The organism is Thalassotalea litorea, assembly GCF_005843925.1.
GTDB lineage: Bacteria > Pseudomonadota > Gammaproteobacteria > Enterobacterales > Alteromonadaceae > Thalassotalea_A > Thalassotalea_A litorea_A.
Map to the genome: position 1 here is coordinate 173,015 of NZ_VCBC01000006.1, position 57,671 is coordinate 230,685.

51 protein-coding genes (2 of these 51 running past the window's edge) are annotated in these 57,671 nt (G+C 44.3%); 30 read left to right on the forward strand and 21 right to left on the reverse strand.

What is annotated here, in order from left to right:
• The 5 genes from FE810_RS07605 to FE810_RS07625 all read left to right on the forward strand — a co-directional run.
• Positions 1 to 1,210, forward strand: partial view of a phenylacetate--CoA ligase family protein gene (locus FE810_RS07605; RefSeq protein ID WP_246036981.1) — the 3' portion only. 185 nt of this gene lie to the left of the window's left edge; only the last 1,210 of its 1,395 coding nucleotides appear in the window; its start codon lies off the left edge, out of view; it ends in the stop codon at positions 1,208 to 1,210.
• Complete coding sequence (locus FE810_RS07610) at positions 1,210 to 2,364, forward strand: glycosyltransferase family 4 protein (protein WP_138319430.1); 1,155 nt, start codon at positions 1,210 to 1,212, stop codon at positions 2,362 to 2,364. Before FE810_RS07605 ends, FE810_RS07610 begins: the two co-directional genes overlap by 1 nt.
• Positions 2,361 to 2,987, forward strand: coding sequence for a polysaccharide deacetylase family protein (locus FE810_RS07615; RefSeq protein ID WP_138319431.1), 627 nt, complete (start codon positions 2,361 to 2,363; stop codon positions 2,985 to 2,987). The genes FE810_RS07610 and FE810_RS07615 overlap by 4 nt, the downstream gene beginning before the upstream one ends.
• Before the next feature lie 15 nt (positions 2,988 to 3,002).
• A complete protein-coding gene (locus FE810_RS07620; protein WP_138319432.1) occupies positions 3,003 to 3,845 on the forward strand; it encodes a sulfotransferase family protein in 843 nt (280 codons plus the stop codon).
• Between the two features lie 81 nt (positions 3,846 to 3,926).
• Complete coding sequence (locus FE810_RS07625) at positions 3,927 to 4,934, forward strand: hypothetical protein (protein ID WP_138319433.1); 1,008 nt, start codon at positions 3,927 to 3,929, stop codon at positions 4,932 to 4,934.
• 135 nt (positions 4,935 to 5,069) lie between these two features.
• Here the strand turns inward: FE810_RS07625 and FE810_RS07630 are convergent, their stop codons facing one another.
• On the reverse strand, positions 5,070 to 6,380 hold the full coding sequence (locus FE810_RS07630) for an O-antigen ligase family protein (protein ID WP_138319434.1): 1,311 nt from the start codon (positions 6,378 to 6,380) through the stop codon (positions 5,070 to 5,072).
• Positions 6,365 to 7,444, reverse strand: coding sequence for a GNAT family N-acetyltransferase (locus tag FE810_RS07635; RefSeq protein ID WP_171022294.1), 1,080 nt, complete (start codon positions 7,442 to 7,444; stop codon positions 6,365 to 6,367). The genes FE810_RS07630 and FE810_RS07635 overlap by 16 nt, the downstream gene beginning before the upstream one ends.
• 235 nt (positions 7,445 to 7,679) lie before the next feature.
• On the opposite strand from FE810_RS07635, the gene FE810_RS07640 reads away from it, so the two are divergent.
• A complete protein-coding gene (locus FE810_RS07640) occupies positions 7,680 to 9,224 on the forward strand; it encodes a hypothetical protein (RefSeq protein ID WP_138319436.1) in 1,545 nt (514 codons plus the stop codon).
• Between the two features lie 41 nt (positions 9,225 to 9,265).
• Here FE810_RS07640 and FE810_RS07645 read toward each other — a convergent pair whose 3' ends face one another.
• Positions 9,266 to 10,342: a glycosyltransferase family 4 protein gene (locus tag FE810_RS07645; protein ID WP_171022295.1), complete on the reverse strand. Its 1,077-nt coding sequence runs from the start codon at positions 10,340 to 10,342 to the stop codon at positions 9,266 to 9,268.
• A gap of 107 nt (positions 10,343 to 10,449) precedes the next feature.
• Here FE810_RS07645 and FE810_RS07650 point away from each other — a divergent pair, with 107 nt between their 5' ends.
• The 3 genes from FE810_RS07650 (at position 10,450) to FE810_RS07660 (ending at position 13,636) form a co-directional block, all read left to right on the forward strand.
• Positions 10,450 to 11,565, forward strand: a complete 1,116-nt coding sequence (locus FE810_RS07650; protein WP_138319438.1) for a glycosyltransferase family 4 protein — start codon at positions 10,450 to 10,452, stop codon at positions 11,563 to 11,565.
• Positions 11,553 to 12,521: a glycosyltransferase family 2 protein gene (locus tag FE810_RS07655; protein WP_138319439.1), complete on the forward strand. Its 969-nt coding sequence runs from the start codon at positions 11,553 to 11,555 to the stop codon at positions 12,519 to 12,521. Before FE810_RS07650 ends, FE810_RS07655 begins: the two co-directional genes overlap by 13 nt.
• A gap of 278 nt (positions 12,522 to 12,799) precedes the next feature.
• Complete coding sequence (locus FE810_RS07660; protein WP_138319440.1) at positions 12,800 to 13,636, forward strand: glycosyltransferase family 2 protein; 837 nt, start codon at positions 12,800 to 12,802, stop codon at positions 13,634 to 13,636.
• Positions 13,637 to 13,651: 15 nt separating this feature from the next.
• Here the strand turns inward: FE810_RS07660 and xrt are convergent, their stop codons facing one another.
• Together xrt and FE810_RS07670 are read right to left on the reverse strand one after the other, a co-directional pair.
• Positions 13,652 to 15,007, reverse strand: coding sequence for an exosortase (gene xrt, locus FE810_RS07665; protein WP_138319441.1), 1,356 nt, complete (start codon positions 15,005 to 15,007; stop codon positions 13,652 to 13,654).
• A gap of 25 nt (positions 15,008 to 15,032) precedes the next feature.
• Entirely contained in the window at positions 15,033 to 16,058 is a 1,026-nt protein-coding gene (locus tag FE810_RS07670) for a sulfotransferase family protein (RefSeq protein WP_138319442.1), read from the reverse strand.
• Between the two features lie 250 nt (positions 16,059 to 16,308).
• On the opposite strand from FE810_RS07670, the gene prsT reads away from it, so the two are divergent.
• Positions 16,309 to 19,068, forward strand: a complete 2,760-nt coding sequence (gene prsT / locus FE810_RS07675; RefSeq protein WP_138319443.1) for an XrtA/PEP-CTERM system TPR-repeat protein PrsT — start codon at positions 16,309 to 16,311, stop codon at positions 19,066 to 19,068.
• A 35-nt stretch (positions 19,069 to 19,103) separates the two neighbouring features.
• On the opposite strand, the gene FE810_RS07680 is transcribed toward prsT, so the two are convergent.
• The 3 genes from FE810_RS07680 to gpmI all read right to left on the reverse strand — a co-directional run bounded on the left by FE810_RS07680 (position 19,104) and on the right by gpmI (position 22,746).
• Positions 19,104 to 19,898: a divergent polysaccharide deacetylase family protein gene (locus tag FE810_RS07680; protein WP_246036982.1), complete on the reverse strand. Its 795-nt coding sequence runs from the start codon at positions 19,896 to 19,898 to the stop codon at positions 19,104 to 19,106.
• Positions 19,899 to 20,027: 129 nt separating this feature from the next.
• Positions 20,028 to 21,161 carry a murein hydrolase activator EnvC family protein gene (locus tag FE810_RS07685; RefSeq protein ID WP_138319445.1) on the reverse strand — a complete coding sequence of 378 codons (1,134 nt, stop codon included), beginning with the start codon at positions 21,159 to 21,161 and terminating at the stop codon, positions 20,028 to 20,030.
• A 43-nt stretch (positions 21,162 to 21,204) separates the two neighbouring features.
• Positions 21,205 to 22,746 (reverse strand): 2,3-bisphosphoglycerate-independent phosphoglycerate mutase, encoded by a 1,542-nt coding sequence (gene gpmI, locus FE810_RS07690; protein ID WP_138319446.1) that lies wholly within the window; start codon positions 22,744 to 22,746, stop codon positions 21,205 to 21,207.
• A 216-nt stretch (positions 22,747 to 22,962) separates the two neighbouring features.
• Between gpmI and FE810_RS07695 the strand changes: the two genes are divergently transcribed.
• The 5 genes from FE810_RS07695 (at position 22,963) to FE810_RS07715 (ending at position 25,773) form a co-directional block, all read left to right on the forward strand.
• Positions 22,963 to 23,388, forward strand: coding sequence for a rhodanese-like domain-containing protein (locus FE810_RS07695; RefSeq protein ID WP_138319447.1), 426 nt, complete (start codon positions 22,963 to 22,965; stop codon positions 23,386 to 23,388).
• 10 nt (positions 23,389 to 23,398) lie between these two features.
• Positions 23,399 to 23,656 carry a glutaredoxin 3 gene (gene grxC, locus FE810_RS07700; protein ID WP_138319448.1) on the forward strand — a complete coding sequence of 86 codons (258 nt, stop codon included), beginning with the start codon at positions 23,399 to 23,401 and terminating at the stop codon, positions 23,654 to 23,656.
• Positions 23,657 to 23,706: 50 nt separating this feature from the next.
• Positions 23,707 to 24,225, forward strand: a complete 519-nt coding sequence (secB, locus tag FE810_RS07705) for a protein-export chaperone SecB (RefSeq protein WP_138319449.1) — start codon at positions 23,707 to 23,709, stop codon at positions 24,223 to 24,225.
• A 5-nt stretch (positions 24,226 to 24,230) separates the two neighbouring features.
• Positions 24,231 to 25,238: an NAD(P)H-dependent glycerol-3-phosphate dehydrogenase gene (gene gpsA / locus FE810_RS07710; protein ID WP_138319450.1), complete on the forward strand. Its 1,008-nt coding sequence runs from the start codon at positions 24,231 to 24,233 to the stop codon at positions 25,236 to 25,238.
• A gap of 70 nt (positions 25,239 to 25,308) precedes the next feature.
• On the forward strand, positions 25,309 to 25,773 hold the full coding sequence (locus FE810_RS07715) for a tRNA (cytidine(34)-2'-O)-methyltransferase (protein WP_138319451.1): 465 nt from the start codon (positions 25,309 to 25,311) through the stop codon (positions 25,771 to 25,773).
• Between the two features lie 12 nt (positions 25,774 to 25,785).
• Here FE810_RS07715 and FE810_RS07720 read toward each other — a convergent pair whose 3' ends face one another.
• Positions 25,786 to 26,370, reverse strand: a complete 585-nt coding sequence (locus FE810_RS07720) for a TetR/AcrR family transcriptional regulator (protein ID WP_138319452.1) — start codon at positions 26,368 to 26,370, stop codon at positions 25,786 to 25,788.
• Positions 26,371 to 26,551: 181 nt separating this feature from the next.
• On the opposite strand from FE810_RS07720, the gene FE810_RS07725 reads away from it, so the two are divergent.
• Genes FE810_RS07725 through FE810_RS07735 form a run of 3 tightly spaced genes read left to right on the forward strand, consistent with a single transcriptional unit; the run spans position 26,552 to position 31,612 of the window.
• Positions 26,552 to 27,604: an efflux RND transporter periplasmic adaptor subunit gene (locus tag FE810_RS07725; protein ID WP_171022296.1), complete on the forward strand. Its 1,053-nt coding sequence runs from the start codon at positions 26,552 to 26,554 to the stop codon at positions 27,602 to 27,604.
• Between the two features lie 3 nt (positions 27,605 to 27,607).
• Entirely contained in the window at positions 27,608 to 30,676 is a 3,069-nt protein-coding gene (locus FE810_RS07730; protein ID WP_138319454.1) for an efflux RND transporter permease subunit, read from the forward strand.
• A gap of 27 nt (positions 30,677 to 30,703) precedes the next feature.
• Complete coding sequence (locus FE810_RS07735; RefSeq protein ID WP_138319455.1) at positions 30,704 to 31,612, forward strand: cation diffusion facilitator family transporter; 909 nt, start codon at positions 30,704 to 30,706, stop codon at positions 31,610 to 31,612.
• Here the strand turns inward: FE810_RS07735 and FE810_RS07740 are convergent.
• From FE810_RS07740 to FE810_RS07750, 3 genes are all read right to left on the reverse strand, one after another.
• Positions 31,599 to 32,672, reverse strand: coding sequence for an alpha/beta fold hydrolase (locus FE810_RS07740; protein ID WP_171022297.1), 1,074 nt, complete (start codon positions 32,670 to 32,672; stop codon positions 31,599 to 31,601). The genes FE810_RS07735 and FE810_RS07740 overlap by 14 nt on opposite strands.
• A 19-nt stretch (positions 32,673 to 32,691) precedes the next feature.
• Entirely contained in the window at positions 32,692 to 33,984 is a 1,293-nt protein-coding gene (locus FE810_RS07745) for an ATP-binding protein (RefSeq protein WP_171022298.1), read from the reverse strand.
• Between the two features lie 134 nt (positions 33,985 to 34,118).
• Positions 34,119 to 34,820 carry a response regulator transcription factor gene (locus FE810_RS07750; protein WP_138319530.1) on the reverse strand — a complete coding sequence of 234 codons (702 nt, stop codon included), beginning with the start codon at positions 34,818 to 34,820 and terminating at the stop codon, positions 34,119 to 34,121.
• A 272-nt stretch (positions 34,821 to 35,092) separates the two neighbouring features.
• Between FE810_RS07750 and FE810_RS07755 the strand changes: the two genes are divergently transcribed.
• The 6 genes from FE810_RS07755 to FE810_RS07780 all read left to right on the forward strand — a co-directional run bounded on the left by FE810_RS07755 (position 35,093) and on the right by FE810_RS07780 (position 40,095).
• On the forward strand, positions 35,093 to 35,533 hold the full coding sequence (locus FE810_RS07755; RefSeq protein WP_138319458.1) for a Spy/CpxP family protein refolding chaperone: 441 nt from the start codon (positions 35,093 to 35,095) through the stop codon (positions 35,531 to 35,533).
• A 139-nt stretch (positions 35,534 to 35,672) separates the two neighbouring features.
• Positions 35,673 to 37,118 (forward strand): alpha/beta fold hydrolase, encoded by a 1,446-nt coding sequence (locus tag FE810_RS07760; RefSeq protein WP_138319459.1) that lies wholly within the window; start codon positions 35,673 to 35,675, stop codon positions 37,116 to 37,118.
• Between the two features lie 9 nt (positions 37,119 to 37,127).
• Positions 37,128 to 37,877, forward strand: coding sequence for an ABC transporter ATP-binding protein (locus FE810_RS07765; protein WP_138319460.1), 750 nt, complete (start codon positions 37,128 to 37,130; stop codon positions 37,875 to 37,877).
• Complete coding sequence (locus FE810_RS07770; RefSeq protein WP_138319461.1) at positions 37,871 to 39,028, forward strand: ABC transporter permease; 1,158 nt, start codon at positions 37,871 to 37,873, stop codon at positions 39,026 to 39,028. The genes FE810_RS07765 and FE810_RS07770 overlap by 7 nt, the downstream gene beginning before the upstream one ends.
• Entirely contained in the window at positions 39,025 to 39,528 is a 504-nt protein-coding gene (locus FE810_RS07775; protein WP_171022299.1) for an RNA polymerase sigma factor, read from the forward strand. Before FE810_RS07770 ends, FE810_RS07775 begins: the two co-directional genes overlap by 4 nt.
• A gap of 15 nt (positions 39,529 to 39,543) precedes the next feature.
• On the forward strand, positions 39,544 to 40,095 hold the full coding sequence (locus FE810_RS07780) for a hypothetical protein (protein WP_138319463.1): 552 nt from the start codon (positions 39,544 to 39,546) through the stop codon (positions 40,093 to 40,095).
• A gap of 31 nt (positions 40,096 to 40,126) precedes the next feature.
• On the opposite strand, the gene FE810_RS07785 is transcribed toward FE810_RS07780, so the two are convergent.
• The 5 genes from FE810_RS07785 to FE810_RS07805 form a co-directional block, all read right to left on the reverse strand.
• Positions 40,127 to 42,064 carry a M56 family metallopeptidase gene (locus tag FE810_RS07785; protein ID WP_171022300.1) on the reverse strand — a complete coding sequence of 646 codons (1,938 nt, stop codon included), beginning with the start codon at positions 42,062 to 42,064 and terminating at the stop codon, positions 40,127 to 40,129.
• Between the two features lies 1 nt (position 42,065).
• Positions 42,066 to 42,470, reverse strand: coding sequence for a BlaI/MecI/CopY family transcriptional regulator (locus tag FE810_RS07790; RefSeq protein WP_138319465.1), 405 nt, complete (start codon positions 42,468 to 42,470; stop codon positions 42,066 to 42,068).
• A gap of 104 nt (positions 42,471 to 42,574) precedes the next feature.
• Positions 42,575 to 43,150 (reverse strand): NADPH-dependent FMN reductase, encoded by a 576-nt coding sequence (locus tag FE810_RS07795; protein WP_138319466.1) that lies wholly within the window; start codon positions 43,148 to 43,150, stop codon positions 42,575 to 42,577.
• A gap of 232 nt (positions 43,151 to 43,382) precedes the next feature.
• Positions 43,383 to 44,507: a glycerate kinase gene (locus tag FE810_RS07800; RefSeq protein WP_138319467.1), complete on the reverse strand. Its 1,125-nt coding sequence runs from the start codon at positions 44,505 to 44,507 to the stop codon at positions 43,383 to 43,385.
• Between the two features lie 142 nt (positions 44,508 to 44,649).
• Positions 44,650 to 46,977, reverse strand: a complete 2,328-nt coding sequence (locus FE810_RS07805; RefSeq protein WP_138319468.1) for a Tex family protein — start codon at positions 46,975 to 46,977, stop codon at positions 44,650 to 44,652.
• Between the two features lie 241 nt (positions 46,978 to 47,218).
• Between FE810_RS07805 and greB the strand changes: the two genes are divergently transcribed.
• The 3 genes from greB to envZ all read left to right on the forward strand — a co-directional run bounded on the left by greB (position 47,219) and on the right by envZ (position 49,911).
• The gene (gene greB, locus FE810_RS07810) at positions 47,219 to 47,704 is read left to right on the forward strand and encodes a transcription elongation factor GreB (protein WP_138319469.1); all 486 of its coding nucleotides are present in this window, start codon (positions 47,219 to 47,221) and stop codon (positions 47,702 to 47,704) included.
• 176 nt (positions 47,705 to 47,880) lie between these two features.
• Complete coding sequence (ompR, locus tag FE810_RS07815; RefSeq protein WP_138319470.1) at positions 47,881 to 48,606, forward strand: osmolarity response regulator transcription factor OmpR; 726 nt, start codon at positions 47,881 to 47,883, stop codon at positions 48,604 to 48,606.
• Positions 48,607 to 48,615: 9 nt separating this feature from the next.
• Positions 48,616 to 49,911: a two-component system sensor histidine kinase EnvZ gene (gene envZ, locus FE810_RS07820; protein WP_138319471.1), complete on the forward strand. Its 1,296-nt coding sequence runs from the start codon at positions 48,616 to 48,618 to the stop codon at positions 49,909 to 49,911.
• 19 nt (positions 49,912 to 49,930) lie between these two features.
• Here the strand turns inward: envZ and FE810_RS07825 are convergent, their stop codons facing one another.
• The 4 genes from FE810_RS07825 to hslR all read right to left on the reverse strand — a co-directional run bounded on the left by FE810_RS07825 (position 49,931) and on the right by hslR (position 53,664).
• The gene (locus FE810_RS07825; RefSeq protein WP_138319472.1) at positions 49,931 to 50,269 is read right to left on the reverse strand and encodes a hypothetical protein; all 339 of its coding nucleotides are present in this window, start codon (positions 50,267 to 50,269) and stop codon (positions 49,931 to 49,933) included.
• Positions 50,270 to 50,597: 328 nt separating this feature from the next.
• Positions 50,598 to 52,217, reverse strand: coding sequence for a phosphoenolpyruvate carboxykinase (ATP) (gene pckA / locus FE810_RS07830; RefSeq protein ID WP_138319473.1), 1,620 nt, complete (start codon positions 52,215 to 52,217; stop codon positions 50,598 to 50,600).
• 164 nt (positions 52,218 to 52,381) lie between these two features.
• Positions 52,382 to 53,248, reverse strand: coding sequence for an Hsp33 family molecular chaperone HslO (gene hslO / locus FE810_RS07835; protein WP_138319474.1), 867 nt, complete (start codon positions 53,246 to 53,248; stop codon positions 52,382 to 52,384).
• A gap of 2 nt (positions 53,249 to 53,250) precedes the next feature.
• Complete coding sequence (gene hslR, locus FE810_RS07840; protein WP_138319475.1) at positions 53,251 to 53,664, reverse strand: ribosome-associated heat shock protein Hsp15; 414 nt, start codon at positions 53,662 to 53,664, stop codon at positions 53,251 to 53,253.
• 370 nt (positions 53,665 to 54,034) lie between these two features.
• Between hslR and gspC the strand changes: the two genes are divergently transcribed.
• From gspC to gspE, 3 genes are all read left to right on the forward strand, one after another.
• Positions 54,035 to 54,967, forward strand: a complete 933-nt coding sequence (gene gspC / locus FE810_RS07845; protein WP_171022301.1) for a type II secretion system protein GspC — start codon at positions 54,035 to 54,037, stop codon at positions 54,965 to 54,967.
• 82 nt (positions 54,968 to 55,049) lie between these two features.
• Positions 55,050 to 57,140, forward strand: coding sequence for a type II secretion system secretin GspD (gene gspD, locus FE810_RS07850; RefSeq protein WP_171022305.1), 2,091 nt, complete (start codon positions 55,050 to 55,052; stop codon positions 57,138 to 57,140).
• Positions 57,141 to 57,151: 11 nt separating this feature from the next.
• A protein-coding gene (gene gspE, locus FE810_RS07855; RefSeq protein WP_138319478.1) for a type II secretion system ATPase GspE crosses the window boundary here: on the forward strand, positions 57,152 to 57,671 show its beginning. It continues 1,073 nt past the right edge of the window; only the first 520 of its 1,593 coding nucleotides appear in the window; it begins with the start codon at positions 57,152 to 57,154; its stop codon lies off the right edge, out of view.

Here is a 57,671-nt window from a genome sequence, read left to right on the forward strand (position 1 = left end):
GCTCACCAGTCTTCGCAATTTACTTCACTATTGTGACCAACATGTCCCTTATTATCAAAGGCAGTGGAAGGCGCTGGATTTCAATCCCAAGGATTTGACATCCGTTGCTCAACTTGCTCAACTTCCCCCGCTAACCAAACAAGATATCCAGGAAAACTATGATTTGTTGGTGCCGCAGGAAAAGCGCGCCAGTAATTACAAAAAATCCACGGGCGGCTCAACGGGAAGGCCTTTTCATTTTGAATTAGACAAGGGAAGTTATGAAACCCGGCAGGCGATGATGTGGCGTGGTTATGGTTGGGGCGGCGTCACTATCGGTACCCGAACCTGGTATTTATGGGGAGTAGAACTAGGCAGTCAAAGCTGGAAAGCAAAATTTAAAGATGACCTTTTTCATCGCTTCTATCATCGAAAAATGGCCAATTCTTTTGCGCTAAGCAAAGATAATTTTCATCAATACATTGAGGAAATTAACGACTACCGACCTAAAGCGATTGTTGCCTACGTTGCCCCTTTGTATAGCCTGGCCAAATATATCAATGAACGAGGCATCCAACTGCATCAGCCGCAGGTAATTTTGACTGGAGCCGAGGCGTTATTAGAGTACCAGCGCCAAGAGATCCAAAAAGCCTTCCGTTGCCAGGTGTTAAATACCTATGGTTGTCGCGAGTTCATGTTGATCGGCGCAGAATGTCCGCAGCAAAACGGTCTACATCTTAATATCGACCAGTTGGTTGTCGAAACGATAGATGAGCAAAGACAGACGGTTAAAAATCAGGTGGGTGATATTTTGATCACCGACCTGTTTAATTATGGTATGCCGCTAGTTCGTTATGTTAATGGCGATCAAGGCGTTATTTCTGAACGTCGCTGCGAGTGCCACAATCCATTGCCGATGCTTGAATCTGTCAATGGTCGTAAATTAGATATCATTCGCTCACCCGAGGGACGAATCTTACCGGGTGAGTTTTTTCCGCATTTGTTGAAAGATTTCCGCGGAATTGAACGGTTTCAGGTACGGCAAAAATCCCTCTCCAGTTTAGATATTTTTATTGTCGCTAACGAGCAATATGACAGCGCAACTCAGGCCACGATCAATGGCCATATTCAACAGGCGATGGGAAATCAGTTAGACGTCGTATTTCATCAGGTCTCTGATATTCCTTTAACCAGCACGGGCAAGCACCGTGTCACTATATCGGAGTTGTAATGGAGAGTGTGTTAATCATTACAAACCTTTATCCCTCATCCTGGGATCCAAGCCGAGCGACTTTTAATAAGCAGCAATTTGATCGCCTGGCGAAGTACTTTTCTATCAAAATACTAGTGCCGGTCGCGTGGCCGCAGTGGTTAAAGCTATCTGCCAAAGAGAAATCTGAAGGCGAAGGGATGGTTCGATATCGACCGTTTTTCTACACGCCAAAAATCGGTTATTCGATGTTTTCGGTGTTTATGCTGATATCGCTAATCGCGTCATCCGGACGCTGGATTCGCAAACAAAAACCCGCTGCTTTACTGGCAAGCTGGGCATACCCTGAAGGTGTCGCAACCGCATTGCTCGCAAAAATAATCGGATGCCCATTTTTTATTAAGGTACATGGCAGTGATGTCAATGACTTTGGCAATGACAAATGGCGCGCCAAGCAGATTGTTTGGGCGGCAAACAGAGCCGCAGGAGTCTTTGTGGTTAGTGATGCTCTGCGCACCCGATTGATTTCGTTAGGGGTTGCCGCGGATAAATTGCACCTGATTTATAACGGTGTTGATAATTCTGTATTTTATCCCGTCGCTAATAAACAGATTGGTAAATTGCAGCGCTTGTTATACGTAGGAAACCTAAAAGCAAATAAAGGGGTGATGGAACTTATCCAGAGCTTTATCGCGCTGCTTGAGTTGCAACCTGGTACTGAGTTGGTGATTGCTGGAGAGGGTGTCATGGGTGCACCGATGAAACAATTACTCGAGCAGGCAGGGGTGCAAGATAAAGTTAAATTTTTGGGCTCAATTGCACATTCCCAGGTTGCGGATGAAATTCGCCAGGCGCAAATTGTGGTACTTCCAAGCTATGCCGAAGGTGTGCCAAACATTCTCCTTGAGGCGATGGCTTGTGGTAAGCCAGTTGTCGCGACGACGGTAGGTGGGATTCCGGAAATTGTCACCGACAAAACCAGTATTCTGATACCTGAAAAAACCATTGAACCCTTGACCAATGCGCTTGATCAAGCGTTGCAAAAATCGTGGTCGCAAAGTGACATTGTTGAACATGCCAGTCAGTTTGACTGGCAAAGAAATGTCAATCAGGTGCAGCAAATTATTGAACAAACATTAAAAAATAATGAAGATAAATCTGTGGTGTCTATATGAGTCTAAAATCGCGCATAATTCAGCGCTTATTTCCAAATAATAAGATTTATACCAAGAAAAAATCAGGAGAAAAATGCCTCTACCTTACGTTTGATGACGGTCCCACCCCGAGGGTAACGCCTCAGGTGCTGGAACTTTTGTCCAAACATGAAACGAAAGCAACGTTTTTCTTTATCGGCAAGCGGATGGAGAATCATCCAGCGATAGTACGACAAGCGATGGCAGAGGGGCATGCGTTAGGGAACCATTCTTACAACCATAAAGGGTTTAAGTTCATGCCAACCAAGCATCAGTTGGCCGAGATCATTCAAACCAATGAATTGATGTCTGAGTTTAATATTCAAAAAGAAAACATCCTGTTTCGCCCGCCTCACGGGCGCTGGCGCATTAGCCTGTTGTGGCAACTCATTAAGCGCAATATACCGGTTGTACTGTGGTCGGTAGATAGCCAGGACTATTCCAAAAAAGCATCGCAGGAATTATGTCAACGGCTATTGCAGATGCCGATGAGCGATGGCGACATTATTTTATTTCACGATGATAATGATCAGTGCCTGGAGTTGCTTGAAACCTTGATACCTGCCTGGAAAGCGCGGGGATTTAATTTCCAATCTTTATCTTAATTCTTGGAGAGCGTTGTGAAAGACAGTTTACTTCATTTTTATACTAAGTCTGGCAAGGTAATGTTCCTCAACAATATTGGTTTGTCGGTTTTTAGAAAAATGCCAAAACGCATGCGGATTTGGGGGATTTACCTGGCATCTTATTTACGCAAGCCAAAACCGGATGCCTGCAAATTCGTTATCTTTGCTCAAGGTCGAACCGGTAGCACGGTATTGGTAGACTTAATAAATTCTCACCCTGATGTTTTTTGCTATGGAGAGATTCTGGCATCCAGCGTCGTGCGCAATGTGAGTAAGCCGGTGCGCTATGCACGTGGCTTGACGGCATTCACCAAAACCGATGCGGTAGGCTTTAAAGTGAAAGTTTATCAGTTGCAAAAAGCTCATCAACAGGATCCCGGTAAAGTATTGCAGGAATTTGTCAATCAAGGTTGGAAGATTATCTATTTGCATCGTGACAATTTATTAGATCATGCGATCTCAGATTTGCGCAGTGAAAAAACCGGCACTTATCACCACACCAGTAAAGGACAAAAGCAGCAAAATCTGGTGGATATCAATTATGACGAAGTTGAAAAGGTGGTGAAATTTAGGGAAGAATGCCGGCGTGCAGAGCTAGCTGCATTGCAAAACCTGGAATTTTTTAATATTTCTTACGAAGACCATCTTAGTGATGCCGAAAAACAGACCGAAACGCTTAATCGGTTGTTTAGTTTTCTTGGGTTACCTGAGCACCAGGTAAGTACTCGCTTTAATAAGGTGATTAAAACTGACTTATCGAAAGTGATCAGTGATTATGCGCAGCTGGAACAGCGAATAAAAAATTCGCCATATCAGCACTTTCTAACGGCTCGTTAATTTAACCACTTAGTTCTGGCGCAGTTATTGATGGCCGGATAAGTGTCTACTACTGGTGTTATCGAAAATAAGGCAGGGAATATGAGAACTGAACTGGATTCAATCTTACCGCAAAAGCTCATAATCACGGGAGGTAAGCAACGTCGCTTTGATTATGATATGAAAGAGTGGAGCGGCTATGTCGGCGCCAAAGCCCTGCAATTAAGCTTTAAACCAGATTTGAGCGTAAGGGAAGTAATCGATTACAGCTCCCCCAAGGAATGCTTACCTGAAGACGATGATGCTTCAATAACGTTTAAATCGGGTACTAGGCGATCTCAAAACCTTTGGGTCGCGACGCAGACAGAAGCATTATGTTTTTCTACGGACGATTTTTCTTTGCAGCAGCGCATTAGTCATCCGGTATTTAATGATGTTCACCATGTTTATCCTACCTTAGATGATACATTGTTGGTCACCTCTACTGGGCTAGACGCGGTATTTGAGTTTTCTGCAGACGGTGAAAAGCTTAATGAATGGAGTTGCACCGAGATGGATATCTGGCAAAAATTCGATCCTGAACAAGATTATCGAAAAGTTTTGACCACGAAGCCTCATGCTGTGCACCCGAATCACTGCTTTGAATATCAGGGCAAATACTGGGTGAGTAATATGAAAAAAAGCCAATGCCAGTGTTTGCAGACAGGCGAAGTCATCAATTTAGATTCAGGCAACATTCATGATGGAATATTGGTCGGCAAATTTGCCTACTTTACTCATGTAAACGGCTTTATTTCCAAGGTCGATATGGATTTACAAAAAGTTGTCACTGTATATGACATGAATCGTGTTGAAACTGGGCCGAAACAATTAGGCTGGTGTCGAGGGTTGTATTGCATTGACGACGACCGTTTTTTGGTCGGGTTTACTCGAATCAGACCGTCTAAGATGCAAATGGGCATGGAATGGTTAAAAAATCGATTCTACGCCAAGGGCTGGCAAGGTTGTTTACCGACCAGAATTTGTCTGTTTAACAGTAAAACCATGACGTTTGACTGGCAAATAAATTTAGAAGAACACGACATCCACGCAGTATTTTCAATTCTTTAACGTTTACGTTCTCCCTTTAGGTTAAAACGACAAGATGAGGTGATACCTCATCTTGTCGTTTTATCGCGAATTGATTTTGCTAAATCGATACGCAAGACAACTTTCCTTTGCATCGTTGTTGGCGAGTTTCTGCTGCTAGAGCAGGATGATAATAATCATATACATGATGAACATACTAACCGGTGCCATAAAAGCGATCTTACTGATAACTTTCGGGTCCTCACTCATTCTGACTTCCGGAATCTCATCTCGAACTTGGACATATACAGAATATGCTAAGCCCAAAAAGATATAGAGGAACACAATATAACTTCGACTTAGAAAGAAGGATGTCGCCATAAAACCGACGAGTGAATAAAAATAACACTTGGCAAGCATCACATTTTTACGAAGTGCTTCATTTTGCAATTGGGATTTGTATTTCTCACGATCAATGTTTACAACTTTCAAAAGCATCACCGCAGTCAGAACAATTGTGGTAAACCATAAGGTATAACCAATGATCCCTAATTCAGCGAAAATCAACACATAGGAGTTGTGAGCCGTTCGTTGGTGCAACTCAATAAACTGATTCATGCCAACCCCAAATAAAGGGCTACTTTTAAACATTTGCACGCCTTCATACCAGGCTTCGATACGTCCATAAGCGCTGGCCTCATCGGTACTGATTTCCCTGAAGAGAGACATTGCAATGAAGGTTATGGGCAAGGTTATCAGTGATACGAGTGCGGCCTTGACGGTACCAAACTGAAAGAAGCAGTACGCCAGACACATGAAAATCAAACCGATAAGCGCACCGCGAGAATTCGCAAGGAAAATACCGTAAAGCAGACCACCAACCAATGCGAGATAAAACAAGCGCATGATAAAGCTTCGACTGTTGGCTCTAAGATAAAATAATATGGGTAAATTCATTAGAAAAAACATACTCATATCGTTGGGGTCATTGAAAATCCCGACATATCTAATTCGGGTATCCTGAATTAAACTGACGCCTGACCAGCCAATCCCTTCTGGGTGTGCTCTCTGGCTAAGACCGTGGTGCAACATAATGACGCAGGTCAGGGTGAAGAGAAAAAATATCCAGTTTTGTTTCGACGGCGAATTTACCAGACTAGCGTACATGAAAAAGGGTAATAAACCATAGATAAAGAAATCAGTTGCTGCCGTTATACCGCCGCCAAGCCAGCCATTCCACAGCCCGGATATGGGAATTAAACACATTACCCCAAGTAAAAACCAAGACTGGTAACCCCATTGTTTGGGGCGCTGCGACGCGAGGAAAAAGACGAAAGCAATCATTAACAGATAGCGAGCTATTGGTGTTGGATTGGGATTGTACGACCATTCCTGAGGACGAATAAACAGGGCAATGGTGTAAAGAAATAAAAAGAAAAAGCCAATATGAGAGCTGTTTTTATCGTATAGGCTTACTGGTTTTTCCATAACAAAAAGTCCCTAGCTTGCTTTAATTTATTATTCATCGCAAAACCCAGATTGCTGGCTTTTTTGATCGCCAGCTGAGATCGATATAAGTCTCGATTAATATTTGCAAAGTGTTGCTTGTAAGAGTTTTCCTGAGCACCTTTCATAAAATCATAATGTTTTAATTGGCGCTTAATACAGTGTTCAATTAACAGGAAATGAGACAAAAATCCGGGCGACAGGTTGGGTTTAAAATCCGTATCCAAACCGCTTTGATAGAAATAACAAGTCTCATTATAGTTTATAGCATAGATTGCTGATATTGCTTTGCCACGGGCAAATAAAACCCATAATTCCAGCCAATTTCGTCGTAGCGCCTGCTCCATAAAACGTTTGTGGAATTCGGTAAATCTCTGCGCACTAAATACACCTTTTTTGCCTTGCGCCTGCCAGCGCCTCTGATGCAATGACGTTAAATGGGAAAGCCCTTCATCGAAGTCGGAAAGATAGCGGTAAGACTTAAATTCACCCTGCAATTGTTCTTGCCATTGCTTCTTATGTCGATTCATTTTTTTTCGAAACGATGGCGACAGTTGTTGCTGGTATTGTTCATTATCTGCGGGTAGTTGGCACGAATAGGCTTTACCGACGCAGCGACTTGAATGGAAAAAAAAGCGACTGATTCTCTTGGCAAATAACATCAAACAACTATTTTGTAGATAATTGTCCAGAACAATATGGCTAACCGGCGTTTCAGGTTTTTGGCAATAGGGCTGAACAGAGTTTTGTGACGCGAACAGGCAGTCCATCAGCGTATCTGCCAGGCAATCGGAGACTCGTTGATAGTGTTTTGGCGCACATAAAATATCCAAGTATTCACTAGCAACTTCTTCATGCTCAGCTTCCCCTGTCCCGAGTAGTCGCAGCGTATCATCTTTAATATAAAACGGTGCAATGGCTAGCAGGGTGTCGTGCTCATACAGAAGGATAATATATAGGTGATCCTCTGGTTCGGCATAGGTATGCCACCAGATATTTAACCAGTTGAAATCCAGAAAAAAGCTTAAATGAGGTAGCTTGATCATATGGGCATCCCATGTCCCACGTAACTCATCAAACCCTTTGGTCGTCGTTATTATTCTACAATCCAAAACCATGACTCGACTAATACTCCTAACATAGTTATAGATGCAATTTCACAAATACCCCAATTAATTTGTCGATTTATTTTACAGCGACTTTATTCTCGCTGAATTCGACTAAACTTAATTGTTAAGCGCTAATATTTACTATTAATAACAAGAGATTAAGTGAAGTGTTATGAAGCATTTATGGTTGTGGCTATTTGCCATCTTATTCAGTTTGTCGTCCCTTAAAGCCATTGCCGAACAGCCCTTGAGGCTGGAAGTTTTATCGGCCAACTCTGGCAACCAGTTCACGATACCTGTGCCTCGCAATAAAATTTTTTTGCATTCGAGCTTGCAGCTGCAAAAGTACAGCCAAGATAAATTCACCCCGGTTAAAGGTGTCCAATTTTCCTATACATTGCTTTGGCCAAATGCGGACAAGGCGTCAGATTCAATACGTGCATTAATCGTGAAATTGCAGGAGCCGGTAAAAAAAGGCGATATGTTGCAGCTGCGATTTGATCAACAATCAAAAGAAAAAATAAAACCCTGGAAAGAAACCCCCGCAACACTTATCGATGTGTCATATTCTTCGGGATGGTTGGAAAATGCTTTATATGCGCCCTTGCAAACCCAGCAAAGTGGCCCACCGTCCTGGTTTGATTTTGCCTATCGTCAGTTCGGTTATCAATTGGCAGATATGGAAACGGTGAATCAGGATCCGAAAGTAAAGCGAAACTATACCACTTCCGCACCTTGGCTTTACGATCGGGTTTATGTGCTTTATCAGCTATATTTTCAAACGGGTGATTTGTACTTTAAACAAATGGCCCATGTTTCTGCTCAGGTTTATCGTAGCCACATTAATGAGTTTGGTTATTTTTCTCTAAAGAAGGGCAACGATATAAAATACCTGCTTGCTCCGGGCATGCTTATCGATTATCAGTTTTATCCGTCGAACGATACGGCGGAACTGATCCATCAATTTTATCAAAACAGCCTGCGCTGGCCTGCTCAGTATCAACTGGGTTTGACGTTCTGGACGGAAAGAAATCTGTCGGTGGCATTAGCCAATGCCATATCGCTGTGGGAATTAACGCAAAGCGTCGAAAGCTTTACTCGTATAGAGGCATTGATCAAAGGATCGATGCGCACGCTTCAAACATCGCAAAACAAAAATCTAAATTGCCTTGCCCATCCCTATCGGGTTCACGAAGGGAAAAGTGATAATACTCTGGTTTGTTCGCCCTGGATGAATGCTCTTTTGGCGCATCAATTGTGGAAGTTATGGCGGATGACAGAAATGCCTGAAGCGGCACAGTTGATTAGTGCATTTGGAAAAAACGTTGTCGAGCAAGGAAGCTATTTGGCACCCAAAGGCAAGATCAAAGGTCTAACCGTGCCGAAGTATCTGATATTTGCGCAAAGCTCTAAATTTGAAGACCCAATGGCCTATTCAGATATGCAGCATGCATGCGACGTTGCCGGACTTGTCGTTAGCGCTCGGTATTTGGCCCTGCAATTGCAACAAGATCAAAGTTTCTACAAAGACACGATGGAAAATTTGTTACTGAGTTGCCGTGCCAGTCTTGGTGTTGATAAGAAGAAAAATAGTTGGCGAATCAAGCCTCTGAGAAAGTTTAACTGGTGGTTTCATTCGACGGGAAATCTGTCCTGGAAACTGGCTGAACTGGATGAGTATGAACGCACTAAAGCCGAGAAGACGCCAGCGAAGTGAGGCGATACTGATTAGTGACCCCAAAGCATCGGTGGTCGACGCTAGTTAAGATACAGTTGTTTATATTTATTAGCGCAGTTTTTTAGTGAAAAATTTTCTTCAATCATCGTTTTACTGCGATTCGCATATTCGGATACAGTTTTTCGGTCATTAATGCAGGTTTCAATAATTTTCGCCAATGAATTACTGTCATCATAGTCAAATAACCAGCCGGTGTTTTCATGAGATACCAGCCTGGGGTTGCCACCGACGTCCGTCGCAATTACAGCACATTCACTTGCCATTGCTTCGATTATGGCCAAGGACAACCCTTCGGTTTCGGATGTGACGACTAATACGTCAAACGTGGAGTAAATTTTATCCCGTTGATTAATAATTCCGTGGAAAACAACATTAGCATTGGGCAGATGCTCTTCTTTAAAACGCTGTAAATGATTAAGGCAAGGTCCGTCGCCGAAAAAATGAACGCTGATTTTTTTCTGGTCTTCTGTTGAAAGCTTCACTAAAGCCTTTAGCAGATTAATTTGATTCTTAATATCAATCATACGACCTACCGATCCAAGCGCCAGAGTCTCGTTATGAATATCCTTACTCGCGGTAATTTCAGGCAAGAGAACCGCGTTATCAATTACCCACTTCTGTTTATTATGCCATCCGTGGTGAGTGCTAAATATCTGCTGACTCTCTTCGCTGACGAAGGTTATGGTGTGGATGTATTTTTCGCAATATTTATGCAGTAGTTGCCACGTTGGATTATCAAGTGGCGCCGCACCATGGCGCGTATATATAATTTTTGGTTTACCGATTAGTGGCAAAATCGGTGCGATGAATTTTAATACGTGGGGAGAATGAATGTGAATCACATCGACTTTACGCAAGATATGATGCAGGCGTATCAAGGAAAAAAATTTGTATCCCCGATTAAACACCACATCCAAACCCAAATTATGGCACTCACTGACCAGAGGGTCGTCCTGCTGTCCAAATGAGAATATCTTTGTTTGGATGCCATCGTTGCGCTGCTGTTGGCATAAATCCAGCACGAATCGTTCCGCTCCACCAATCAATAGACTGGATACCATGTGTAATACGGATAGCTTATTGGTTTTATTTGGCATGCTCATGCTTCTTTGCTTGTTATAACCTAACTATAGAAAAAACCTAAGATTTGACAAATAAATCTGAGCAACTATTAATAATTATGGGATCAATAAGGATATAACAAATGAATATTTTGGAGATTGTTCAGTCCCTTGATAAAGGAGGACGTACTGTGCGCTTCGTTGACACAGTGTTAGGGCTGCGTAAAGAGGGAATGAAAGTCTATCCCTATTCACTCAAGGCGCCAGAAAGAGCGCTGAAAATTGATGATATTTGCGTGATTCCTCGCCACCAAGGCTACAATTTTTCATTAGTTTTGCAGCTTATCGATATTATTCGCCAAGAAAGTATTGATGTCGTACATGCCCATTGCGAATATACTCAGTTTTATGCGGGATTAGCCTGTAAGCTGACTCGCACGCCCATCGTCGCGACCATGCATCGTTCAGATTTAAAAAAATATCGACCATCGTTATTAAATTTTTGTTTACGTTTCCTCGTCGATTCTTTTGTCGCGGTTTCTCAGGACAGACAAAATAAATTAATTGAGCAATTATCGATTCCTTCAGATAAAACTCAGGTTGTTCATGGTGGCGTTGAAAAAACCCAGAAAGTGGGAGATGAGCAACGTTTATTATTGCGTAAAAAGCTAAAAATTCCTGCCGATGTTTTTGTTTTATTTAGCTTAGGGCACCTTGGCGAGATTAAAGGCCATCATCATACGATTGACGCGTTGCAATACCTCGATAATCCCAAGGTACATTTATATATCGCTGGCTCCGGCGAAGAAGGTGAAAAACTAGCTTTGAGAAAGCGGGTGGCAAAACATCAATTGCAGGAAAGAGTGCACTTTATCGGCCAGACGGATATTGCTGATGAGTGGATGCAGGCTTGTGATATTTTTGTTCAACCCTCCTTGGAAGAAGCCTTTGGCTTAGTATTTATTGAAGCGGGTTCGTTTGCCAAACCGGTGATTGCGACAAGTGTTGGCGGTATCAAAGAGATTATCTTAAACAACCAGACGGGGTTGTTGGTTAAGCCTGGGCAATCCAAAGAAATCGCTGCGGCGATCGAGGCACTTGAGGGGGATAAAAGCATTCGCCAGTCGCTTGGTGAAAAAGGGTTTACCAGAATACACCAAAAGTTTTTGCTCAAACACATGATCAATCGTTATCAGCTAATTTTTGATGAATTGATTACCTCCAAAGTGTCAATCTGGAGCAAATTATGGTCACGATAGTTATTTCACCAAGAGACCGATATTCTGGAGTATTGGAATGCATTCGTCTTGTCTATAAGCACACACCAATGCCGTTTAAATTGATGGTGTTGGATTTGGGGTACCCGAATGGATTGCGCGATCAGATTGAAGAATTACTGACACCTTATGATAATGCTCGCATTATGAATTTGGGGTTAATGACACCGATGCGTGCGATTACTAAAATTCGAGACCGCATCGATAGTGAATTCACGATGTTGCTTGATAATGACTCCCAGGTAACCGAAGGGTGGCTGCCTCCTTTGCTGGAAGTTGTTAAGGATGATGCGGTTGCTGTTGTGAATCCATTAACTTTGGAAAAAGAAGGGGTCGATCAAGGTGCGATGCTGCGCACCCATCTGTATACCAATGAAATTCGTAGCATTGATGTTTCTGGTGTTGAGTATTTAATTGAATCAAAGAGTTTTCGGCGCAGTTTACCGGAGGCATTGCCGAAAGAGATTCGCCCATCGGATATGTTCGAATTACACGGAGTGTTGTTCCGCACCAGTATATTACAAAGTCTGGATATTCCAGACATGGTGATTCGCGAACATATAGATATTGGATTGCAGTTGCATCGCCTAGGTAAATTAATTCTTTCACAACCCCATTCAGTCGTCATTTTTGATAATTTGGGCACTCGCATGGAATTAAGCGATATGCGTTATTTCTTCCATCGTTGGTCGAAAAAACGTTGCTGGTCTTCCGCTCGAGAGTTTGAGCGACGTTGGGGGTTAAATTTTTATTCCGAAGACGCTATGTACTTATGGGTATTTCGTCGTCGCATATTCCTGATTTGTCGCTGGTTGTATTTGCCAATTCCGGTCGCGAATAAAATTACCGGTGCCGCCGCGCGTATTTATAATTGGTTTAACCCGATTAATGAACCCTTGAAGGATCCCCTGGAACACTCAAAGCGTTTCCTGCCATAAACGCAATTGACTTTGCACGACCATCAAATGTTGTCGGTAATACCGGCTCAAATTTTGTTGATTTTTTTTACATCTATTGTCCTGGGTCATTCAACATTACTCCTAAGTGATTGAATTTACAGACTTCACGATGCTGGCCTGAGTTTTGCAACTTGACTGTAGCGTTGCCACGTAGTTTGTGTCGCTATGCGACACAGAGAGCAATTTAGCAGGGGTTAAGCTGCAGAATCACTCAATGTCAGGTTGAGTCCATTGGTTACTTTGTAATAGGAGTCAGGATGCAAGTTAGTGTGGTTATACCTTTTTTTCGGGACTACGAGTACTTCCCTGAAGCACTTGAGTCCGTTCGACGACAAAGTCATCCAGCGGCTGAAATTATTGTCGTAAATGATGGGAAAGATGCAAAGTCTCAGGCCTATCTGGACCAATTTGACGATATCATTGTGATTCATCTGCCTCAAAATCTAGGCTCGGCGGCAGCAAGAAATGCCGGTATTAGCGCAGCGGTCCACACTTGGATCGCATTCCTGGATGCTGATGATGTATGGCTGGAAAATAAGCTTGCGATGCAAGTAAAGTTCCTGACCGATAATCCACAATTCGATGGCTGCCATGTCGGCGTATGCACATTCAATCAGCAAGGTATTCAAAATACCTATTTGAATAAGCCAGGCAATTTACAAATTGAAGATATGTTAATCGATACCCATATCCTGCCTAGTGCCTTTGTTATCAGACGTCAGGCTTTGCTCGATATCAATCTATTTGATGTAAAATTTCGTTGTAAACAAGATCAGGAGCTTACATTACGATTAGCTGTAGCGGGTTATCAGGTGGGTTTCATTAATCAATGTTTAATTAAGTTACGTCGCATGGATCATGGAAATACGACTTCAAATGGTCATAAAATCATTGCCGGGGCCTGGCAAATGTTAAGAAAACACAGGCAGTTATATCGTCAATATCCAGGTACATTGTCATGCTTTATCTATCTGTCATTAATGACCGCCGGCGGTAAAATGCGAGGACTAGAGCGTAAAAGTTGCTTTGTTCTTGGCAAAACTATGAAATGGTTCATCCCCAGCCTGCGCAAAACCGCTAACGGCTCACCTTAATGTTTTCGTTTCTAATTAATTGTCTTTGACCAGTAATGGTTCACATTCCATATCACAATATCTAAATTGCCAGGTTAGCTGATCTGCCTTGGCGGAGGAAAGCAGCGATTTAATTCGCATTAATTTAAAGCTTCTAACATTACTGGTTTGAAAATCTTCACGTTGATACCAGAGTTGCAAATGCGCTTGTTTACGGCCTTTTTGCAAGATATATTCCGCATATTTTTTATGGTCGCGAAACTGCAATACTTGCCAACCGGCAGGTAAAATTTCATTGTCGTAATAGCTGGGTTTGCAATCGAGATCTCTACAGTAAAATCGATAAGTTTGTTCAATTCCGGAAGTTTCAAAACCGTTTAGAGGTTGCTCACTAAAACTGGAATAAAATTTAATATCCGCGCTTGGTGTTGCGGGATATTCTTCGCTGCTGAGAACCTCAGTTCTGTTCGCCAACAATAAGTATGAAGAGCTTATCAATAGGAGAATTAAGGTAGAAAGTATTGCGATTTTGTTGACTTTACCCGTTGCAACAACTGCTGGTTGTGTCGCTTCATTTTGGTCAGCAAGCTTATTGCCCAGATAAAAGAGAATGATCATAAAAGGGACATACAGATACCAACCAAAATTATTATGGTCGGTCATAAGCTCACTCTCCATATTGGTATATTGACCGATCAAGATAAGGCTAACAATGCGGATCCAATTGGTTACTAACGCGCCGATTATTGCAAACCCGATAAAGATTGCAGCGGAGCGATAGTTACGAATGTAGAGAAATACATACAAGCTGCTGATCGCCAATGATACAAGGAGGTACCTCAGGCCGCTGCAACCATTTGCAACTTCAAAATTTCCCGCGGGTAGGCTGATAAACTGATCTTGTACGAAAAATGGTATATCGGTGAACTGTAGTAAAAAGCTTGCTGCGGCGACCGACATATCCTGCAGCCCTCCCGTAAGAGAACCCCAAAGCGGTAATAGAAAAATCAAATATACGGTAGGAAAAATTACCGCTAATCGCGCCTTGAATACCATCAGACTGGCGCTTGTTAAAATCATAATAAAGCTAAGCCAATAACCAATACTAATTTGTGCTCTAACTGTAATAATCATACATAGACAAGAAAACAACAGCATAGCCAACGCAATTTTGGAAAAATGATTTCTTAGCTCGAGTTCACCTCGCCGACAGCCATCATAAAATAAGTAGCCGGATATCAATGGGATCAGGTAAGCGTGGGAATAAGTCCCATCATCAAAACTATGACGCCACAACGTCGTAAGAATTGGGGTGTTTAGCAGGGCTACCAAAGACAGTAAAGCCAGCAATATATACAAGGGGCGGTAGTCAAATTTTAGATTAGCTTCCATGGGGTGGTGTCAGATCCTTCTATATTTATATGCCTGATTGCAAAACATTATTTTTCAACCACTGTTTACAGTTTCTTAAGGACAAATAGCTTTGGGCCATCAATCCAATAAACCATTTTTTAAACATGAATATCGGTGGTCTCGATAATGGATAACCCATCTCAACCAGTGTTTTTCCTGCGACCGCTTCAAAACACACCACTTGATACTGACTTAGCTCTTTTTGCCATCGCTGTGCTTTACTGGCATCTATCTTAGGCTTTACGTACAACTCGATGTTATCTTGCCTGATCAATTGGTTATCAAGGATATTTTGATAATAGTCTTGATTGAGCTGACTTTCCTCAACCTGCAAAAAATTGGCGAGCTGCAAATAGATTTGCTCAGGGTTTTCCAGCAGGCTTTCATAATGAATCGTTAAAAACTGTTCATTCAAATTAGTGCTGGCATTGTGTGCCAGCGACACAAATTTTTGCCATTGCCAGGCAATATTAAATGGCGATCTAGGGTACTGACGTGCATTAGGGTGAAAACGTCTCTCTAGCATAGATTGATAGGCTGCACGGCCATCACGAACAATGTGAATAAATCGTGCATTAGGGAATATTTTATGTAAAACCGGAATGTGAGCGGCAAAGTAGGGGACTTTGCAACCCCAGCGTCGTTTATTCTCTAATCGATTTAAAAAGGCACGATAGATACACTCAATGAATTGTCGCAAGTTGAGTTGCGTATATTCACCAATGCATTTCTCTATCTGTGTTCGTTTAACGTGCCATTGACTAAAAGTGTTATTGTCGTGCTCGAACAAGTCATCGAGCAGCAAATCTATATCATCGTTACTCAGGTATTTATTGCAATCCTGATCCATCAAATAGTAGAAACGGAGGATGAAATCGTCTTCCGGAGGGATCGCAAGATCATCAATCGCTGACAATTTAACTTGCAATAATGTCGTCCCAGATCGAGGACAACCAACAATGAAGACTGGATCAGAAGCCGATTTTTCGGGATCAGTTAACGTATTCAGCTTATTGTTATTTTCCATCATGTGACAAGAAATCCGATTTAACTAGTCTTTTTATTTTTAGTTCACAATGATGGAAATATCTAGGCATATTGCCGGGACATTTTTATTCATTAGTAATGAACATACAATTCCTCTTGTAGATCATTCATTGGCAATATGAAAATCAAAACTATACATTTTTATTTTTCACCTATACTAAAGTCGAGTGTTGCTGATTATGTTGTTCAGTCTATAAATCAACTACTTATCGTAGTATTGACAAGGAAGAATAATGAAAACAAAGTTTAACTCTCTGATTTTCCTGATGATTTGTCTATTATCACTGGCAGCGTGTCAGCCCGATAAGACTGAGCAGGAATATATAGACAGTGCCCTGCAGCTGATTGATGAACAGAATTACCAAGCCGCCAGTATCGAGTTAAAAAATGCGGTGAAGGTAGCGCCAACCAGTGGTAGAGCTCGATTGCTTTTGGGCAAAACCTACCTCCTTAATGGCTCTTTGCAAGGCGCTCAGAAAGAGCTGCAACGCGCCTTGGATCTAAACTATGATGCCGATGAAATCCTGCCATTACTTGCCCGTACCAATATCTTTCTTCTCGATTATGATGCGGTTAAGGAAAGCGTTGATACTGCAATCCAGTTGAGCCCTGCGGTACAACAAGAAATTCAGACCCTTGCGGGAATTTCCATGTCGATGGCTGGCGACATGCAATCTGGGTTGGAAATACTTTCTAAAGTTATCACCAATGAAACGAATAAAGACTTCTACTATAAATTGAGTCAGGCTTGGTTTGCGGCCCATAATGATCAATTGCCCCAGGCGATCGAAATGGTCGCTGAATTACGTAGCGAACAATCTGAGTTTAAGGATGCGACGCTAATTCTAGCCAACCTGTATCGCATGGACCAGCAATTGCAAAAATCCGCAGATACATACAAAGACTATGTCGAGACGTATCCATTTAATTATCTTGCCCAACTTTCCTATATCCATGTATTGATCCGTAATCAGAATTTGGATGTCGCGGAGACACAGGTGGATAACTTATTGGCAACGTACCAGAATTCACCAATTGCGAACGAATACAAGGCCGAACTGTTGACACTCAAAGGCGAATATAAACCCGCCATTGAGCATGCAACGGTAGCCTTAACCTCACAACCCGGGTTGGTTAAGTCCAACTTGATCGCAGGTGTCGCAAATTACCGACTTAATAATTACGAATCCTCGTATCGTCACCTGAGCATTATCGAAAATGATATCCCGGATAACCATATCGGCAATCGCATCTTGTCGTCGGTTAAACTGAAACTCGGTTACATTGACGAAGCAGTCGCCAGTATCGAACAACTTGATGAAATTACGGCTCAGGACTTTGCGTTAGTGGCCAACACTTCTCAGGCTTTGATTCGCAAAGGGGATACATCTCAGGCCAGTAAATATATCGAAAAACTGGATGAGATGGACGTTAATGATTCACAGACACTAGGCCAGCGTGGTGCATTGAAATTATCGGTACAGGATGACACCGGGATTGACGATTTAAAGCGTGCGTTGGAACTGGACCCAGAGTTTGATCAAGCAAGACTGACCCTGTTGCTGAACTATGTAAAAAGTAAAAACTATCGAGAGGCAATGGATATTGCTGAAGATTGGGTCAAGCAAAAGCCGGAAAGTGATCAGGGTTATTTAGCCAGAGGTGTTGTTTACCGGGCTCAAGCTCAGAATGATAAGGCGAATCAGGAGTTTAATATTGCCTTAGAGAAGGTTGAAAATAGTCCTGGAGCCTTGTTTAACCTCGCGTTGAATGACATCCAAAATGATAAAGCTGAACTAGCCCATGAGCGTCTGGAGACATTACTTGTCAATCAACCTGATCACCGCGGTGGCTTGGATTTGATTATTTCCAACGCCAATAATCTCGATGATAAAACTGTCGTTATCGAATTTTTAGAAGACCTGGCCAAGGAAAATCCTGAACAGGTAAATCTCAAAATTGCTCAGGCTAAAGCCCTGGAAAATGTCGGTCGACGTGGCGATGGTCTGGCGTTATTGGCAAGCATGGCCAATAAAGAAAATAATCCGGATGTGTATTTTCGTGTTTACGCAAAAATGGCGCTCGCCGATAAACAATATCAACGCGCTGAAAATCTGTACTTAGCGCAGATAGAAAATAATGCGGATAACTTCGATGCCTATCAAGGCTACCTGTACACGCTGGAAATGCAAAAGAAATATCAACAAGCCTATACTCAGGTAAAAAAAGCGCAGGAAAGATTCCCCCAACAGGAAAATCTTAAATTAGTTGAAGCAAATTATTTGCTGCTATCGAATTCGTATGAGCGTGCCCGAGGTGTGATTGAAGAGATAGATCCCAGCGAAGTCAACGAAGTGGGTTACTTGAAATTACGTGCAAAATTCCACTATCAAATGAATGAAAACGACACTGCTAAGGAATATGCTCAGCCATTGCATCAGCGCCAACCCAGTGCTACCAATAGCTTTCTTTATGCGCAAATACTTCAGCGTCTAGGGGAATATGATACCGCCGTAAATGTGGTCAATGGTGCATTGCAAAAAGACGATACCAATCTGGCATTGAAAAATCTGAAAGCGGAACTGACGAGCGAATCAAATCCTAAACAAGCGGTTACCTTGTATCAGGAAATTGCCGATCGTTATCCAGATAGTTTTGTGGTCATGAATAATCTCGCCTGGTCGGCAATTCAGGCTGGACAATATGAACTAGGCCTGGACAGTGCGAAAAAAGCGGCGCAATTAGCACCTCAGCAACCTCAGGTGATGGATACGCTAGCCGTCGCCCATATGAAGATGGGGCAATACGATACTGCAGAATCCTTACTGATCGAGGCGAAAGAAGCCTTGCCGGATAATGAGGAAATTTTGTTGCACTATGCCGAGGTTTTGATTTATTTAAATAAGCTGAGCGAATCAGAGCAGATATTAGCAACGCTGGCAACGAGCGAGAAAAAAGATAGGGTTCTTAAACTACTTGATAACAAAAGTTAAGTTAAAGAAACCCTAGGATACAATGAATGAAAAGGCTACTCAGTAGCCTTTTCTTTTGTCTTTTTTTCACTCGTATCGGAAGCATTTTTAACCATTAGAGTTGATTCTTCTACCGGGTGGACAAGCGAGGATATATGTACCAGCTCGATTTGATGTGCCGCCAGAGTGGGCAGCAACCGGTGTAATACTTTCAATGTTTTTGGATGGGGGTGAGCAATCGCAATGGCGATACCATCACGCTGACTGATGTTAACCAGTTTTCTAAACTGGTTTTCGATGTACGATTCATCCAGTTTGTTGTCGAGAAAAAGTTTGCGGTGCAGGGTAGGGACGCCATATTGCTGTGCCACAAGCTCTGCCTGGGAAAATTTACTGGTTCTAGAGTCCAGAAAGAACAGGTCATTCGCTTTCAAAAACTTCATTGTTGAAGCCATGGGTTGCGACATTTGTGTCAACCGACTGCCCATATGGTTATTAATGCCGATAACGTGCGGGATGTCCTCAATTTGCGCCTGCAATGAATCCTGGATATGTTGTTCGGACATCGTTGACGTTAATGCGCCAGGGCCGGGGTTTAATCCTTTGATAGATTCCATCGGCACATGCAACATGATTTCTCGTTGCTGTTGCCATGCTTTCTTGGCCAGTTCTTGACCATGAGGCGTATGTGGCAATACTGAAAAAGCGACTTGCCTTGGTAATAGTAGAGCCGCCCTGTCGGTATGTCGGTAACCTATGTCATCAATAACAATGGCTACTTTCTTTGTTTCCTGAGGGGCTGCCAAAACAGAAAAAGGCAATAAAAATACTAGGGAAAATAGTAAGCGCACAATAAAAATTCTTATTATTTTAATGTCTTATTAACAGCAGGATAACAATAAAGTCAGGCAAAATCGACGAAAACACGGCAATTTTTTAAGGCTTTGTCTAAAAGCTTGTTATTTATAGACTTATTCTTTTTATTTGCACCAGTGTTTAGGGTTTACCGGCTTGCCTTTGTGGCGAATTTCAAAATAAAGACCGGCTTGATTTTGCCCACCTGATTGCCCTACGAGTGCGATTGGTTCGCCGATTTCGACACGATCGCCGACATTCTTTAATAAGGTTTGATTATGGCCATAAAGGCTCATATACCCTTCTCCGTGATCAATAACGACAACCAAGCCATATCCTTTAAGCCAGTCGGCAAATAACACAGTACCATTGTGGATGGTATAAACACTTTGTCCTGCTGGCGCTCGCATTAATACGCCTTTCCAGCGTAAATAACCCTGTTTACGTTTTCCGTAAGCATGGGTGATGCGACCCTGAACCGGCCATTGTAATTTATTTTTTAGCTTGCTTAGCCCGTTTAGTTCCCAGGCCTGCTCTTGCATTGCCTGCAAGCGCGCTATCGCCTGGATCAGCGATTTCTCTTCTTCTTCAAGTTTGTTTAAACGCTGCTTGGATGAAAGTATGCCGGAATTGATTTGCTTGAGCGTGGCTGCCCGTTGCTGGCGATTGCCTTGTAAGGCTTGTTTCTGCTGTTGCTGCTCGGCGATTAGTTTCGATAGTTTTTCCGCTTGCTGTCGCTGTTCCTGTTCGACATCAAGTAGTGCCTTTATCACCGACTTGTAATCATCAATACTTTCAATGCGCGCATCATTGAGATACTGATAATAGGTGAGGTTTCGATTCACCTGATTTGGGTCTTGCTGATTGAGTAAGAGCTTCAGGTAGTCATGATGTCCGGCATAATAAGCACTGCGGATTTGTTCTGCTAACACCTGCTCTTGTTGCTGTTTTTTACTGTTAAGCGCTGCTTGTTGTGCTGTCAGCTCACTTAACTTTTTCTCAACGTGTTTTTTATCTTCGACAATGGCATTGATTTTTTGTGCATTGGCGGCAATGGCCAAATCATCTTTTCTCAGCTTTTGTTGCAGTTCTTGCTGTGCTTTGCTGCCTTTCGTGAGCGACTGCTTTTCGGCAACGATTTGTTGCTTAACATCATCAAGTTCTTGCTTGGTGGTATTATCTTGTGCCGAGGCCTGCGTATGAGCCGCAGAGCTGATAAGCGCAAACGACATTAGCATGATATGAAATACCTTCGACATAAAGCAAATGCCGAAGGTTTTCTTGAGCAGATTCACAACAGCGTTAGTCACTAAGCTGCATCAATGGAGTCCCAGTCATTTCTTCTGGCTGCTCCATTGCCATTAATGTTAAAACAGTTGGTGCGATATCGCTCAAGGTACCTGATGCAGCCGGCGTTGCGTCGCGACCTACGTAAATGAGCGGTACTGGTTCACAGGTGTGGGCAGTATGAGCCTGACCTGAGTCTGTGTTGACCATCATTTCAGCGTTACCATGGTCGGCAGTAATCAAGCATTCGCCGCCGCTATTTTTCAATGCAGTCACGACTCTACCAATACAGCTATCAACCGCTTCACAGGCTTTCACGGCAGCATCGAAGTTGCCAGTATGACCGACCATATCACCATTTGGGTAGTTACAAACGATAAAGTCATAGTCACCACTTTCAATTGCACCGACAAGCTTGTCCGTCAATAATTCAGAATTCATTTCTGGTTGCAAATCGTAAGTTGCTACTTGTGGAGATGGGATGAGTTCGCGCTTTTCGCCATTAAACATTTGTTCGCGGCCACCGCTAAAGAAAAAGGTGACATGCGCATATTTCTCAGTTTCGGAAATTCTTAGTTGAGTCTTGTTATGCTTTTCAAGCCATTCGCCAAGTACGTTTTGTAAGTCTTCCGAAGGAAAGGCGATTGCGGCATCGATATCAGCCGCATATTCCGTCAACATTACAAAATTGCTAATTGCTGGTGTTTCTTGGCGCTGAAAACCGTCAAAACCTACTTCGGTAAAACAGCGGCTAAATTGACGCGCGCGATCCGCACGGAAGTTCATGAAAATCATCGCATCGCCATCTTCAATTTTGACGCTTTTACCGTCTTCAATAATTGCCGTGGCTTTGACAAATTCATCGTTTTCGTCACGTTGGTAGGCGTTTTCTAAGGCTTGTGTGACATTATCGGCGGTGTACTCACCTTTACCGCTGACCATTAGATCGTAGGCTTTTTCAACACGTTCCCAACGTTGGTCGCGATCCATGGCGTAATAGCGACCAATAATGGAAGCAACTCGTCCGTTGCCTAGCTCATTAAAGACATTTTCCGCCTTTTGTAAAGACGCCAGTGCGCTGCGAGGTGGTGTATCTCGACCATCAAGAAATGCATGTAGGTAGACTTTTTTGGCGCCGCGTTGCTTAGCCATTTTTAATAAAGCAAATATATGCTCTTCGTGGCTGTGGACACCGCCAGGTGATAATAGACCGAAGACATGAACCGCGTTATCGTTTGTTACGGCTTGGTCAATGCTGTTCACCAGTGCAGGGTTATCGTTAAACTCGCCGTCGGCGATTGATTTGGTGATTCGGGTGAAGTCTTGATATACCACACGGCCGGCACCAAGATTTACATGACCAACTTCAGAATTGCCCATTTGACCATCGGGTAAGCCCACTGCCATTCCCGACGTGTCAATAAGCATGTTTGGGCAGTTTTCCATTAAACCATCCATAACGGGCGTATTGGCATGGGAAATCGCATTGGAATCTTGATTCTCTCGATAACCCCATCCGTCAAGGATGATTAATACCGTAGATTTCTTGTTACTCATTGACTTACCTTAATCTGATTGAACCGGGTTAACAATTGTTGCGAGGGATGATTGTACACTGGACTGGTATCATAGAGCCAGATTGAACCTTGGATCAACCGCAAATTTATGCATTTACTGGATTCTTTATAAGCAAACGGTATACTTGTGCCTTTTGCTGATATCGCGACCGCCTCATCGGGCGTTTGCATCTTTAATACAGGTAACATAAAGGTTATGGAACAATACGTCGAATTTTTAGGTAGTCACCCAATGTTGTCGATGGCATGGCTGGCAATTGCGACTTTATTGATTTTCACTTCCGTGAAAAGTCGATTCTCTACAGTGAAGCCAATAAGCACTCAAGAACTTACTTTATTGGTAAATCGTGAAGATGGTGTGGTTGTCGATATTCGCGCCGACAAAGAGTTCAAAAAGGGCCATATTTTTGGTTCTAAACACCTAACGGCCGAAAAAATTAACGGCAATGACCTTGTAAGCCTTGAAAAATACAAAGACAAGCCCATTATTGTGGTATGTGCTGCAGGAATGACGGCGATCAAGGCCGCAAATCAGCTTGGCAAAGCCGGATTTGACAAGGTGAGCTATCTCAAAGGTGGCTTGTCTGCATGGCAAGCAGCGAATTTACCAATTAGTAAATAAAGAGAAACTGGTGGCAAAAGTAATCATATATAGCAGTGCTTATTGTCCTTATTGTCATCGGGCAAAAGCATTATTGGCGCACAAGCAAGTGGCGTTCGAAGAAATTAGTTTAGATCTGGAACCTGGCCGTCGGTCGGAAATGATGGACCTAAGCGGTGGTCGCCATACGGTACCGCAAATTTTTATCAATAATAAACACGTCGGTGGATGTGATGAACTGATGGCCTTGGAATATCAGGGACAACTAGACACACTGCTGAGCGAATAAACAAAAGTTGTCGCTTAGCGACAAGATAATCAATTTAGGAAGTAAATATTATGTCAGAAGAAAATCAAGCAGTAGCAAACGGCGCTGGAAACGAACAAGACGCTCCAGCATTTGCAATTCAACGCGTATACACCAAAGATGTATCGTTTGAAACGCCAAGCTCACCAGCTATTTTCCAAAAAGAATGGAAGCCAGAAGTTAAGCTGGATCTGGATACTCGTTCTAACAAGTTAGCCGATGATACCTATGAGGTTGTGCTGGCAATTACGGTTACCGCATCTATCGATGAGCAGGTAGCGTTTTTAGCCGAAGTTCAACAGGCTGGTATCTTTACCGTTGGCAATATGCCAGAGCCACAACTCGCGCACACATTAGGTTCATTCTGTCCAAATACATTATTCCCTTATGCTCGCGAAGTGGTCAGCAGCTTAGTTGCTCGTGGTACTTTCCCACAATTGAATCTTGCACCAGTAAATTTTGATGCCCTGTTCGCTTCCTATGTTCAAAAGCGTGCTGCCGATATGCAAGCTGCTCAGGAAGCTAATTCCGGCACTACAACTGACGCATAAGCTTTATGGCACATCAAGCTGATATCAGCGTACTTGGAGCCGGTTCCTATGGAACCGCTCTGGCGTTTTGCTTGGCCAGAAATGGTCAGGAAACATTGTTATGGGGCCGCAAACCTGAGCATATTGCTGCAATGCAGGACAGTCGCTCGAACGAGGCTTATTTACCGGGGTTTACTTTTCCTGATGCGCTGAAACCTGAAGCGGATTTGGAAAAAGTCGTGGTAGCGAGTGATATTTTGTTAATCGTGGTTCCAAGCCATGCGTTTCGAGATATGCTGGTTAAAATCAAGCCGATGTTAACACCGGGCGTAAAAATTGCTTGGGCTACTAAAGGGTTAGATCCTGATCAAGGGCGTTTGCTACAAGATGTTGCTCGAGAAATTCTTGGCGATGATGTGCCTTTAGCGGTATTGTCAGGACCAACCTTTGCGAAAGAAATGGCTGCGGGGTTACCAACGGCAATCTCGTTGTCCTCTCAAAACAAAGAGTTTTCCGATTGCCTTGCGCACCGTCTTCACTGTCAAACTTCATTTCGGGTGTATCAAAATAGCGATTTTATCGGTGTCCAGTTAGGTGGCGCGGTAAAAAACGTGATTGCTATTGGTGCAGGTATTGCCGATGGTATTGGTTTTGGAGCGAATGCACGAACCGCCTTAATTACTCGTGGTCTTGCGGAAATGAGTCGACTCGGCGTCGAGCTTGGCGCGAATCCTGCAACCTTTATGGGGATGGCTGGATTAGGAGATTTGGTACTTACGTGTACCGACAACCAATCTCGAAATCGTCGTTTTGGCCTAGCATTAGGGGCTGGTGAGTCTGTTGATGAAGCGCAACACAATATTGGTCAAGTGGTCGAAGGCTATCGCAATACCAAAGAAGTGTTTATGTTAGCAAAACGTGAAAACGTTGAAATGCCCATCGTCGAGCAAATCTATCAGGTTCTTTACGAAGGCAAGCCGGCTGCCGATGCCGCATTGCAATTACTCGGTCGTAACCCTACCAGTGAATGTTAAATCATAGACCTGATTGTCTTCAGGTCTATCGATATTCAGCACCTAAAAAGCGCATTGTCTGAGGACTGCTATGTTTGAGATCGCATTATTTGAACCACGAATCGCACCCAATTGCGGGAATATCATCCGTTTAGCGGCGAATAATGGTTGCCGATTACACTTAATTGAACCTTTGGGTTTTGATTTTGATGATAAAAAACTAAAGCGTGCCGGTCTGGATTATCATGACTTGACCAATGTCACCCGACACAAAAATTACCAGGCTTTTTTAGAAGCCGTTCCAGATAAACGAATCTTTGCCTGCACTACCAAAGGCGCGGTTCACTATCACCAGGTAAATTTCGAACCTGGAGATGTGTTGCTGTTTGGCTCCGAAACCCATGGCTTGCCTGATGAAATTCGCGATAATCTACCGGATGGTCATCGTATTCGTATCCCGATGATGCCGGACGCTCGATCACTAAATCTGGCCAACTCGGTCGCTATTATCAGTTATGAAGCTTGGCGTCAGGTAGGGTTTGTAGATGCGATCTAATTACTCATCGTGTTATTCGATTCGGGTTGCTGCCCGATAGATTTTCAATAGCTGTTGCAAAGTTTGGTGCGCCTGCAAATCGATATTACTATGCAGCAGTCCATAAACATTAGTTTCAATGCTCTGTGCCAATTCGGCACAACTCATATCAAGGTGCTCTAATGTAATCTGTTGATTATTTAGCGCGAATACAATCAATTCAGTTAGATTTTTGCGGACAAATTGGCGCTGATTCTGACTTAAGTCTTCTGCATATTGCATACACGATTGTACGAGATCTTGATGCACTTTCTTGTCTTTAATGTCCTGAAAAACCGGTTGACCTAATACCATCACGATATTTTCCACCACCTGCCAGATGTTCGTCATCTGAACTCGGTGCATTTTTACTTGCTCTTGAGTGTGGTGAAAATGTTGTTCTACGACCTGTCTGAAGATATCTTCTTTGCCACTAAACAGTTTATGGATAGTAACTCGTGAGGTATCTGCATAGCTGCTGATCATAGAGATAGTGGTGGGCTTAAAACCAAACTGGAAAAAGCACCTGCGGGCAGCGCTCAGAATTTGCTGTTTACGATCTCGACTTTGGTTGGGCATGATTGGATCAGTCTGACACTTGGCCTGATAGTATAATTTGAGGTTATCTTAGATCAAATTTAAAGTATTCCCCAGTAAAATATCAAAAACCTAGGTTAATTAGTTAACAAATTGTGTAAATATGTTAACCTCTCACCATTATCTACTCTCTGCTAACCTTAACGGAGATATTGGAGTGGCTATGTTTAGAAAGATTTTGCTATTTATTATGTGCACCGGCCTACTGTCTTGTGATCAGGAGTCTGCCGTTAAAGCATTGGATGAGAAACCTGCGGTGGTTCAACTTGCCAGGGTTCAAGCTGTGCCTCATCAAAATAAATATTCTTTTCCAGCTACGGTTTCTGCAGTGAAAACTATTGAGCTAAGTTTTGAAGTTTCTGGTCGCTTAAATCAATTGGATTTAGTTCAGGGGAAGAAAATTAAAAAAGGATATTTACTTGCAAGCATTGATAGAGCGCCTTTTGAACGTCGGGTTGATGAGCAGCAGGTCAGACTCGATATTGCTAAAAAGGATTTAGGTCGGATCAAGACAATGTTCGACAAAGGAATGGCGTCTCAGAGTATGTATGATAATGCAGAAACTCAGATGGAATTGGCGAAAATAGATTTAAACAATGCGCTTCAGGATTTAAGTTATACCCAACTTCGAGCGCCCTTTGATGCTCAGGTTTCCGAAAGGTTGGTAGACAATAACAGTTATGTGCAATCTGGCAAGTCGATAGCCCGCTTACAGGATCTTTCCCGAATTTATTTCACATTTAACGTACCGGAACGGATTTTATCGGCAAACGCCAATAATGAGTTAGTTTCGGCAACGGCAACTTTACTTTCTAGAAATTCTCCAAGTTTTGACGTGGAGTACGTTGAGCATCGAACTCAACCCGAACCCATTACCCAAACATACCAGGTGGTCTTTGCGATGGAGCCAGTCGATAAACAGGTATTTACGCCCGGGGCGCGGGCAAAGGTGGAAGTAACTCTGGAAAATAGCCAGCCACTAAGCGGTTTGGTTTTACCATTAAGTGCACTGGTTGGAGATAAGAATAAGGGTTTTTTCGTCTGGCGTTATCAGCAACAGCAAAAATCGGTGGAGAAAGTTACCGTCACAGTGCTTAAGATTATCGGCAAGCGAGTGATTGTCGATTCGGAATTAACCGAATCGGATCACATCGTCCGGGCTGGTGTCAATCAACTGGTTGAAGGTCAGCAGGTCACGCCGTATAAGGCGCCATAATCAATGAATATTGCAAAATATGCTATTAAAAAGCCAGTCAATATCTGGCTTTTAGTGTTGATTCTGCTTTTGGGTGGCGCCCTGGCATTAAGTAACATTGGGCGCTTGGAAGACCCAGCATTTACCATAAAGATGGCGCAGGTCATTACCCAATTCGAAGGCGCAGGGGCTGAACAGGTTGAAGAAGAGCTTACTGAGCCATTAGAAATCGCATTGCAACAAATGCCGCAACTCAAGCGCTTAACATCGACTTCCAAGCCCGGTGTTTCCGAAATTACCGTCGAAATCGAAAGTCATTACGATGCGGATAAATTACCGCAAATTTGGGACGAGTTACGCAAGCGGCTTCGAGATGCTAGTGCTCAGTTACCTAAAGGTGCAGGTAAACCGACGGTCGTCGATGATTTCGGTGATGTTTCCGGGCTTTATTATGCCCTGACGGCGCCGGATTTTAGTGCCCGCGAAGTGCGCGAATTTGCGCGTATCATACGTCGAGAGTTATTAACGACCGACGGTGTTGCCCGCGTTAATGTTAATGGCGTACTACAGGAGCAAATTGTTGCCAATATCGACCCATATCAATTAGCAGGGCTAGGCATTTCTTTTCCTGATGTCGTGCGCTTATTCAGTGACAATTTTCGTCCCTTCCATGGCGGGCGTATTTTGGTGGAAGGCAAACAGGTTCGGATTCTGGTTGAAGAGTCGCGTAATCAGTTAAATGAAATAAATAATCTGACGCTGGTGCTGCCTGGCTCAAACAAATCGATTAAAGTTCGCGACATTGCCCGTCTGACAGTCGAACCCACACAAATTCAACCCAGTATCATTCATCATAATGGCCAACAGGCTATCACTCTGGCAATCTCTGCGCAGCACGATATAAATATTGTTGAAGTCGGCAAGAATGTTGATGAAAAAATTGATGCAATATTGCAGTCTTTGCCTATCGGTATTAGCTTGAGCCCCATATACAACCAAGCGCAGATTGTGGATGACGCGGTGGATGGTTTTATCCTCAACATTGTCATGTCTGTGTCCGTGGTATCGCTTACCTTGTGCCTGTTTATGGGGTGGCGTTCCGGTCTGGTCGTGGGCAGTGTGTTATTAATTACGGTGATGGGCACCGTTTTGCTGATGTGGCTGTTCGATTTACAACTGCAACGGATTTCTTTAGGCGCCATGGTGATAGCTATGGGGATGCTGGTTGATAACGCTATTGTCGTCGCAGAAGGTATGATGCTTAGAATGCGACAGGGTAAATCAGCCATTGATGCCGCATCATTTATTGTCAAACGAACCCAGTGGCCACTTTTAGGGGCGACAGTGATTGGCATTGCAGCGTTTTCGGGTATTGGTCTGTCCGATGATGCCACCGGCGAATTTCTGTTCTCACTGTTTGCGGTTATTTTAATATCACTAATGCTTAGCTGGTTATTGGCGGTTACAGTGACTCCGTTATTTGGCAGCTATTTTTACCAGGTAGGTAAGGATGCGCCAGATCAAAGTCAGGCGGCCGGCATATATCAGAAATACCAAGGCCTGCTAGGCCTGGCATTGCGATATCGGGCTGTTACCATTGCGCTACTGGTGTTTATTACCATCGGCGCCTATGCCAGCTTTGGTAAGGTCAAACAAGGATTTTTCCCAGCGTCTAATGCGCCGATTTTCTTTGTGCATTATTGGGGAGGGCAAGATCAGGATATCCGACGTACTGAACAAGTCATTGCTGAGGTTGAACAGCTTCTGATGGCGGATGACAATGTAACGTCGATTACCAGCTATATCGGTGCCGGCGCTGACCGCTTTACCCTCACTTATAATCCACAATCAAGAAATGAAAGCTATGGCCTATTACTGATTCGTATGGATGATGCTGAACGTATCGCTCCGTATCTAAAAACCTTACCTGACAAACTGGCGTTAGTGGATATCAATGCCAATTTCTATCTCGAAAGAATGCAGTTTGGTCCGGGTGGAGGAGCAAAATTAGGGATTCGCTTTTCAGGCCCAGATGCAGATGTTCTACGTAATTTAGCCGAGCAGGCGCAACACCTTCTGCGAAAAGATGGTTTGATCCGTGATATTCGTCATGACTGGCGTCAAAAGGGGTTGGCGATCAACACTAATTTTGATGAATTTAACGCGGGTGTCGCAGGTGTTTCCCGGGCGGACTTTTCTGATGCTATTCAGTATTCAAGTAATGGATTACAGCTAGGTTCGATTCAGGATGGTGATTATAGCTACCCGATTGTTGCTAAAATCAATCAGCCAGGCCTGGTACAGCTCAATAAGCCGGGCAATACCAACGTAGAAAATATCGTCAATGTACAGGTCTGGAGTTCCGAGCAGCGTAAATATATCCCATTTCAACAGCTATCCACCGGCATTTCTCTGGAAAGTGAAGAGGTATTAATCAATCGTCGAGATCGGGTGCGTACCATTACGGTGATGGCCGACCCGGGTATTAACGAGACCGCGGCTCAGGCTTTGGCCCGAATTAAAGAGCCCATCGCAGCTCTGTCACTACCTGATGGTTATGCGATGCATTGGGGTGGCGAATATGAATCGTCGGCCGAAGCTCAACAGGCTTTAGGAGCAGGGCTGCCCATGGGATTTTTTATCATGTTCCTGGTTTCTGTGCTGCTGTTTGCCAGAGTGCGCCAGCCATTAATCATTTGGATGGTCGTGCCTATGGCTGTGGTTGGTGTCGTTAGTGGTTTATTATTAACGGATATGCCGTTTGGTTTTATGTCATTGCTGGGTTTTCTCAGCTTATTTGGTATGCTAATTAAAAATGCGATTGTTTTAATTGAAGAAATTGATTTGCAGATTGAAGAGGGTAAGGATAAATCGCTGGCGATTGTCGAAGCAAGTACCAGTCGTTTACGGCCAGTAACGTTAGCCGCAATCACCACGATATTAGGGATGGCGCCATTGTTATTTGACCCATTTTTTGCCGATATGTCGGTAACCATTATGGGTGGCCTTACTTTCGCAACGCTGCTGACTCTAGTGGCAGTTCCTGTGCTATACAGTGCGTTATATAAAATCAAAGTGAGTCATAGTCAGTAAGATAATCATTAACTTATGCAGGACACGATGAACAATACGGCCGGAGAAAACTGTCAATATCGAAAACTTGTCACTCTGGCAACGAGCGTGGCGGTTTTGGTTGTCGTTCTGATGCTGTTGACAAAACTCGTTGTCTGGCACTATTCGCCCTCGGCATCATTGCTCGGTTCCGCATTAGACTCTTTATTTGACCTTGTCGCCAGTGTCACCAATTTGTTGATTGTCCGCTGGTCGTTGCGTCCGGCAGACAATGAGCATAGATTTGGTCATGGCAAAGCAGAAAATATGGCCGCTTTACTGCAAGGGGGCATAATTAGTGTTTCCGCGGTCCTGCTAATTGTTCATGGTTGGGATCGCATGCTCAATCCTACTGCCATCGAACATACCTTTTGGGGAATTGTGGTGAGTGTTATCGCCATTATATTAACTCTGGGGCTGGTTAATTTTCAGTATTACGTGATTCGACAGACTGATTCATTGGCTATCAAAGCCGACCAATTGCATTATAAGTCCGATTTAATGCTTAACTTTGCCGTGATCACGGCGTTAGTTTTGTATCAATTCGATTGGCAGTTTGCCGATGGATTGTTGGCAATTTTGATAGGCCTGTATTTAATCTGGGGGGCGCTGCAACTGGCTTATATGAGCGTGCAACAATTGCTGGATCATCAATTACCGGAGACGGAATTGGCTCGCATTGATCAAATCATCCGTAGGCCTGAGGAGGTCGTGGGATACCACCAGCTTAAAACTCGGCGCTCTGGTCAACACCGATTTATACAATTTCATCTAGAGCTGGATCAGCAATTATCGCTGATCGAAGCCCATCGCATCAGTGATCAGGTGCAACATGCACTGGAAGCAGAATTTGTCGATTGTCAGGTGATCATTCATCAAGACCCTGTTGCTTCAGGTACTTCGCCTATTGAGCGCTGACAAAGGCATTATAAAAATCGAAAACCTGAGTCAGTGCATATTGACGCATTGGGTCTGATTCGAACAATATTTCATGTTTCGCCCCTGTTATCACCACAGGTGCTTCCTGTTCACAAGTGATATTGCCCAATGATTGCAATTGCCGGCAAAATTCATTTTGCCCTTGATTATCCACCACCGTATCTTGCTCAGCCTGCAACATGAGTGTCGGTGTTTTATGTTGCGATAGTTGCGCAAAAGTTTTGTCCATGCCATCAAGGGCAGCGTTAAGCCAGGAAAATGTTACCCCCCCCAGTTGCACTTTTGGGTGTTGCTCCCAGGTTTGCCGGAAAATTTGATAGCGGATTTTCGAGTGCATCAAATCATTGTCGGCAAAAGTCTTGTTTTTATACGGGCCATGCCCGAAAAAATACCAGGCTTGGTCACTAAAAAGATGATTGATGCCACTGCCCATCGAGACCATCGACGTGGCGAGCCAGCGGGGCAGATTACCCTTGTCTAAAGCAAACATAGGCGCAGATAGGGCCATTGCTCGAAAATGCTCAGGGTATTTTTGTACATACAGGCTAGCAATCGTGCCCCCCATAGAATGGCCCAATAAAAACATAGGTCCCTGGCAAAAAGGGGCAATTTCTGAGCGGACGACGTGATGCAGATCATCGACGTAATGATCAAAAGATTGCACATAGCCTCGATGTCTTTCGGACTGTTCGCGGTCCGATAACCCCTGACCCCGATGATCAATAATGGCAACATTAAAACCATTATTGGTCACATCAAAAACCAACTCCTGATATTTTAAATAGCCTTCTCCGCGTCCGGGAGAGATGACGATACAAGGATTCTTTGGGTCATTGATGAGGCGATAATAGTGTAGATCAGGGGCATTGTTACGGTGTAACACTGCTTGTTGACCTTGACTGAAGCGTTCACGGATGACGCCATCAATATTCTCTGTCAGTTGTTGTTCCAAAGACCAGGAATAGGTGTGTTGCATTGCCTGAACGGCTCCTGAAGCTAGACCCAGAATCAATAAACAGCTGTAGATTGTTCTCGACATTACCGATTCGGATAAGAAATTACTGAGCATTATCATAAGGTAATTCGATAACAACGGAAAGGCCTGGTTGGGCAGCTTTATCATTTGCGGTACGGGCAATGATCTGTCCATGGTGGCGTTTAATGGCGTCCATGGCGATGGCAAGACCCAGTCCTGTGCCTCCGGTTTGTCGGGTGCGAGAGTTATCTTCTCGGAAAAATGGTTTGAAAATGCGCTCCATATCCTCTTCTGCTACACCTTGCCCCTGATCGCTAATCGTGATCAATACATGCTTTTTTGATCCAGCCAGAGACAGGCTGACCACGCTGTTTTCGGGCGAATATTTAATGGCATTATTCAATACATTGCTAATGGCGCTATGCAGTACTTCCCGATCGCCCGAATAAGAATGAAGTGGTAAATCTTCAGTGCAATCAAAGTGCAATTCAATATGTTTGCTTTGCGCCAATAGCTGATGTTCCTGAATAATATCCTGACATAACTTCCGCATGTCCAGGGGTTGCATTGTTAAAGGCGTTAGTTGATTTTCCAGGCGCGACAAGGCCAACGCTTTGCCAACCATATCATCGAGTTGCTCAACTTCATTGCGGCTGCGTTGTAGGTTTTCCTGAATCTGCGGCATCGTTTGACTTTGTTTTTCTAACAGACTGATCAATAACTGTAACCGCGTAAGTGGAGAGCGTAATTCATGGGAGACATCCCCTAGCAACCTTTTATGGGCTTTGATATGCTGATTTAATTGTTCTGCCATGCGGTTGAATGCCTGCCCTAATTCACCAAGTTCGTCGTGACGACGCTCGAATTCAGGTAGTCGAGTATCCAATTCACCGTGACCAAATTGTCGGCTTGCGGATGTTAGGCGTTTGACGGGCTTAATCAAAAGCCAGGTGAGTAGCCCACACACGAATGCCGAAACCAGTATTAGCGAAAGTAGCCTTAACCAGTCCGGTAGGTTTTTGAAAAAACCGGCCTGTTGTTCCGGCTTTTCAGGAATGCCAACATAAAGCTGAACGTTATTCTGGCCCACCTCCAGGGATTGTGGACCAATTAACAGATAACCCGGCAATGTTAGTTTCACCGGCTGGGGATAATTCAATTTTTCCAGGCGATCATGCACCACAGGTTTTGGATAACGAGCATTGGTATATAGACGATCACTGTCTCTGTCGAACAGCCAAATATCACGAGGTACCCGGCCGTTGCGTCGCAGCCATGGCTCGAGCTTAAGTAATCCCGCCTTGGGCATCTGATTTAGCGATTGCGCTAAACGATTGCTGGTTCTTGATAGTAATTTTTGTTGTTTAAAGTCCAATGGTGCCGCTTGGGGGGGCGTTATGAAATTTACGCTGACCCAGCGAGTGACAAATATAGAAACGATTGCAACGAGCCAAAAACCCAGGAACATCTTAATAAAAAGTGATGAGTACCAGCGTCTTGAGAATAAACTCACGATGGATGAACCCCGGAGTTAAAGATGTAGCCAACACCGCGGACAGTATTGATACAGTCTTCTTTACCCTGTTGCTGTAACTTTCGGCGAATATTCGAGATATGCATATCAATACCTCGGTCAAATTTTGCCAGCGGCCGATTGAGCACACCTTCCGACAGGGCTTCTTTACTAACCACTTGATTAGGCTGTTGCATCAGCAAATGCAGCATTTCAAATTCGGTACCGGTAAGTTCAATCGGCTGATTCAAGTATTCGACTTGCCGGGTTGCTGGGGTCAGAATTATCTGGTTACACGAAATCGGTTGCTGTGCTTTTTGATGCGCGACAATTTCAATGCGTCGGAAAATTGCCTGAATGCGAGCCAGAAGCTCCGCGGGATTGAAGGGCTTAGGTAAATAATCGTCGGCACCTAGAGTCAGGCCGAGAACCCGATCGGCTTCGTCGCCTTTGGCCGTTAACATAATTATGGGGGTGTGATGTTGCCCGCCTAGTGCCTGCAGCACTTCAAAGCCAGTTAAGCCTGGCATCATCACATCGAGCAGGATGAGCGAATAATCCTGATTTCTGGCCTTTTGCAAACCGCTTAAGCCATCGTGGCAAGCCTCTATTTTAATGTTTTCTGTCGCCAGGTATTCAGATAGCAATTCTGCCAAAGACTGATCATCATCAATTAATAAAATAGGTTTTTGCTGCACGATAATGCCCTCTAGTCGCTTAGGTCCTTTAATAAGGTTAAACGCGTTCAATGTAATTCAGGTATCGGCTTTATTCAAACCCTTAGATATGGCAATGACCTGACGGTGAAATTGCATTCGCCATGATGAAAGGCAACCGAATAACGTAAATCTAACCTGAATTTAGTTCAGGGTGAAAGCCTTTACTTAAAATTTACACAGCCTTTGCACTACTTTGCATTGGTTTTGGCTAATATTGCTATCGTACTTAGTTAGTGAAGAGGAACAACATAATGACACGTACAAGAACTTTTAACACATCTGTACTTCTGGTATTGCTATCCAGTCTGGCATTTTCCAGTATGGCGTTTGATAAGTCTATGTCTAAAGGTGACCGAGGTGGAAAATCTCAGCAAATGACAAAGATGTTCCGCGCCCTTGATTTGACCGAGGCACAAAAATCTGAGATTAAAACAATTCGCGAATCAAGTAAGCAGCAATTACACGCATTGGCGCCAAATAAAGATGAAAATCGTAAGGAACTACAGGCGATTATCAGAGCCGACACCTTTAATGAAGATGCATTTATGGCTTTGCAACAAAGTACGCAGGAGCAGAAGCAGCAAGCCGAATTAATCAAAGCCAAAACCATGCATCAGATTTACCATGTGTTAGATTCGGAGCAACAGGTGAAGTTTGAAAAAATGCAGCAAGAGCGCAAACAACGAAAGTGATATACCAAGTTTTCGTAAACGACACACGCCCTCATTTGAGGGCGTTTTTTGTTGCCAGAAAATAAATTTAGGTTTTTTTGTAATAAATTCTCGGACCTTGAGACTAAAACACTAACAATGGATTACCGGGAATCGAAAAGTGAAAAAATATCGTGATAAAACCAATAACGTTTGTTCTGTCAGAAAATGGCAGCAGGTTTTTGAAAACCTCTGGACTTTGCTGTTTTTGACCGTGTTTGGTCTGATTGGCGGACTCGTGGCACCATTAGCATCGGCGAGTCAGGAGTCGTTATTAGAAGGTTGTTATTTACCAGGATATTCACAACCGGCTGAATGCGGGTTTGTTGAGGTGCCTCGCAAATATCAACAGCCAGATGAAGGCAGGGTGCGTATCCATGTAAGTCGGGTTCGAAGCCGCAGTGGCGAAACTTTACCGCCTTTGTTTGTCCTCGCAGGCGGGCCAGGGCAGGCAGCAACTGAGCTGGGTCGTTTCATTCCAACGGCCTTTGCCGCCATTATTAAACGACGCGATATTATTTTTGTTGATCAACGCGGTACCGGCAAAAGCCTACCAATTAGCTGTGAGACTGCATCTTTGGCTACCCTGCAACAAACGACTCGGGCGTTACAGAGCTGTCGTCAGAAAATCAACCCGTTACTAGGGCAACTAACCACTCGCGTATACGTTGAGGATCTAGAGTCGGTACGCCAATATCTAGGGCTGGATAATATTACTTTGTGGGGTGGTTCATACGGCACCTTTTCGGCTCAGGCATACGCCAGTGCCTATCCAGATGCTGTCGATGGGATGATACTCGATGCTGTAGTAAGCCTTGATAGCCAGTTTCTGGCAGAGGGCGCCGTTTATGCACAGCAGGCGTTACAAAGGTTGGTCGAACTATGCCAAGAAAATACCGGGTGCCAGCATGCCTATCCGGATTGGCCGCAGCAATTATCCGCCATTATCAATAGACTCAACGAAACCCCATTATCTCACGGTCAGTTACAGGGAGTAACAGGCCTGGACTTAGCCCAGTTTATTCGCACGGCTTTGTACTCGCCAATCAGCGCATCCCGTATTCCTATGGCGGTGGAACGCGCCTATAACGGTGATTATTCGATGATTCAGGGGTTAGCGATGATGGCCGGTAGCGGCGCGTCGAATTCCATGTATCTTGGCTTAACGCTAGGTGTACTGTGTCAGGAGCACATTAGTGAACAAGGGCAAGAATACGCTATAGCTAAAGGGCAAAAGAGCTTTGTAAAACATAGCTATTTTTCGTTTTGGCAACAGGCCTGTGGTACCCAGGATGCAAGTTTGTACCAACCTTTTGAGGCGCCAGAAGCTATCGAGGTACCCACCTTACTTCTCTCTGGGGAATTGGACCCGGTTACCCCTGAGCAAAGCGCAGAACAGGCACGCAAATATTTACCGAATTCCACCCATCTGATCATTGCCAATAGCGGTCATATCGTTTCTTACCAAGGATGTGTGCCTAATTTGATCGCGGAATTTCTCGAACAAAAATCTATCGCCAAGCCAGAATGTGCGATTCGCCAGGGCTCGTTGCCCTTTACTTTATAGGAGCTGGTAATGATTGAATTTAAAAAGGTATGTAAATCGTTTGCAGATAAGCATGCCAATAACAATATCGAATTTCGTTGTTTGCCGGGCACGATTACCGGGTTGCTTGGGGTAAACGGTGCCGGTAAGTCGACCGCTTTAAAAATACTTTCCGGGTTGATCAAGCCGGATGCAGGCGATGTGCATGTAAATGGCATTTCTGTGGGGGAGCAACCTCGCAAAGCCCAGGCGCAATTAGGTTTGTTGCTCACGTCCCAAGGCTTGTACCCGCATCTTAGTGCCAGAGAAAATATTGAGTTTTACGCGGCTATGCAGGGAGTGAAGAACGTTGCTCGGGCGACGAGTGAGGTTATCGAAACATTGCAAATGCAAGAGATAGCAGAGCGTAAAGTTGCTGGCTTTTCCACGGGAGAGTCGATGAAAGTAAGCCTTGCGCGAGCCTTGGTGCACAAACCTAAATATTTGGTACTTGATGAGCCAAGCCGAGGCTTAGATGTGTTGGCAATCGCCGCATTGCGGGAATTGCTACTGGATTTGAAACAACAGGGCTGTTGTATTCTGTTCTCTTCCCACGTGATGCAGGAAATTGACATCTTATGTGACCAACTCGTGGTTATTGATGATGGCCAGGTTTGTTTTCAAGGGAACTTAGACTCGTTCAAGCAGGAGCATACGACCCTGGAAAAAAGCTTCATTCATCGGATCAGCAACTACAAACAACAGATAACAAAGGATAGAGTTAAGGGGGCCTCATGCTAGCGGCGTTGATAACAAAAGAGTTACGGGAATTATGGCGAGACAAGCGCTCATTACTGGCAACATTTGCCTATGCCCTGTTCGGTCCCCTGGTGCTATTTATTGTAATCAAGGGAGTCATTAGTTTGGTTGTCGAAGACACTGAGCTAAATGTTATTTTGGTGGGGGAAACCGAACAAGTTCAATATGTACAGCAATATCTGCAGTATCGTCAGCTCGATGTTGAATACTTTGACAGTAATGTTGAACAGGCTCTGGCAACTCTTGAAAGTGACAACGCAGCGGTGTTAATCAGCGTTGATACTCTAACCACTGCTTCCGGCACCGAACATTATCAGTTGTCGCTTTATGCTGACACGAGTACTACTTCAGGTAACAAGCGCATGCAAAAAGCCGCTTCCATACTTAACGCTTTTGTGAACAATGAGAAGCAGACTAACCTGCTGCAATTTGGTCTTGATCCGAAGCAGAGCAAGTGGCAATTACAAACCTTTACGATTAGCGAGCAGTCGGCCAGTGCGCGTCGATTTTTAGATAGTCTGTTAATTTTCCTGTTGCTATCGCCATTTATTATTACCTTGAACTATATCAATGATGCTACCGCCGGCGAGCGAGAGCGTGGTTCGCTTATGCCTTTGTTATCGCAACCAGTACCGCGTAGCCAAATCGTTATTGGCAAATGGCTGGTTGGTAGTGCGTTGGGCATTGTTGGCATGATTGTTACCATGTACTTAAGTTTTTCAATGCTCGGTAGACTCCCGGTTTATGAATTGGATTTGGTGCTCCATGATGGCTTGCCGCAGCTTGTTAATGCCACTTTGATTATGATCCCTCTGGCGTTATTAGTTTGCAGCGTACAGATGTTACTGGCACTTACCGCGAAAACTTACAAGGAAGGACAAAGCTATCTAACCATGTTCAGCTTTATGCCGATGTTGATTGTGTTTTTATCAGATTCTATTAATCAGCATATCGATAGCGCCTGGCTGCCATTACTTGGGCATCAGCAGATACTGCAAAATATCTTTTCGAATCAATCGGTAAATTCATTTGATGTGGCAGGATTAGGTGTAATTTGCTTGCTTTTAACATTCGCATGTCTGATGCTAGTTCGACATCAATTATTTCAGGAGTCTCTGGTTCAATCGCAATGATCTTTTGGAAGAAGTGGCGAGCAAAATCCCAGCTAGAAGAAGACTTGCAGGAGCATTTACCCATGCTTGAACGTCTGGTCGCTTCTTACGAGCGCAATCCTCAAATTCAGCAGGAACTGTTGCAGGAAGTGGTGCTGGCGATATGGCAGAGCTATCAGCAATTTGCTGGTAACGCTTCTATTAAGACATATTTTGCGAGAATTGCTCAGAACCGTTGTATATCTCATGTGCAAAAAGCGGTGCGGCAAGTGGAAGAGGCTCAGGTAGACCCAAATGAATGCCAGTTCACTGGCACTCAGCTCGATGACGAGCTGGTCAGGCAACAGCAATATCAGCAACTACTGAATAAAATTCGCGGTCTTCCGTTACAACAAAAACAGGTTATCAGCCTGTTTTTAGAAGGTTTTAACTATCAACAAATCGCCGATATTTGTGGCTTAACCAGCATTAATGTCGGTGTTATCATCAACCGCTGCAAGCCAAAGTTGATGAATGAGTAACTATAGGTTCTTGATATGGATTCTTTAAAAAATCTCTGGCAATCGCAACATTCATCGTTTGATGCCAGCAAACTGTTAAGTCAGGCAAAAAAGCAACAGCGCCGGATGTTTTATCTGATGATGCTGGATTTATTAATTTGGTTTGCGTTGGTGATCTGGGCCTGTCTTATCATCGATCAACAATCACGCCCAGATAGTCTGGCTACCGGGATATTAATTATCATGGCGGCGAGTATTGCCACCGCTTATATGCTTTGGCTGCGCACTTCGACCTGGGGCAGCGGCGAGTTGGATAGCGCCAATTTATTACGGTTGTTGATTCATCGCAGTAAAGGCGCGATTCAGGTGGTAAATGTTACCTATGGATTTATGGCGCTTATGCCAGTGATGTTGGTGCTGTTAAAGTGGTGGTATCCAACCCCAGTAGTAGATTACTGGCCAGTTATTATTGGCTACAGCATTTACTGTCTGGCGGCGATAGTTATCGGCCAATGGTATAAGAAAAGGCAGAACAATAAACTGAGAAACTATCAGGCGCTACTTAAAGAGATTCAGGACGATTCATAAATCCGGGGCTTAGCAAAGCAAATGTATTGGCTTAGCCATCAAGGTTGAAATCAAAGATTTTTGTCATTGAACTTTCAATCGGCTTACCATTAATGGTTGCTGGTTTGAAGCGCCATTTCTTCATTGCCTCAGAAATAGAACCTTTAAAATAACGTACCTGGCGATCGTCTTCAAAATCTAGCTCTTTAACTCGACCGGCAACATCGATAACAAATGACACCTGAACGGCTTTACTCAGTTTTCTGCGCGCGGCGAGTTTCGGGTATTTGGGCGCATAACTTTTTACGACCTGAGCATCAATTATGTCGGCTTGTTCTTGTAAATTCGGGTATGTCTTTGCAATTAACTGATTACTCTTAAGCAGTTGCGACTGACCTGACAAGTCATCCTGAAGTTCAATGACGGGTAGCACGATCTGCTTTTGAGTCTTGTTGGCAAACACCGTCATATGACTGGTTATTTGATTGGTTTCTCGACCAATTTTTGGCGTCACTTCTCGGTTAGCAGACTGCAGCGCCACTGGCGTTAGTGGTTTTTTGGCGTCAGTGCTGGTTAGGGTATCAAGTGTATTCGTGGTGCTAACTGAGGCGATTGAAGCCGTATTCTTGGAGAACGAATCCTTAACACCTTCTATCTTTTCGTTTACCTGCTGACGTTCTGTTAAGTCAGGGAAAATGCTCGCCGCTTCTGCAACGTTAATTGCCGCCAGGTTTTGCCTCGATTGCTGTTCATCAACCTTAGACTTGTTGGTAAGCGTTAGCTGCTCGACAATAACGTCTACCGGATTTTCCGGTAATTGGAGTGGCGATGCTGGTTCAGCAAGGGGAACATTTTGAGAAAGGTTAATATCTGTTTCTGGCGTTAGCTGTTCAGGGTTCAATAACCAATGAGCAATAGTGGCCTGAGCTATCGGTTCAAGCTCATTGTTGCCGGTCTGTTGTTGTGCTGCAATTGGTGATGTGCCAATAATTGACTGCCACAAGGAATGCGTGGAAAGCCCGGACATAGCCGCAAACAGGATGACAATGATCGTGACGGGGATAACGGAACTGAGCATTGACGATCGGTTTTTATCTTCAAGCATACGTTGCACGCGTAGGGTTAATTCGCCACCGTTAGCGGCAATCGCTAAATCGGAACTGGCTTGATGGTAATCCGCCAAGTCGGTCATTAAGCGCGCGTAGCCAATAGTATCGTGTCGAAGTGCTAAAACCTGTTGATCACAAACACATTCACGTTCAAGACGGATCTGCCGGCCGATCCAGTGCACAACAGGATGAAAGAACAAGAGTAATTCGATGATTGCCTGACATATATTGACCGCATAGTCATAACGTTTGATATGAATGAGTTCATGCAGCAAGACTAGCTCTAATTGTTCTTTGCTTAAGCCTGTCACTAATTGCGCCGGCAACAAAATCACCGGCTTTAAAAAACCGAGTGTCATTGGCGAACTGATGCGAAATGAAAGCAATAATTGCACTTTTCGATCCAGCTGCAATTGTTGAATCAGGGTTGTGAACTGGCTTTGTAATTGATTGGTTGGTGCAATAATTTGTTGACGACGAACACTTTGTGTCCAACAAAACTCAAGGACAAATTTCACCGTTAATGCACTAACAATTAATAACCAGGCGATTGCCAGCATATGACTGATTTGCAGCGATGAGCTTACGTTCTGGCTAAGCACCATATTTTGTGTAGAATGCAACAAATCCTGAATCCAGGGCAGAGTTTGCATCGATGTTGCGGTAAGGTTGGCGTTTAGTAATTGTGAAAAGGTATAAATTGGTGCAACAAAACAAGCAAGAAGGGCGGTAACTGCGCACAAATATCTAAGATTTGCTTGTTTTTTATCAATAAAAATTAAGCAAATGCGGAGCGCTAAGGCAATGGCAATACCCTGCCAGAGAAAATGCCCCAGCGTATATGATAACTGCTGTAAGATATTTAACCCGGTGTCGGACAAACTATCGCACCGTTTCCTGTGTCTGCTCCAATTCATCTAACATGGAGCGAATATCGCTAATTTCATTAGCATTGGTAGAGTTACCAATCGCTCGCATCACCAGTTGCGAAAGTGAGCCATTAAACGCTTTTTGTACGAGATCTTTTACCAAAGAACTTTGGGTTTGTACGGCACTTTCTGAAGGTACATAGATGTGGGCGCGCTGACGTTCATCACGTAAAACCAAGCTCTTTTCATGCATGATCTGCAAAATTTTCAGCACGGTAGTGTAACCAATGTGTTGATCTTCAGGCAGGGTGTCATTATGGGCTTGGTGCACCTGGCGTACCGTTGCGGGGCCAATTTCCCATAAGATGGTTAATAAGGATAATTCCGCTTCCGTTGGTTTTCTGATGGGGCTTGCCATACTAACCTCTTTTTTGTTTTTATCTTACCTCTTAGACTAGCGTGAGTTTGCTACTGTCGCAACCATTTTGTACTGCCCGGTCTTCTGTGATAATTGAAACTAGGTCAATCTTCGTAGTGGCGATGTAATATCGTCGCCAATTGTCTTCCTAATCGCATAACTTGAGTCGATTTGTCTTCTTCTATCAGTCGGCCTTGAGCAAAGCTTGAATAAGCGCGACTAATCGTAACTTGCTGAGGTAACACGGTGACCCCCATATTACTTAATAGTAACCGCAAACTGGACAGTCCGCGGATGCCACCGAGTGCACCAGGAGATGCCGCCATTATGCAGGAAACTTTGTCTTTATAGGCGCTCAATGGTACTTCATCTTTGCTCGTTGCCCGCGATGCCCAGTCGAGTGCATTCAACAATAATGGGCTATAAGCACTATTATATTCTGGAGACGCAATTAACAAGCCCTGATGATCGAGTAGCAGGTTTTTAAACGCTGCGGCATGTTCGGGCATACCAGAGTCCTGCTCAATATCCTGACAAAATATTGGCATTGGAAAATCTGCAAGATTGATAACGGTGACCGTCATTCCCGCATCCTGAGCGCCACGAGCGGCAAGCTTTACTAATTGTTGATTATACGAGTCGCGCCGGGCACTGCCGGAGAAAGCTAGAATCTTGGCCATAATTAGCGATATGTCATTTGTAAGTTGTTCTTTTTTATACCATAGAGGCAAAAAAAACAATTTGCCAGTATTGCCGGCAAGCAATTTGAATCGGTGAGGTTTTTTCCCAACGCGGTTGGTGGTTGTAATTCGGCGGTGGCCAGTAGGGTATTGATAAGAGAATCGGCATTAAATGTTGAACCCTGTTCGAATTTAAGAACACACTCAAGGGCAACAATATAACGGTGATCAATCATCGCAACGTCAGTAAGTTTCCTATGGCCAAAGCCGTTTGCTGTAGGTTTTGCCGGGCGTTTTTGATCGCATTTTGTAACGTCGTCGGCCCTAAAGTGGCGCTGAAAGCGGCAACGACACCGTGTTGATACAATTGCTGATAGTCTTTACCGAGACTGCCACTAATTAGCAGGACGGGGGTATTTAACGATTTTGCCAAATTCGCTACCCCAAAGCAGGCCTTACCGGCGAGTGACTGATTATCGGTTTTGCCTTCACCTGTGATCACTAGATCGGCCCATTGAATATGCTTTTCTAGTTCTACAGCATTGCTAATGAGATCAAATCCAGAGCCTCGTTCGACCTTGGTTATCAACTCAAGGCCTAAAGACAAACCACCGGCGGCACCCATGCCAGCCACGGTCAACAGATCAATGTCGCAATAAGGTTGCAGCACGCTCGCAAAGTGCTTTAAATTTTGATCGAGCAGCTCTACCATTGCCTTATCCGCCCCTTTTTGTGGTCCGAAAATAGCGCTGGCGCCGTTGCTGCCGCATAACGGGTTTGATACATCGCAGGCCAGAGAAAACCGGACATTTGCTAAGCGCCGATCAACACTCTGTAAATCGATGCTTTTCAGTTGCGCCAGAGAGCCTCCTCCGGGTGCGATGTCATTACCATACTGGTCGTATAATTTAGCACCGAGCGCTCGCATTAATCCGGCACCGCCATCATTGGTAGCGCTGCCACCAAGACCCAGGATTATTTTGGAAACACCATGGTCCAGAGCATCAAGTATTAATTGACCAGTGCCGAAACTATCTGTGATTAATGGATTTCGTTCCTGCTCTGATAACAGCTCCAGACCCGATGCAGAAGCCATTTCAATCACCGCCGTGTCATTGACCTTTCCCCAGTGGCTAGTCACTAATCGGCCTAAAGGATCTCGAACCTGAGTCGTCTTTATTTCACCATTGAGGGCATTGGTCAAAGCATCAACCGTCCCTTCACCGCCGTCGGCCAGGGGTAAGCAACGATACTGGCCATTGAGTTGCGAATGCGCTAACCCTTGCTGTATTGCGTTGGCAGCGTCTGCAGCGGAAACGCTTTCTTTAAAAGAATCGGGCGCAATGAGAATTTTCATTTAGGATCAGAACTCGCAAAGATTTATCGGATAGATTGAGCTTAAGATAAACCGGCGTCGTGGACAATGGAAAAAAATTAACCTCTTTGTTTTTCAATGACAAAGAGGTTAATTTAGGATCTTAAATGTTTAACGTGAAGCGTTATTTTTTGGCTTTCGCGAACGCTTCTGCAAAGGCATTCCCCATCATACTATTCGCAGGTTGCTGCTCACGACCTTTATCCCGAGGCTTACGTTGCGCCGGCTTTGATGCCGCTTTTTGGGGGCGTTTTTGCTCAGGTTTTGCGGAACTGGCATTCTCATCAAGGCGCATGGTTAGCGATATTCGCTTTCTTTTCACATCAACGTCTAAAACCTTGACCTTAACGATGTCGCCAGCTTTGACGACTTCATGGGGGTCACTGACAAATTTATCGGTTAATGAAGAAATGTGCACTAAACCATCCTGATGGACGCCGATATCAACAAAAGCGCCAAACTTGGTGACGTTACTCACTACCCCTTCGAGAATTAAATTCTCGGCCAGATCGGTAAGCTTGTTTACACCTTCTTTAAACTTCGCGGTTTTAAATTCACCGCGGGGATCCCGGCCCGGTTTTTCCAGTTCGCTCAATATGTCTTTAATGGTCGGCAAGCCAAACGTTTCGTTAACAAAATTTTCTGCGGTTAACTGTTTTATGCTTTGCTGCTCACCAATCAGTTTTTCGACGGCCATGCCCGATTCCTGTGCCATCAAATTAACCAGAGCATAACTCTCCGGGTGCACACCTGAGGCGTCGAGTGGATTGTCGCCATGATTAATGCGGATAAACCCCGCGGCCTGTTCGAATGCTTTTGGTCCAAGACGCGCAACCTTCAACAGTTGCTGGCGATTTTGAAAAGCGCCATGTTGATCACGATAGGCGACAATATTCTGTGCCATGGTGCGAGAGAGTCCCGCGACGCGACTTAGTAACGGCATTGAGGCGGAATTTGCATCGACACCAACTGCATTTACACAGTCTTCAACGACCGCATCGAGGCTCTTGCTCAATTGGCTTTGACTGACATCGTGTTGATATTGTCCAACACCGATGGCTTTGGGTTCTATTTTCACTAATTCTGCCAATGGATCTTGCAAACGTCTGGCGATGGAGACGGCGCCGCGCAGCGAAACATCGAGATCAGGAAATTCATTGGCCGCGGTTTCCGATGCGGAGTAAACACTGGCGCCTGCTTCGGAAACGATTAATTTTGCCGGTTTGGTACCGCTCAGTTCTGCCAGTGCTTCTGCGACTAAGGTATCAGTTTCCCGGGATGCGGTACCATTGCCAATGGCAACCAACTCGACTTTATGTTCATTGATCAAATGAGATAAGGTTCGAATCGATTTTTGCCAGTGCTTTTGCGGCTCATGTGGGAAAATCGTTGTGGTATGCAATAACTTACCGGTGGCATCAACCGTTGCAATTTTGCAACCGGTACGAATGCCAGGGTCGATGCCCATCGTCACTTTCGGACCACCTGGTGCTGCCATCAGTAAAGCTTTTAGGTTCTTAGCAAACACATCAATGGCTTCCAATTCGGCAGCTTCGCGCATGCTAGAGATAAGCTCAGTTTCCAGAGACAAACCAAGTTTAACTTTCCAGGTCAGGCGAACAACTCGATTGATCCAAGCGGCTCCAAGCTGCTGGTTTACATGCAACTGGTAATGATCGCGGATGATTTGTTCGGCACTTGATTCACTGAGTTCGCTTGATTCTGCGTGGGGATCCACATTTAGACTAAGTTGCAGGATGCCTTCATTGCGGCCCCGCAACATCGCTAACGCGCGGTGTGACGGTATGCTGCTTAATTTTTCACTAAACTGAAAATAATCTTTATATTTGTGAGCACCCTGGACATTTTCACCCACGACTTTCGCGCTGATATGAGCTTGCTTGAGCAAATGCCGACGAAGTTTTTGGATCAGCGGAGCATCTTCACTGAATCGCTCCATAAGGATATACACTGAGCCATCCAGCACTTCTTTGGTCGTCGGGAAGTTTGCGTCACTGGTGATGTATTTCTCGGCCTCAGCGTCTGGATCGAGGTTCCAGTCATTGAAAAGGGCGTCCGCCAATGGTTCTAACCCAGCTTCGATTGCAATTTGCCCTTTGGTGCGACGTTTGGGGCGATAAGGTAAATACAAATCTTCGAGGCTGGTTTTATTATCCGCTTGTTCTATTGCCGATTGCAATTGGGCGGTGAGTTTGCCTTGCTCTTTTATATTTTTGAGAATCAGATCACGGCGCTCCTGAAGTTCTCGCAAATAGGTAAGGCGTTGCTCGAGGTGGCGAAGGTGATTGTCATCCAATCCCTGGGTTGCTTCTTTACGGTAGCGCGCAATAAAAGGTACAGTAGCGCCGTCGTCAAGAAGGTTGATGGCGGCCTGAACCTGTGCGGGGTTAACGGTGAGTTCCTGAGCGATTTGCTGGGAAATGTTAATCATAAAACCAAATCCTGATGCAGTTTAATGCTTCGCAATTCTGCGAAAATTGAATTGACAGTTGTATACTAGGGTTGGATTATTTAATCCAGTATTTTCGATAATTTCGCGGATATAACTGTCAATATATACTAAGCGAGCCTTTACTGCGATGGTGTTACTCGACGCGAATTATACCCGTAACATGAAACGACGATTGCATCACGGCACGAATTTCAATCATCAATCAACTTAAAGACACAACATGAAACGATCAAACTATATCACACGGCAGGGCTGGCAAGTACTGGATGATGAATTGAAGTTCCTGTGGAAACAGGAACGCCCGAAAGTGACTCAGGCCGTATCGGAAGCGGCGGCACAGGGGGATAGAAGTGAAAACGCCGAATATATCTATGGTAAAAAGCGGCTTCGGGAAATCGATCGCCGTGTGCGTTTTTTAATGAAGCGTCTGGAAGACCTTACCATCGTTTATCCTGAGCGCCAGCAGGATGGTAAGATTTACTTCGGTGCTAAGGTTGGTTTGCTTGATGAAGATGACGGGACGATCAATTACCAATTAGTCGGGCCTGATGAATTTGATGTGAGTCAGGGAAAAATCAGTATTGATTCACCGATTGCCAGAGGGTTACTGGGAAAGCAGGTCGGTGATGAAGTCGTCGTTAACACGCCTCAGGGAGAGCGTTATCTGGAGGTGACGAGTATTGATTATGACTACAGTACATTCTAGAACCAGGGTATCAATACCGATTCTATACCGCGAAACTTTTATGGCTTGAACATAATTTGTAACAAAAGCAGAACGTTATTTGCAAATGGGGCTTTTGACTTCACAGGTGTATAGCTTATAGTGCTTTAAGTAGATTTTGTCGGTCACAATTCAACAATTTAAAAGCGAGACATGCCATGGGACAGGAAACCCCGAAAATAATAGTCGTAGATGATGATATGCGCCTTCGTGCTTTGCTGGAGCGCTATTTGGTTGAACAAGGGTTTGTGGTGCGTAGCGCCGCCAATGCTGAGCAAATGGACCGACTGCTAGAACGTGAAAACTTTCATCTATTGGTATTGGACTTAATGTTACCTGGTGAGGATGGCCTGTCGATTTGTCGCCGCTTGCGTCAGAATGAAAACCAAATACCGATTATCATGCTGACCGCAAAAGGTGATGAAGTGGATCGCATTATCGGATTAGAGCTTGGTGCGGATGATTATATGCCTAAGCCGTTTAATCCGCGCGAGTTACTGGCCCGGGTAAAAGCGGTATTGCGCCGTAAAACTCAGGAGGCACCAGGTGCTCCTTCGATGGCCGAAGATGTTATCGAATTTGGTGAATTTGCACTGAATTTGGGGACCAGAGAAATGCGCAAAGGCGATATCAGTATGCCTTTGACGAGCGGTGAGTTTGCCGTATTAAAAGCCTTGATAACCCATCCGCGCGAGCCTTTATCCCGGGATAAGCTGATGAACTTAGCCCGCGGTCGAGATTACTCCGCCTTGGAGCGCAGTATTGATGTTCAGGTGTCACGCCTGCGCCGCATGCTAGAACAAGATCCTGCTAATCCGCGTTACATACAGACTGTCTGGGGATTGGGTTATGTCTTTGTGCCTGACGGCTCCTCGGCAGGCTAAGCGATTGCAATGAGAATTCTGCCCCGTAGTGCGTTTGGTCAGACAGTTTTATTGATTGGATTTTTATTACTGATCAATCAGGTTGTATCCTATGTCTCGGTGGCAGTCTATGTCATTAACCCCAATCTGCAGCAAATTAATCAATTATTGGCAAAGCAGGTTAAAGTTGTATTTATTGACGGTGGTGATGCCAAATTCAGCCCCGCATTAGCAGAGGCATTCCACCAGGAAACGGGGATCGGCGTGTATCGCCAGCGTGATGCGCAAATGTCAGGTCTGTCTCAGGCCATTTACTACCCTTACCTGTCTCAACAAATGAGTGAGTTGCTCGATGGCGAAGCGGAAGTCCGTGTTTCTCAGGGCGAAGAATATCTATTCTGGATCAGGCCACCGCAGGCACCGAATTTGTGGGTGAAAATCCCTCTGGAAGGGGTGGAGGAGCAGGGCAGCTTTTCTCCTCTTATCTCATTTCTTGTGCTTATCGGTATATTGAGTGTTGCCGGCGGCTGGTTGTTTGTCAGACAGCTAAACCGACCGCTAAAAGCACTGCAAAATGCCGCAGAAGATGTTGGTCGTGGTCAGTTTCCTGAGCCTTTGAAAGAGCAAGGCTCTACCGAGGTTATGGCGGTAACCCGAGCATTTAATCATATGTCCAAAGGCATTAAACAGCTCGAATCTGATCGAAGTTTATTGATGGCTGGTATTTCTCATGATCTTCGCACCCCATTGACGCGGATTCGTTTGGCGAGTGAAATGATGTCGGAAAATGAAGATTACCTCAAAGATGGCATTGAAAAAGACATCGATGATATGAATGCAATTATCGATCAGTTCATTGACTACATTCGCCAGGATATGCAGGAAAACACCCAGCAAGTGAATGTTAATCAGTTGGTTGAAGATGTATTGGAGCAAGAAGCTGTGGATGATCGACAGTTTCATGTTGAATACGGCGAGTCGGTTGATATTCCTATGGTTTATGTGGCAATGAAGCGGGTACTGGCCAATTTAATTCAAAACGCACTGAAATATAGTGATGACGATATTGAAATTACAACCCAACTGGATAAAAGACGAAATATGGCTTGCATCCATGTGGCGGATAAAGGGCCGGGTATACGCGATGAAGATATTGAGCGCTTATTTGAACCGTTTACTCAAGGTGATACCGCACGGGGCACCAAAGGTAGTGGCTTAGGGCTGGCTATCATAAAGCGCATTGTTGACGGCCATGGTGGTCATGTACATTTAAACAATCGTCGTCAAGGGGGATTGCGAGCGACGGTTGAATTGCCGCTGAAATAATACTGAGTTAAGCAATCACTCAATAGATGGTATTGACCGTTATCGCAAAACAATTCAGTGCCAGAATAATTAAAAGTACACCTTTGGACATTTCTTTATTTAGCGCACAAAAGGCCATCGCCGCGCCCAGTTGCAGAATTTTTCCTAATCCGACACCCACGATGATCCCCATGGAATGAGCCAGATAACGAATGATTAAGTTCGCTTCCAGATCTACACCGCCTCGGGTCATAAAAAGGTAGGTGGTAAAGTAATCGAAAACCGCAGAAATAATCAGCAAACCCCACAAGAATTTGTGGTTGTCGATGGCGTACAACAGGTTCTCTTTTAACGGGACTTCCTGGTCAAGTATTATCATTAGATTCGCAATTTTTAAGTTATTTTTGTTTCCGTAAAGGCCGTCATAACAAAAAACACGGTGCGGATGTTTAAAGTTAGATGGGAAAATCGGAAAACGCCACATTTGTTTCGCGCAAATGTCGATTATTGAAGTGAGTAAAGTTTTAGCAAGCAATCATAATATTGCGTTCGCAATTAAGTAAAAAGTGTTGGGTATTTACTTAATCTTTTGAGGTTGGCTGGTATTATATTGGTTAAATAAACATAAGCACTGGGGCTTATTTTGTGTGCAAAAAAAACAGGAATTGGACTAAATTCCAATTCCTGTCTTGGGATTAGGTAGTGGTCTAGGCGTTTACGTTGAGTTGTGGTCCACCAACGATTAGTTGTGCGCCGTGATCGGTGTCGGTAAATTTATCGAAATTCTCAATAAACAACTCTGCCAGATCTTCCGCCTTTTCATTCCAGATGTTGGCATTGGTATAGGTATCTCGAGGATCGAGAATATTATCATTAACCCCTGCTAACGTTGTCGGCACATCTAAATTAAATATCGGTAGTGTCTTTTGAGGCGCATCATCAATCGAACCGTCAAGAATCGAGTCAATGATGGCGCGAGTATCTTTGATAGAAATTCGTTTGCCTGAACCGTTCCAGCCAGTATTAACCAGGTATGCTTGTGCTCCCGAGGCTTGCATGCGCTTTCGCAATACCGCAGCGTATTGCGTTGGATGTAAGCTTAAAAATGCCGCACCAAAACAGCTTGAAAATGTAGGTGTAGGTTCGGTAATGCCGCGTTCAGTGCCGGCTAATTTAGCGGTAAACCCCGACAGGAAGTAGTACTCGGTTTGCTTTTCATCCAGTTTTGCAACCGGTGGCAAGACACCAAAGGCATCTGCAGTGAGAAAAATCACCTTGGTCGCATGCCCACCCTTGGATACTGGTTTGACGATATTATCAATGTGATAAATCGGATAAGACACGCGTGTATTCTCCGTTTTAGAACCATCGTTGTAATCGATATTGCCCTGCGCATCAACAGCAACATTTTCCAGTAATGCGTCGCGTCGGATAGCCTGGTAGATGTCAGGTTCATTTTCCGCACTCAGGTTGATCGTTTTGGCATAACAACCGCCTTCGAAATTGAATACGCCATTATCATCCCAACCATGTTCATCATCACCAATTAACTGACGTTTTGGATCGGTTGACAGGGTAGTTTTACCGGTGCCGGATAAACCAAAGAAAATTGCCACATCGCCTTTTTCACAGATGTTGGCACTACAATGCATCGACGCAATGCCTTTGAGAGGAAGTAGGTAGTTCATCATTGAGAACATACCCTTTTTCATTTCTCCGCCGTACCAGGTACCGCCAATCAATTGAATTCGTTCAGTTAGGTTAAATGCGACAAAGTTCTCGGAATTTAGCCCTTGCTGTTGCCACTCTTGATTGCTGGTTTTAGCGCCATTCATCACCACAAAGTCAGGCTCATAATCGAGCAGTTCTGCATCGCTTGGGCGGATAAACATGTTTTTTACAAAATGTGCTTGCCATGCAACTTCGGTAATAAAGCGAACTTTTAATCGGGTATCAGGATTAGCGCCACAAAAGGTATCCACGATAAATAGACGCTTGTTGGAAAGTTGTTTGGTAACCAGACCTTTAAGTGACTTCCAGGTTTCCTGAGACATTGGTTTGTTGTCATTTTTACCTTGATCAGACCACCATACGGTATCTCGGGTCAATTCATCACGGACGATATATTTATCTTTGGGAGAACGACCGGTAAAGATGCCTGTGTCGACCGCGACTGCGCCGGATTGGGTTACCTTGCCTTGCTCAAAGCCTGTTAATTCGGGCCGTGTTTCTTCTACGAATAACGTTTCGTATGAAGGGTTATGGATAATTTCCGCAGTATTTTCAATGCCGTATTGGCTTAGATCAAGTGACGTGGCGGCGGTCATTTTAGCGTTGCTCCTGAGTGCGAATTATTGTTGCTATGTCAAATAAGGCATAAAGCCCTGTGAATACGGGCAAATAGTAACGAAAAATAAGCACCAGTGGAAGTCCATTCTGAAAGTTTTCATCCAAACTTTCAGAATGGTGCAAAAGTGAGCGTTAACAGTTGTTAATGCTGGGTTTGTGGGTTGAGAATGATTTGTAATTTTTGCCTGTCAAAATGGTAGGTTTTCTGACAATAATCGCAGGTCATGTCGATGGTCATGTATTCTTCAATATGATCTTCGATTTCCTGTTTGGAAAGATTCATAATTGCCGCCAGGCATTTATCTTCAGAGCAGCCGCATTTAAAGCTAACGGCTTGAGGTTCAAATAAACGAACCTTTTCTTGATGATAAAGGCGGTACAATAGCTGCTCTGCCTCGAGCAAAAACAATTCTTCATCTTTCACCGTGGCGGTCAATTGGCTTACATGCTCAAAGTCTGTGAGTTGCTGCTGTTTGTCGTCCGAATCGGGCAATACCTGCAGCAACATACCGCTAGCCTGACGCCTCTCGGCATCAACACTTAACCAAATTTTGGTGGTTAATTGTTCTGAGGTTTCAAAATAATGCTCCAGGCATTGGCTCAATGTGTCGCCTTCTAACGCGACAATGCCTTGATAGCGTTCCCCGTGTTTCGGTGTAATGGTGATAACCATATTGGCTTTACCCAGCATATCCGTTAAGTTGCTACCGGAAATTGCACCATTAACCTGGGCTACGCCGCGCATCTGTTGTTGGTGGTCTCCATTAATAACCGCAAACGCGAGTGGCCCATCGCCTTGCAATTGCACTGAAATTTCCCCTTCAAACTTTAGGGTGGCGGTTAGCAAGCAAGTTGCCGCTAACAACTCCCCCAATAACTGAGTGACGGCTTGTGGGTAGTCATGAACGCCGATAATATCGTCAAAGCACTGCTTTAACTGGACGATTTCTCCGCGAACATGTAATTCATCAAACAGATAACGATTTAAGACATCAAAGTTTTCGCTCACGATTAGATCCTTTCTTTAAATTGTCGTATTTGGCGACGTTGTTTCTTGTCGGGTTTAGTTTCTGTACCCGGAGATAATAAAAACCCTTGTTTACGGGCTTCGGCTGTGGTTTCTCGACGTTTAATGCTTTCTGGCGTTTCTTGATACAAGGTCTGTGCGAATGTGGCATCTCTACGGCGATCCGCAAGGGCTTGAATAATGACTTCTTTTTCGTCAAATCCCTGACGTACCAGAATCTTGTCGCCTATCGCGACTATCTTTGCCGATTTCGTTCGTTGTCCATTATAGAATATTTTGCCGCCTTCTATCATTTGCTTGGCGATCGCGCGGGTTTTATAAAAACGCGCCGCCCAGAGCCATTTATCAAGACGATATTGCACTTCACAAGCGCCTAATTTATCAGAATTTTTGGCCATAACTTCTCCACATTTTATGGGCCGCGAATCTACCATAGAGATGTCCGCGAGACCAGTTGTAACTGCTGATTATTTAACCGCTAACGTAAATAATCCGAAAAAAAACTCGCAATGCCTTGTTGACTGATTGTCGGTCAAGTATTATCGGGCAATCTAATTACCGAGTCTGTTGCTATTTATTCTCTAAAGTTTCGGGGAATCTATTCAATAAACCAGCGTTGCGTGGCTAGAATTTTTTCATTCTTGCACACTTCCAACCTTTATCTTTGCTCTTCAGGAAAAGTGCTATCGCTGGCTAAAATAACAACACGAATAAACAGGCTCTAGACTATTATAATAAATTAAACAAATATTTATGGATTTGGCTCAAATGACAGACAGGCTTGTCCAGATTTGGCGAAAGCTCCCGCAAAAGGGAATTAGTCGCACTCTGGGGATTCTCCTGATTACCTACATTGCCTATATGCTGGCGAAAGGCACTTGGCTGTTTTTTCCCGATCCTCAGGTTGTCGCAATTAAGAGTGCAAACTCCGAAAACAACCAGAATGCTTCTCAATCATTTGATACAGCGGAATTTAAAAAGCTCAACCTGTTTGGGGTCAAAACCGAAAAGCAACAAAATGCTCAAGTCACCGAGCAGGAAGAAGAATCCGCGCCTCAAACTCGCCTGAATCTTACCTTAACCGGTTTGGTTGCCTCTGACGATCCTTCGGTTGCTGCGGCAATTATTGAATCTCAGGGTAAGCAGGAAACCTATGGCGTTGAAGACAAGATTGAAGGTACCCGAGCAATATTAAAACGCGTTAAAATTGACCGGGTCATTATTGAGACGGCGGGCCGCCTTGAAACCCTGATGCTTGATGGATTCGAGTATAGCCAGAAAATACCGACTGCGGACGGTCAGAATAAACAACCTCCAGTTCCTAATCGCAATACCTCGCGTCGCACCCTGACCAATACGCAAACTCAGGTGAATCAGGCGAAAATTAAAGAGCGAGTGGCGCAGTTAAAAGCGGATCTTAAAGATAACCCGGCAAAGTTTACCGATTACATCAAGGTTACACCCCATCGTGAACGGGGAAAAATCCAGGGGTACCGTCTATCCCCAGGTAAAGACAAAGAATTTTTTAGCGACGTCGGGTTAAAGCCCGGAGATATCGCATTACAGATCAATGGCAATGACTTAACTGACATGCGTCAGGCCCAACAGGCTCTGAAAGAACTACGTCAGTCAACGCAATTGTCACTCGTGGTCAAACGAGGCGGGGAAATTCATGATATTTCCCTCGATTTAGAAAATTAATAAATGGAGAACACCCATGCGCCTCTTTGCTAGCGCAAAACAACTTAAGCGTGCCGCACTGTTTAGTGTCAGTACCCTGATTATGTCCAGCAGTATGTGGACGGCATCAAGTTTTGCCGCTCAGTATTCCCCGAATTTTAAAGGGACTGAAATCACTGAATTCGTCAATATCGTTGGTAAAAACCTCAAAAAAACCATCATTGTCGACCCGAAAGTTCGCGGTAAAATCAATGTTCGCAGTTACGATTTGCTCACCGAAAAACAATACTATCAATTCTTTTTGAACGTGTTAGAAGTCTATGGTTTTTCGGTCGTCGAAATGGATAACAATGTGTTGAAGGTTATCCCGAATAAAGATGCGAAAAGTGCAGCAATTCCTGTGGTTGGCGATGAGGACCCGGGCCAGGGTGATGAAATGGTTACCCGCGTAGTTTCCGTTAAAAATGTGTCGGTGCGTGAACTATCACCCTTGCTACGACAACTGAGTGATCAGGCCGGCGGCGGCAATGTGGTTCACTACGAGCCTTCCAATGTCATCATGCTTACCGGCACCGCTGCTGTGGTGAATCGTCTGGTGCAGATAATTACCCGCGTCGATCGCGCTGGCGATCAGGATGTACATATCGTCAAACTGAAATATGCGTCTGCCAGCGAAATGGTGCGCATTATTGAAAACATCAATAAACCGGCCTCGGGTAAAGCCGATACGCCAGCATTTCTTATTCCGAAAATCGTTGCCGATGACCGTACTAACTCGGTAATTATCTCTGGCGAAGGCCAGGCTCGCGATCGTATTGCGCGCTTGATAAACCGTCTTGATAGTGAACTGGAAACGTCAGGTAACACGCGCGTTTACTATTTGAAGTATGCCAAGGCGGAAGATTTAGTCACCGTTTTACAGAGTGTTTCGGACACCATGCAAAGAGAAAGTCAGACTAAGAGTGCCGGTGGAACCAGCGCTGCTCGTCGCACTTCAGGTGGCAATCGCAACGTTACTATCGAATCCCATAATGATACCAATGCCCTTGTGATCACCGCCGAACCGGATATGCTGCGTTCATTAGAGTCAGTGATTCGTCAATTGGATATTCGCCGGGCGCAGGTTCATATTGAAGCGATTATTGTTGAAGTCTTTGAAAGTGATGGCGCGCAATTAGGTGTTCAGTGGGGCAGTGCCGAAGGCGGTTTTACCCAGTTTACCAATGGTGTTGTGCCAATCTCACAAATTGCCGGTGCGTACATTGCCGGTGAGGGCGAAGAAGGGAATACGGTCACCACGATAGATGGTAATGGTAATCCAATTACCACAACCAACCCTGATGAAAAAGATGATTTTACCCTGCTTGCGCAGTTATTAGGTAACGTAAATGGCATGATGTTTGGCATTCTCGAAGATGATTGGGGCGCGGTAATCCAAGCGGTGCAAAGCGATGTTAATTCTAACTTATTGGCCACTCCAAGTATTACCACTTTGGATAACGAAGAAGCGTATTTCATCGTCGGTCAGGAAGTGCCTATTATCACCGGTTCAACGTCCAGTTCCAATAACGCCAATCCATTTCAGACCGTTGATCGTAAAGAAGTCGGGATTAAGCTAAGAGTAACGCCTCAAGTGAACGAAGGCAGTGGTGTGCAACTGACCATAGAGCAAGAGGTTTCCAGTGTTAGTGGTGCGACCGAAGTCGATATCGCCATCAATAAACGGGAAATCAAGACGACGGTGATGGCGGATAATGGCGCAACGATTGTACTCGGTGGTCTAATCGATGAAGACGTACAGGAAAGTCAGCAAAAAGTACCATTACTTGGTGATATTCCTATCATTGGCCATTTATTTAGTTCGACCGGCAATACGGTGCGCAAACGTAACCTGATGGTGTTCCTGCGCCCGACCATTGTTCGCGAAGGTACCGCAATGGATGTTATTTCCAGAGAGAAATACAACTTTATCCGTGCTCAGGAAATTCGTAAGCAAGAAGATGGCTTGTATCTATTAGATGATGAAGCCCTACCGTTATTACCAGAGTGGAATGAGAGTCTGGCCTTGCCACCGACCTTTGAAGATTACATGGAAGAGCGTGAAGTTTTCGAAGATCTGCAAAGAGAAAAGGGCGAAGAACAGCCTCCTAAGGGTGATGAAAAACAGCCGTCGCAGCCCCGAGATCCGGTTTAAAGGATTAACTTATGAGTCAGTTTGATCATTACAAACACGCGAGCGATGCAGAACGCAATGAATCGCAACCGGAAGAAGCAGAGATTGAAGATGTGGAGTCAGTGGATCTCGCCGATACTGAAACGGTTGAAGATGCGCCACCGCAGCAACTGCCATTTGCATTTGCGAATCGTCATAATGTGTTACTCGAGAATCGTGATGAAGGTTTTGCATTGCATTGCACCTCACAGGTTTCTACAGATACCTTGTTGGAAGTGCGACGGTATCTGGGGCAGCCATTTATTGTCGAGCAGCATTCTGACGATGAGTTTGAACAGATACTCACCCTGGCTTATCAAAGAGATTCTTCCGAAGCAAAACAGATGATGGAAGATATTGGCAAAGAAGTGAATATGTACTCTCTTGCCGATGAAATTCACGAAGCAGAAGATTTGCTTAACAATGAAGACGATGCGCCGATCATTAAATTGATTAATGCGATGTTAAGTGAAGCCATCAAAGAAAATGCCTCGGATATCCACATTGAAACTT

Bases quoted from the DNA above. Each gene is read 5' to 3' on its own strand.
- FE810_RS07610 (WP_138319430.1), top strand. From the start codon at position 1,210: ATGGAGAGTGTGTTAATCATTACAAACCTTTATCCCTCATCCTGGGAT.
- FE810_RS07615 (WP_138319431.1), top strand. From the start codon at position 2,361: ATGAGTCTAAAATCGCGCATAATTCAGCGCTTATTTCCAAATAATAAG.
- FE810_RS07625 (WP_138319433.1), top strand. From the start codon at position 3,927: ATGAGAACTGAACTGGATTCAATCTTACCGCAAAAGCTCATAATCACG.
- FE810_RS07630 (WP_138319434.1), bottom strand. From the start codon at position 6,380: ATGGAAAAACCAGTAAGCCTATACGATAAAAACAGCTCTCATATTGGC.
- FE810_RS07635 (WP_171022294.1), bottom strand. From the start codon at position 7,444: ATGATCAAGCTACCTCATTTAAGCTTTTTTCTGGATTTCAACTGGTTA.
- FE810_RS07640 (WP_138319436.1), top strand. From the start codon at position 7,680: ATGAAGCATTTATGGTTGTGGCTATTTGCCATCTTATTCAGTTTGTCG.
- FE810_RS07645 (WP_171022295.1), bottom strand. From the start codon at position 10,342: ATGCCAAATAAAACCAATAAGCTATCCGTATTACACATGGTATCCAGT.
- FE810_RS07650 (WP_138319438.1), top strand. From the start codon at position 10,450: ATGAATATTTTGGAGATTGTTCAGTCCCTTGATAAAGGAGGACGTACT.
- FE810_RS07655 (WP_138319439.1), top strand. From the start codon at position 11,553: ATGGTCACGATAGTTATTTCACCAAGAGACCGATATTCTGGAGTATTG.
- FE810_RS07660 (WP_138319440.1), top strand. From the start codon at position 12,800: ATGCAAGTTAGTGTGGTTATACCTTTTTTTCGGGACTACGAGTACTTC.
- xrt (WP_138319441.1), bottom strand. From the start codon at position 15,007: ATGGAAGCTAATCTAAAATTTGACTACCGCCCCTTGTATATATTGCTG.
- FE810_RS07670 (WP_138319442.1), bottom strand. From the start codon at position 16,058: ATGATGGAAAATAACAATAAGCTGAATACGTTAACTGATCCCGAAAAA.
- prsT (WP_138319443.1), top strand. From the start codon at position 16,309: ATGAAAACAAAGTTTAACTCTCTGATTTTCCTGATGATTTGTCTATTA.
- FE810_RS07685 (WP_138319445.1), bottom strand. From the start codon at position 21,161: ATGTCGAAGGTATTTCATATCATGCTAATGTCGTTTGCGCTTATCAGC.
- gpmI (WP_138319446.1), bottom strand. From the start codon at position 22,746: ATGAGTAACAAGAAATCTACGGTATTAATCATCCTTGACGGATGGGGT.
- FE810_RS07695 (WP_138319447.1), top strand. From the start codon at position 22,963: ATGGAACAATACGTCGAATTTTTAGGTAGTCACCCAATGTTGTCGATG.
- secB (WP_138319449.1), top strand. From the start codon at position 23,707: ATGTCAGAAGAAAATCAAGCAGTAGCAAACGGCGCTGGAAACGAACAA.
- gpsA (WP_138319450.1), top strand. From the start codon at position 24,231: ATGGCACATCAAGCTGATATCAGCGTACTTGGAGCCGGTTCCTATGGA.
- FE810_RS07715 (WP_138319451.1), top strand. From the start codon at position 25,309: ATGTTTGAGATCGCATTATTTGAACCACGAATCGCACCCAATTGCGGG.
- FE810_RS07720 (WP_138319452.1), bottom strand. From the start codon at position 26,370: ATGCCCAACCAAAGTCGAGATCGTAAACAGCAAATTCTGAGCGCTGCC.
- FE810_RS07725 (WP_171022296.1), top strand. From the start codon at position 26,552: ATGTTTAGAAAGATTTTGCTATTTATTATGTGCACCGGCCTACTGTCT.
- FE810_RS07730 (WP_138319454.1), top strand. From the start codon at position 27,608: ATGAATATTGCAAAATATGCTATTAAAAAGCCAGTCAATATCTGGCTT.
- FE810_RS07735 (WP_138319455.1), top strand. From the start codon at position 30,704: ATGAACAATACGGCCGGAGAAAACTGTCAATATCGAAAACTTGTCACT.
- FE810_RS07740 (WP_171022297.1), bottom strand. From the start codon at position 32,672: ATGTCGAGAACAATCTACAGCTGTTTATTGATTCTGGGTCTAGCTTCA.
- FE810_RS07755 (WP_138319458.1), top strand. From the start codon at position 35,093: ATGACACGTACAAGAACTTTTAACACATCTGTACTTCTGGTATTGCTA.
- FE810_RS07765 (WP_138319460.1), top strand. From the start codon at position 37,128: ATGATTGAATTTAAAAAGGTATGTAAATCGTTTGCAGATAAGCATGCC.
- FE810_RS07770 (WP_138319461.1), top strand. From the start codon at position 37,871: ATGCTAGCGGCGTTGATAACAAAAGAGTTACGGGAATTATGGCGAGAC.
- FE810_RS07775 (WP_171022299.1), top strand. From the start codon at position 39,025: ATGATCTTTTGGAAGAAGTGGCGAGCAAAATCCCAGCTAGAAGAAGAC.
- FE810_RS07780 (WP_138319463.1), top strand. From the start codon at position 39,544: ATGGATTCTTTAAAAAATCTCTGGCAATCGCAACATTCATCGTTTGAT.
- FE810_RS07790 (WP_138319465.1), bottom strand. From the start codon at position 42,470: ATGGCAAGCCCCATCAGAAAACCAACGGAAGCGGAATTATCCTTATTA.
- FE810_RS07795 (WP_138319466.1), bottom strand. From the start codon at position 43,150: ATGGCCAAGATTCTAGCTTTCTCCGGCAGTGCCCGGCGCGACTCGTAT.
- FE810_RS07800 (WP_138319467.1), bottom strand. From the start codon at position 44,507: ATGAAAATTCTCATTGCGCCCGATTCTTTTAAAGAAAGCGTTTCCGCT.
- FE810_RS07805 (WP_138319468.1), bottom strand. From the start codon at position 46,977: ATGATTAACATTTCCCAGCAAATCGCTCAGGAACTCACCGTTAACCCC.
- greB (WP_138319469.1), top strand. From the start codon at position 47,219: ATGAAACGATCAAACTATATCACACGGCAGGGCTGGCAAGTACTGGAT.
- ompR (WP_138319470.1), top strand. From the start codon at position 47,881: ATGGGACAGGAAACCCCGAAAATAATAGTCGTAGATGATGATATGCGC.
- envZ (WP_138319471.1), top strand. From the start codon at position 48,616: ATGAGAATTCTGCCCCGTAGTGCGTTTGGTCAGACAGTTTTATTGATT.
- FE810_RS07825 (WP_138319472.1), bottom strand. From the start codon at position 50,269: ATGATAATACTTGACCAGGAAGTCCCGTTAAAAGAGAACCTGTTGTAC.
- pckA (WP_138319473.1), bottom strand. From the start codon at position 52,217: ATGACCGCCGCCACGTCACTTGATCTAAGCCAATACGGCATTGAAAAT.
- hslR (WP_138319475.1), bottom strand. From the start codon at position 53,664: ATGGCCAAAAATTCTGATAAATTAGGCGCTTGTGAAGTGCAATATCGT.
- gspC (WP_171022301.1), top strand. From the start codon at position 54,035: ATGACAGACAGGCTTGTCCAGATTTGGCGAAAGCTCCCGCAAAAGGGA.
- gspD (WP_171022305.1), top strand. From the start codon at position 55,050: ATGTCCAGCAGTATGTGGACGGCATCAAGTTTTGCCGCTCAGTATTCC.